Source organism: Candidatus Poriferisodalis sp. (assembly GCF_965237655.1).
Taxonomy (GTDB): Bacteria; Actinomycetota; Acidimicrobiia; order Acidimicrobiales; family Poriferisodalaceae; genus Poriferisodalis.
The window spans coordinates 1,421,046-1,476,254 of the sequence record NZ_CBDEGB010000001.1 but is presented as its reverse complement, the minus strand read 5'-3'; the positions used below and the strand labels follow the sequence as shown (position 1 = coordinate 1,476,254).

At 66.5% G+C, this 55,209-nt stretch carries 58 protein-coding genes and 3 pseudogenes (2 of these 61 running past the window's edge); 22 read left to right on the top strand and 39 right to left on the bottom strand.

What is annotated here, in order from left to right; translation table 11 throughout:
* Positions 1-794, bottom strand: partial view of an amidase gene (locus tag ACPXYO_RS07145; RefSeq protein WP_423918218.1) — the 5' portion only. Its footprint begins 658 nt before the window's first position; 794 of the gene's 1,452 nt are visible here — the first part of the coding sequence; its start codon is at positions 792-794; its stop codon lies beyond the left edge, outside the window.
* 39 nt (positions 795-833) lie between these two features.
* On the opposite strand from ACPXYO_RS07145, the gene ACPXYO_RS07140 reads away from it, so the two are divergent.
* From ACPXYO_RS07140 to ACPXYO_RS07115, 6 genes are all read left to right on the top strand, one after another.
* Positions 834-2,207, top strand: a complete 1,374-nt coding sequence (locus ACPXYO_RS07140; protein ID WP_423918216.1) for a M20/M25/M40 family metallo-hydrolase — start codon at positions 834-836, stop codon at positions 2,205-2,207.
* Between the two features lie 29 nt (positions 2,208-2,236).
* On the top strand, positions 2,237-3,082 hold the full coding sequence (locus tag ACPXYO_RS07135; protein WP_423918213.1) for a class I SAM-dependent methyltransferase: 846 nt from the start codon (positions 2,237-2,239) through the stop codon (positions 3,080-3,082).
* A gap of 163 nt (positions 3,083-3,245) precedes the next feature.
* Positions 3,246-3,986: a Fe-S cluster assembly ATPase SufC gene (gene sufC, locus ACPXYO_RS07130; protein WP_423918734.1), complete on the top strand. Its 741-nt coding sequence runs from the start codon at positions 3,246-3,248 to the stop codon at positions 3,984-3,986.
* Positions 3,983-5,242 carry a SufS family cysteine desulfurase gene (locus tag ACPXYO_RS07125; RefSeq protein WP_423918210.1) on the top strand — a complete coding sequence of 420 codons (1,260 nt, stop codon included), beginning with the start codon at positions 3,983-3,985 and terminating at the stop codon, positions 5,240-5,242. Before sufC (ACPXYO_RS07130) ends, ACPXYO_RS07125 begins: the two co-directional genes overlap by 4 nt.
* Positions 5,243-5,273: 31 nt before the next feature.
* Positions 5,274-5,768 carry a Fe-S cluster assembly sulfur transfer protein SufU gene (gene sufU / locus ACPXYO_RS07120; RefSeq protein ID WP_423918207.1) on the top strand — a complete coding sequence of 165 codons (495 nt, stop codon included), beginning with the start codon at positions 5,274-5,276 and terminating at the stop codon, positions 5,766-5,768.
* Between the two features lie 47 nt (positions 5,769-5,815).
* Complete coding sequence (locus tag ACPXYO_RS07115) at positions 5,816-6,997, top strand: hypothetical protein (protein WP_423918204.1); 1,182 nt, start codon at positions 5,816-5,818, stop codon at positions 6,995-6,997.
* Positions 6,998-7,469: 472 nt separating this feature from the next.
* Here the strand turns inward: ACPXYO_RS07115 and ACPXYO_RS07110 are convergent, their stop codons facing one another.
* The 10 genes from ACPXYO_RS07110 to ACPXYO_RS07065 all read right to left on the bottom strand — a co-directional run bounded on the left by ACPXYO_RS07110 (position 7,470) and on the right by ACPXYO_RS07065 (position 15,631).
* Positions 7,470-7,943, bottom strand: a complete 474-nt coding sequence (locus tag ACPXYO_RS07110) for an NUDIX domain-containing protein (protein WP_423918202.1) — start codon at positions 7,941-7,943, stop codon at positions 7,470-7,472.
* A gap of 82 nt (positions 7,944-8,025) precedes the next feature.
* Positions 8,026-8,322, bottom strand: coding sequence for a 4a-hydroxytetrahydrobiopterin dehydratase (locus tag ACPXYO_RS07105; protein WP_423918200.1), 297 nt, complete (start codon positions 8,320-8,322; stop codon positions 8,026-8,028).
* A gap of 101 nt (positions 8,323-8,423) precedes the next feature.
* Positions 8,424-9,314, bottom strand: coding sequence for a Fe-S cluster assembly ATPase SufC (gene sufC, locus ACPXYO_RS07100; RefSeq protein WP_423918197.1), 891 nt, complete (start codon positions 9,312-9,314; stop codon positions 8,424-8,426).
* Positions 9,311-9,643, bottom strand: coding sequence for a non-heme iron oxygenase ferredoxin subunit (locus tag ACPXYO_RS07095; RefSeq protein WP_420624398.1), 333 nt, complete (start codon positions 9,641-9,643; stop codon positions 9,311-9,313). The genes sufC (ACPXYO_RS07100) and ACPXYO_RS07095 overlap by 4 nt, the downstream gene beginning before the upstream one ends.
* Complete coding sequence (sufD, locus tag ACPXYO_RS07090; RefSeq protein ID WP_423918193.1) at positions 9,640-10,881, bottom strand: Fe-S cluster assembly protein SufD; 1,242 nt, start codon at positions 10,879-10,881, stop codon at positions 9,640-9,642. The genes ACPXYO_RS07095 and sufD overlap by 4 nt, the downstream gene beginning before the upstream one ends.
* 33 nt (positions 10,882-10,914) lie before the next feature.
* Positions 10,915-11,298, bottom strand: coding sequence for a hypothetical protein (locus ACPXYO_RS07085; RefSeq protein ID WP_423918190.1), 384 nt, complete (start codon positions 11,296-11,298; stop codon positions 10,915-10,917).
* Positions 11,299-11,312: 14 nt separating this feature from the next.
* Complete coding sequence (locus ACPXYO_RS07080; protein ID WP_423918187.1) at positions 11,313-12,188, bottom strand: HpcH/HpaI aldolase/citrate lyase family protein; 876 nt, start codon at positions 12,186-12,188, stop codon at positions 11,313-11,315.
* Between the two features lie 8 nt (positions 12,189-12,196).
* On the bottom strand, positions 12,197-13,255 hold the full coding sequence (locus ACPXYO_RS07075; RefSeq protein ID WP_423918184.1) for an HpcH/HpaI aldolase/citrate lyase family protein: 1,059 nt from the start codon (positions 13,253-13,255) through the stop codon (positions 12,197-12,199).
* Positions 13,255-14,667 (bottom strand): Fe-S cluster assembly protein SufB, encoded by a 1,413-nt coding sequence (gene sufB / locus ACPXYO_RS07070; RefSeq protein ID WP_423918182.1) that lies wholly within the window; start codon positions 14,665-14,667, stop codon positions 13,255-13,257. Before sufB ends, ACPXYO_RS07075 begins: the two co-directional genes overlap by 1 nt.
* A 58-nt stretch (positions 14,668-14,725) precedes the next feature.
* On the bottom strand, positions 14,726-15,631 hold the full coding sequence (locus tag ACPXYO_RS07065) for an LLM class F420-dependent oxidoreductase (protein ID WP_423918179.1): 906 nt from the start codon (positions 15,629-15,631) through the stop codon (positions 14,726-14,728).
* A 169-nt stretch (positions 15,632-15,800) separates the two neighbouring features.
* Between ACPXYO_RS07065 and ACPXYO_RS07060 the strand changes: the two genes are divergently transcribed.
* Together ACPXYO_RS07060 and ACPXYO_RS07055 are read left to right on the top strand one after the other, a co-directional pair.
* The gene (locus ACPXYO_RS07060; RefSeq protein ID WP_423918731.1) at positions 15,801-16,046 is read left to right on the top strand and encodes a ribbon-helix-helix protein, CopG family; all 246 of its coding nucleotides are present in this window, start codon (positions 15,801-15,803) and stop codon (positions 16,044-16,046) included.
* Positions 16,033-16,341 (top strand): type II toxin-antitoxin system PemK/MazF family toxin, encoded by a 309-nt coding sequence (locus ACPXYO_RS07055; RefSeq protein ID WP_423918177.1) that lies wholly within the window; start codon positions 16,033-16,035, stop codon positions 16,339-16,341. Before ACPXYO_RS07060 ends, ACPXYO_RS07055 begins: the two co-directional genes overlap by 14 nt.
* An 11-nt stretch (positions 16,342-16,352) precedes the next feature.
* Here ACPXYO_RS07055 and ACPXYO_RS07050 read toward each other — a convergent pair whose 3' ends face one another.
* On the bottom strand, positions 16,353-16,871 hold the full coding sequence (locus ACPXYO_RS07050) for a gamma carbonic anhydrase family protein (RefSeq protein WP_423918174.1): 519 nt from the start codon (positions 16,869-16,871) through the stop codon (positions 16,353-16,355).
* A gap of 85 nt (positions 16,872-16,956) precedes the next feature.
* Here ACPXYO_RS07050 and ACPXYO_RS07045 point away from each other — a divergent pair, with 85 nt between their 5' ends.
* Positions 16,957-19,050, top strand: coding sequence for a S9 family peptidase (locus ACPXYO_RS07045; protein WP_423918171.1), 2,094 nt, complete (start codon positions 16,957-16,959; stop codon positions 19,048-19,050).
* Between the two features lie 64 nt (positions 19,051-19,114).
* Here the strand turns inward: ACPXYO_RS07045 and ACPXYO_RS07040 are convergent, their stop codons facing one another.
* Positions 19,115-19,507: a MauE/DoxX family redox-associated membrane protein gene (locus ACPXYO_RS07040; RefSeq protein ID WP_423918168.1), complete on the bottom strand. Its 393-nt coding sequence runs from the start codon at positions 19,505-19,507 to the stop codon at positions 19,115-19,117.
* A gap of 4 nt (positions 19,508-19,511) precedes the next feature.
* Complete coding sequence (locus ACPXYO_RS07035; protein WP_423918165.1) at positions 19,512-20,006, bottom strand: flavin reductase family protein; 495 nt, start codon at positions 20,004-20,006, stop codon at positions 19,512-19,514.
* A 97-nt stretch (positions 20,007-20,103) separates the two neighbouring features.
* On the opposite strand from ACPXYO_RS07035, the gene ACPXYO_RS07030 reads away from it, so the two are divergent.
* Positions 20,104-21,624 carry a thioredoxin family protein gene (locus tag ACPXYO_RS07030; RefSeq protein WP_423918162.1) on the top strand — a complete coding sequence of 507 codons (1,521 nt, stop codon included), beginning with the start codon at positions 20,104-20,106 and terminating at the stop codon, positions 21,622-21,624.
* 85 nt (positions 21,625-21,709) lie between these two features.
* On the top strand, positions 21,710-22,228 hold the full coding sequence (locus ACPXYO_RS07025; protein WP_423918160.1) for a UGSC family (seleno)protein: 519 nt from the start codon (positions 21,710-21,712) through the stop codon (positions 22,226-22,228).
* 65 nt (positions 22,229-22,293) lie between these two features.
* On the opposite strand, the gene ACPXYO_RS07020 is transcribed toward ACPXYO_RS07025, so the two are convergent.
* A complete protein-coding gene (locus ACPXYO_RS07020; protein ID WP_423918157.1) occupies positions 22,294-23,262 on the bottom strand; it encodes an A/G-specific adenine glycosylase in 969 nt (322 codons plus the stop codon).
* 335 nt (positions 23,263-23,597) lie between these two features.
* Positions 23,598-24,068: pseudogene (locus ACPXYO_RS07015) on the bottom strand (MaoC family dehydratase); the annotation flags it as partial.
* Between the two features lie 209 nt (positions 24,069-24,277).
* Here ACPXYO_RS07015 and ACPXYO_RS07010 point away from each other — a divergent pair.
* The 3 genes from ACPXYO_RS07010 (at position 24,278) to ACPXYO_RS07000 (ending at position 27,320) form a co-directional block, all read left to right on the top strand.
* The gene (locus tag ACPXYO_RS07010) at positions 24,278-25,897 is read left to right on the top strand and encodes an acyl-CoA dehydrogenase family protein (RefSeq protein ID WP_423918155.1); all 1,620 of its coding nucleotides are present in this window, start codon (positions 24,278-24,280) and stop codon (positions 25,895-25,897) included.
* A gap of 69 nt (positions 25,898-25,966) precedes the next feature.
* A complete protein-coding gene (locus ACPXYO_RS07005; protein WP_423918152.1) occupies positions 25,967-26,758 on the top strand; it encodes a hypothetical protein in 792 nt (263 codons plus the stop codon).
* Between the two features lie 70 nt (positions 26,759-26,828).
* Entirely contained in the window at positions 26,829-27,320 is a 492-nt protein-coding gene (locus ACPXYO_RS07000) for a hypothetical protein (RefSeq protein ID WP_423918149.1), read from the top strand.
* A gap of 98 nt (positions 27,321-27,418) precedes the next feature.
* Here ACPXYO_RS07000 and ACPXYO_RS06995 read toward each other — a convergent pair.
* The 7 genes and pseudogenes from ACPXYO_RS06995 to ACPXYO_RS06965 form a co-directional block, all read right to left on the bottom strand.
* Positions 27,419-27,610: pseudogene (locus ACPXYO_RS06995) on the bottom strand (IS630 family transposase); the annotation flags it as partial.
* A gap of 34 nt (positions 27,611-27,644) precedes the next feature.
* Positions 27,645-28,691: an integrase core domain-containing protein gene (locus ACPXYO_RS06990; RefSeq protein WP_423918146.1), complete on the bottom strand. Its 1,047-nt coding sequence runs from the start codon at positions 28,689-28,691 to the stop codon at positions 27,645-27,647.
* Positions 28,692-28,711: 20 nt separating this feature from the next.
* Complete coding sequence (locus ACPXYO_RS06985) at positions 28,712-29,038, bottom strand: hypothetical protein (protein ID WP_423918144.1); 327 nt, start codon at positions 29,036-29,038, stop codon at positions 28,712-28,714.
* A 153-nt stretch (positions 29,039-29,191) separates the two neighbouring features.
* Positions 29,192-29,761: an integrase core domain-containing protein gene (locus ACPXYO_RS06980; protein ID WP_423918141.1), complete on the bottom strand. Its 570-nt coding sequence runs from the start codon at positions 29,759-29,761 to the stop codon at positions 29,192-29,194.
* 486 nt (positions 29,762-30,247) lie between these two features.
* Positions 30,248-30,445: a hypothetical protein gene (locus tag ACPXYO_RS06975; protein WP_423918139.1), complete on the bottom strand. Its 198-nt coding sequence runs from the start codon at positions 30,443-30,445 to the stop codon at positions 30,248-30,250.
* 444 nt (positions 30,446-30,889) lie between these two features.
* Positions 30,890-31,462, bottom strand: a complete 573-nt coding sequence (locus ACPXYO_RS06970) for a GGDEF domain-containing protein (RefSeq protein ID WP_423918137.1) — start codon at positions 31,460-31,462, stop codon at positions 30,890-30,892.
* 55 nt (positions 31,463-31,517) lie between these two features.
* Positions 31,518-32,312 carry an SDR family NAD(P)-dependent oxidoreductase gene (locus ACPXYO_RS06965; protein WP_419552238.1) on the bottom strand — a complete coding sequence of 265 codons (795 nt, stop codon included), beginning with the start codon at positions 32,310-32,312 and terminating at the stop codon, positions 31,518-31,520.
* A 130-nt stretch (positions 32,313-32,442) separates the two neighbouring features.
* Between ACPXYO_RS06965 and ACPXYO_RS06960 the strand changes: the two genes are divergently transcribed.
* Positions 32,443-33,339 (top strand): LLM class flavin-dependent oxidoreductase, encoded by an 897-nt coding sequence (locus ACPXYO_RS06960; RefSeq protein ID WP_423918133.1) that lies wholly within the window; start codon positions 32,443-32,445, stop codon positions 33,337-33,339.
* Here the strand turns inward: ACPXYO_RS06960 and ACPXYO_RS06955 are convergent.
* Genes ACPXYO_RS06955 through ACPXYO_RS06930 form a run of 6 tightly spaced genes read right to left on the bottom strand, consistent with a single transcriptional unit; the run spans position 33,336 to position 40,031 of the window.
* Complete coding sequence (locus ACPXYO_RS06955) at positions 33,336-34,052, bottom strand: hypothetical protein (RefSeq protein ID WP_423918130.1); 717 nt, start codon at positions 34,050-34,052, stop codon at positions 33,336-33,338. The two genes, ACPXYO_RS06960 and ACPXYO_RS06955, sit on opposite strands and share 4 nt — an antisense overlap.
* A gap of 25 nt (positions 34,053-34,077) precedes the next feature.
* Positions 34,078-34,848 (bottom strand): ABC transporter ATP-binding protein, encoded by a 771-nt coding sequence (locus ACPXYO_RS06950; RefSeq protein WP_423918128.1) that lies wholly within the window; start codon positions 34,846-34,848, stop codon positions 34,078-34,080.
* A gap of 40 nt (positions 34,849-34,888) precedes the next feature.
* Complete coding sequence (locus ACPXYO_RS06945; RefSeq protein ID WP_423918126.1) at positions 34,889-35,707, bottom strand: ABC transporter ATP-binding protein; 819 nt, start codon at positions 35,705-35,707, stop codon at positions 34,889-34,891.
* A complete protein-coding gene (locus ACPXYO_RS06940; RefSeq protein WP_423918123.1) occupies positions 35,704-37,563 on the bottom strand; it encodes a branched-chain amino acid ABC transporter permease in 1,860 nt (619 codons plus the stop codon). Before ACPXYO_RS06940 ends, ACPXYO_RS06945 begins: the two co-directional genes overlap by 4 nt.
* Positions 37,560-38,717 carry a branched-chain amino acid ABC transporter permease gene (locus tag ACPXYO_RS06935; protein ID WP_423918120.1) on the bottom strand — a complete coding sequence of 386 codons (1,158 nt, stop codon included), beginning with the start codon at positions 38,715-38,717 and terminating at the stop codon, positions 37,560-37,562. Before ACPXYO_RS06935 ends, ACPXYO_RS06940 begins: the two co-directional genes overlap by 4 nt.
* Before the next feature lie 54 nt (positions 38,718-38,771).
* A complete protein-coding gene (locus tag ACPXYO_RS06930; protein WP_423918117.1) occupies positions 38,772-40,031 on the bottom strand; it encodes a branched-chain amino acid ABC transporter substrate-binding protein in 1,260 nt (419 codons plus the stop codon).
* Between the two features lie 304 nt (positions 40,032-40,335).
* Between ACPXYO_RS06930 and ACPXYO_RS06925 the strand changes: the two genes are divergently transcribed.
* On the top strand, positions 40,336-41,214 hold the full coding sequence (locus ACPXYO_RS06925; protein WP_423918114.1) for an EamA family transporter: 879 nt from the start codon (positions 40,336-40,338) through the stop codon (positions 41,212-41,214).
* 24 nt (positions 41,215-41,238) lie between these two features.
* Here the strand turns inward: ACPXYO_RS06925 and ACPXYO_RS06920 are convergent, their stop codons facing one another.
* On the bottom strand, positions 41,239-41,997 hold the full coding sequence (locus ACPXYO_RS06920) for a rhomboid family intramembrane serine protease (protein ID WP_423918111.1): 759 nt from the start codon (positions 41,995-41,997) through the stop codon (positions 41,239-41,241).
* Positions 41,998-42,099: 102 nt separating this feature from the next.
* Here ACPXYO_RS06920 and ACPXYO_RS06915 point away from each other — a divergent pair, with 102 nt between their 5' ends.
* On the top strand, positions 42,100-42,825 hold the full coding sequence (locus tag ACPXYO_RS06915) for a DNA alkylation repair protein (RefSeq protein WP_423918108.1): 726 nt from the start codon (positions 42,100-42,102) through the stop codon (positions 42,823-42,825).
* On the opposite strand, the gene ACPXYO_RS06910 is transcribed toward ACPXYO_RS06915, so the two are convergent.
* The 5 genes and pseudogenes from ACPXYO_RS06910 to ACPXYO_RS06890 all read right to left on the bottom strand — a co-directional run bounded on the left by ACPXYO_RS06910 (position 42,822) and on the right by ACPXYO_RS06890 (position 47,040).
* On the bottom strand, positions 42,822-43,214 hold the full coding sequence (locus ACPXYO_RS06910) for an STAS domain-containing protein (protein WP_423918728.1): 393 nt from the start codon (positions 43,212-43,214) through the stop codon (positions 42,822-42,824). The genes ACPXYO_RS06915 and ACPXYO_RS06910 overlap by 4 nt on opposite strands.
* A gap of 66 nt (positions 43,215-43,280) precedes the next feature.
* Positions 43,281-44,134 (bottom strand): annotated as a pseudogene (locus ACPXYO_RS06905) (SulP family inorganic anion transporter); the annotation flags it as partial.
* Positions 44,061-44,246, bottom strand: a complete 186-nt coding sequence (locus tag ACPXYO_RS06900; RefSeq protein ID WP_423918725.1) for a hypothetical protein — start codon at positions 44,244-44,246, stop codon at positions 44,061-44,063. The pseudogene ACPXYO_RS06905 and the gene ACPXYO_RS06900, both read right to left, overlap by 74 nt.
* A gap of 92 nt (positions 44,247-44,338) precedes the next feature.
* Positions 44,339-46,138: a lipase family protein gene (locus ACPXYO_RS06895; protein ID WP_423918106.1), complete on the bottom strand. Its 1,800-nt coding sequence runs from the start codon at positions 46,136-46,138 to the stop codon at positions 44,339-44,341.
* Between the two features lie 119 nt (positions 46,139-46,257).
* Complete coding sequence (locus tag ACPXYO_RS06890) at positions 46,258-47,040, bottom strand: hypothetical protein (protein WP_423918104.1); 783 nt, start codon at positions 47,038-47,040, stop codon at positions 46,258-46,260.
* A 43-nt stretch (positions 47,041-47,083) separates the two neighbouring features.
* On the opposite strand from ACPXYO_RS06890, the gene ACPXYO_RS06885 reads away from it, so the two are divergent.
* Positions 47,084-47,932, top strand: a complete 849-nt coding sequence (locus ACPXYO_RS06885; RefSeq protein WP_423918101.1) for an LLM class F420-dependent oxidoreductase — start codon at positions 47,084-47,086, stop codon at positions 47,930-47,932.
* Positions 47,933-47,939: 7 nt separating this feature from the next.
* Positions 47,940-49,223 carry a M18 family aminopeptidase gene (locus ACPXYO_RS06880; protein ID WP_423918098.1) on the top strand — a complete coding sequence of 428 codons (1,284 nt, stop codon included), beginning with the start codon at positions 47,940-47,942 and terminating at the stop codon, positions 49,221-49,223.
* Between the two features lie 53 nt (positions 49,224-49,276).
* On the opposite strand, the gene ACPXYO_RS06875 is transcribed toward ACPXYO_RS06880, so the two are convergent.
* A complete protein-coding gene (locus ACPXYO_RS06875; protein WP_423918095.1) occupies positions 49,277-49,990 on the bottom strand; it encodes a histidine phosphatase family protein in 714 nt (237 codons plus the stop codon).
* 137 nt (positions 49,991-50,127) lie between these two features.
* Here ACPXYO_RS06875 and ACPXYO_RS06870 point away from each other — a divergent pair, with 137 nt between their 5' ends.
* Positions 50,128-50,619, top strand: a complete 492-nt coding sequence (locus ACPXYO_RS06870; protein WP_423918722.1) for a fibronectin type III domain-containing protein — start codon at positions 50,128-50,130, stop codon at positions 50,617-50,619.
* Positions 50,620-51,190: 571 nt separating this feature from the next.
* Here the strand turns inward: ACPXYO_RS06870 and ACPXYO_RS06865 are convergent.
* Positions 51,191-52,390, bottom strand: a complete 1,200-nt coding sequence (locus ACPXYO_RS06865) for a cystathionine gamma-synthase (RefSeq protein WP_423918092.1) — start codon at positions 52,388-52,390, stop codon at positions 51,191-51,193.
* The gene (locus ACPXYO_RS06860; protein WP_423918090.1) at positions 52,390-53,454 is read right to left on the bottom strand and encodes a PLP-dependent cysteine synthase family protein; all 1,065 of its coding nucleotides are present in this window, start codon (positions 53,452-53,454) and stop codon (positions 52,390-52,392) included. The genes ACPXYO_RS06865 and ACPXYO_RS06860 overlap by 1 nt, the downstream gene beginning before the upstream one ends.
* 185 nt (positions 53,455-53,639) lie before the next feature.
* Here ACPXYO_RS06860 and ACPXYO_RS06855 point away from each other — a divergent pair, with 185 nt between their 5' ends.
* Complete coding sequence (locus ACPXYO_RS06855; RefSeq protein ID WP_423918087.1) at positions 53,640-54,062, top strand: CopG family transcriptional regulator; 423 nt, start codon at positions 53,640-53,642, stop codon at positions 54,060-54,062.
* 22 nt (positions 54,063-54,084) lie between these two features.
* Positions 54,085-54,450, top strand: a complete 366-nt coding sequence (locus ACPXYO_RS06850; RefSeq protein ID WP_423918085.1) for a DUF5615 family PIN-like protein — start codon at positions 54,085-54,087, stop codon at positions 54,448-54,450.
* 21 nt (positions 54,451-54,471) lie between these two features.
* Here the strand turns inward: ACPXYO_RS06850 and ACPXYO_RS06845 are convergent, their stop codons facing one another.
* Positions 54,472-55,209 carry the 3' portion of a phenylacetaldoxime dehydratase family protein gene (locus tag ACPXYO_RS06845; protein ID WP_423918082.1) on the bottom strand. Its footprint extends 192 nt past the window's final position, so 738 of the gene's 930 nt are visible here — the last part of the coding sequence; the start codon falls outside the window, past its right edge; it ends in the stop codon at positions 54,472-54,474.

Here is a 55,209-nt window from a genome sequence, read left to right as displayed (position 1 = left end):
CGCAGATCTCGCTCCAACGAGCCTGCAAAGACCTCCGGCGACTCCTGGTTCGACACCGGCGAGCGGTCATCGGGGCCCGCCAGCGCTCGCAGGAAGAACGCCACGTCGGTCACGGTCCGGGCCATCGGGCCTTCGACCGCCAACGGGAACCAAGCGTCCTGCGAGGTGGTTGACGGCACCCGTCCTGGGGATGGCCGGAAGCCCACGATGTTGCAGAACGCGGCAGGGTTGCGCAGCGAGCCACCGAGGTCCGAGCCGTCGCACAGCGGCAGCATCCGGGTAGCCAGTGCAACCGCTGCTCCCCCGCTGGAACCGCCGCACGTCTTGGTGAGGTCATAGGGGTTGCGGGTGATGCCGAACACCGGATTGAACGTGTGCGAGCCGGCGCCGAACTCGGGTGTGTTGGTTTTGCCCACCATGACTGCCCCCGCCTGGTGCTGACGCTCGACCACCAGCGCATCGATGTCCGGCACGAAGTCTGCGAACAGCGGCGAGCCCAACGTGGTGCGAACACCGGCGGTGAGCGCCAGATCCTTGTGCGCCACCGGCAGACCATGCAGCAACCCGAGCGACTCGCCGCGGGCGTGGGCTTCATCGGCCGCAGCCGCCCGCTCGGCGGCCAGTTCGGGCGTGAATGTCACAATCGCATTCACGGCCGGATTGACCTGGCTGATGCGTTCAAGGTGTGCCGCGAGCAATTCTCGCGCCGAGATTTCACCGTTCGCCAGCATCGCCGCCATCTGCGTCGCCGTCAGCCCGCAGATGCCCGCTTCGTCCCCAAAGCTCGTGTCCATCGGGTCATTCGACCACAGGCACCGCCTAGGTTGCAGCCCATGAGCCAGTCATTTGCTGCAAGGACCAGCGACGAGAATCGCCGCACCGGCCAAACCGTCGAGCTGCTGCAGACCCTGATCCGCAATGAGTGCGTCAACTACGGCACAACGGAGTCCGGGGGCGAGGTTCGCAACTCCGACACCATTCAGGCCTACCTGGAGGGTGCAGGCCTGGATCTTGAGGTGTTCGATGCGGCTCCGGGCCGGCGGTCGCTCGTCACCCGCATCGAAGGCAGCGATCCGAATGCGTCCACCCTGTGTCTGATGGGCCACACCGACGTGGTGCCAGTCAATCCCGACGGCTGGAGCCGCGACCCCTTCGGAGGCGAACTCATCGACGGCGAGGTGTGGGGCCGCGGCGCGGTGGACATGCTGAACCTCACATCTTCGATGGCGGTGGCATTCCGGCACATGGCCGAAACGGGCTACCGACCCAAAGGCGACCTCATCTACTTCGCCTGCGCCGACGAGGAGGCCGGCTCGGCCTACGGGGCTCGCTGGATGGCCGAGAACCACCCCGATGCGATCGGTGCCGACTATGTGCTGACCGAGAACGGCGGCCTGCACTCGGGATCATCCGATGCTCCGTTCATCAGCATGAATGTGGGTGAGAAGGGCGTGGCTTGGCGTCGACTGCGAGTGCGCGGCGTACCGGGACACGGCTCACGCCCGTTCCGGCAGGAGAACGCCCTCATCAAGGCGGCCGCCGTCGTGCATCGCATCTCGCAGTACCGGCCGCCCCCGCGGTTCCACGAGCTGTGGCGCGAGCAAGTTGACACTCTCGGAGTCGACGACGAGACCCGGGCAGTCATGCTGGACGAGGCGCTCGTCGAGGACTGGCTGGACGCCCATCCCAGTGCGTCGGTGGCGGCGCACCTGTACTCGTGCACCCACACCTCATTCTCGCCGAACGTCATCGGCGCACCCACGACCATGAAGACGAACGTCATCCCTGACCACGTCGACATCGAGGTGGACGTACGCACGCTGCCAGGCGAGGGCGCCGCGGAGGTGCAGGCGCACTTGGACGAGGCGCTCGGCGATCTGGCCGACGATGTCGAGGTTGAGATCATCATGAACGATCCGGCTTCGGTCAGCCGCGTCGAGACGCCGCTGTGGGATGCGCTGCAGGTGGCGGTAGGGCGACGCTTTCCCACAGCGCGGCTCACCCCACAGCTCATCATCGGTTTCACCGATTCCCGCGTGTACCGCGACATGGGCGCTGTGGCCTATGGGGCCGGTCTGTTCAGCCCCGATCTGGACGGCGGCGACTATGGCGCCCGCTTCCACGGCAACGACGAGCGCATCGACGTCGAATCACTCGCGCTGACCACTCAACTCTGGCTCGACGTGGTCGACAGCCTCTGGAACTAGCGTCCTTTGGGCAATGGGAGCGAGATCGGGTGTCTGAGGGCGAAGTTGTCAGCAAGGGCGTCGGCGAGCTGGCCTACTGGTCGAAACGCAAGGACGCCGAAGGGAAGCTCGATAACTACTGGTTCGAGCGCTTCTACACCGATCACTTCGGCCTGACCCACGACGACTACCGCGACAAGCGGGTGCTCGACATCGGCTGCGGCCCCCGGGGGTCGCTGGAGTGGGCGACCATGGCCCGCGAGCGGGTGGGCGTGGATCCGCTGGCTGACGATTACCTGCAGATGGGAGCTGCCGAACACGCGATGACCTACGTCGCAGCCGGCGCGGAGACAATCCCGTACTCCGATGCCAGCTTCGACATCGTCTGCTCGTTCAACTCGCTCGACCACGTCGATGATCTCGAGGCAGCGATCGCCGAGATGAAGCGCCTCACTGCCCCCGGTGGCCTGCTGCTCCTGATCACCGACGTGCACGATCGCCCGACGCCGCAAGAGCCAATCTGCTTCGACTGGGACGTGGTCGAACACTTCGCGCCCGAATTCGCCATCCAGTCGTTTCGCTGCTTCGAGAAGTTCGGCAACGGCGCCTACCAGAGCGCCGAGCAGAGCATCTTCTTCGACCACGCGAACACCGAACGCCGGTACGGGGTGCTGACAGCGAGGTTCATGCGGGTCTCCGATGCCCAACCAGACGCGTCAGCCGAGCCTGAAGCGTCCGAACCAGAACCCGAAGCCCCGGATTCTCCGACGCCGTCGGAACCGACCCTTGGCGAAGCCGCCACGCAGTTGGCGGCTGCAGCCATGCGCACCATCCGATCCAGCTCGGAGCAGATCGTCGAGCGCGTCGAGCGAGCGAGGCGCGACCGGCACAGTTGACGACGCAGGCGATCGGAGACACCCGCCATCTCCATCAGGGGCGCCGGTTGGGGCATTTGGGGCCAGCCATACACTGCGTCTGATGGCATTGGGCGACACAGCGCCGGGAGGCGCGGCAGCCGACATTGCGCCGGACGCTGCGGGGGGCGCACCCCTCTTCGAGATCGACAGTTTGGGTGTGCGAGCAGTTGACGGACCGCCGATCCTCCACGGCGTGGATCTGGTGGTCAACGCGGGCGAATGCCACGCCATCATGGGCCCCAATGGATCGGGCAAGTCGACGCTCGCCACGACGATCCTGGGATCGCCCGAGTACGAGGTGACCGGCGGTGAGATCCGGTATCGCGGCGACGACATCTCCGAATGGGATCCCGATGCCCGCTCCAAGGCCGGCCTGTTCCTGGCCTTCCAGTACCCCCAGCACATCCCTGGCGTATCGGTGCGCAACTTCTTGCGCCAAGCAGTTTCGGCACGCCGTGGCGAAGACGTGTCGGCCATCGAGATCTATGTCGCCATGGGCGAATGGATGTCACGGCTCGGCATGGACGAGTCGTTCATGGACCGCTACCTCAACGAGGGGTTCAGCGGCGGCGAGCGCAAGCGCAATGAGATCCTGCAGCTAGCCCTGCTCGAGCCCGACGTGGCCGTCCTGGACGAGACCGATTCGGGGCTCGACATCGACGCCCTGCGGGTGGTTGCAACGGGCCTGCAGCAGGTGCGCGCCGAGCGGCCGCAAATGGGTGTCGTGCTCATCACCCACTACGAGCGCCTGCTCGACGAGATCGAACCCGACCATGTGCATGTGCTGGTCGACGGGCGGATCGTGGCCTCGGGCGGTCCCGAACTGGCCGCCGAACTCGAACGCGACGGCTACGAGCCCTTCGAGCAGAAGGCCGCGGCGTGAGCACCGGGGGCGACGTCGCCATCGACGGCCCTATCGATGCGCCGGTGAAGGCGCAGTTCCCGCTGCTCGAACGCAGCGTCCACGGCCATCCGATCGTCTACCTGGACTCTGCGGCGTCGTCGCAGAAGCCCGCTGCCGTGCTCGACGCCATGGACGACTACTACCGCACCATCAACGCCAACGTCCATCGCGGCGCGTACGAGATCGCCGCGGCGGCCACTGAGCAGATGGAAAGTGCCCGAGCGGATGTCGCTCGCTTCATTTCGGCGCCCAGTGCCGACGAGATCATCTTCACCAAGAACGCCACCGAGGCCATGAACCTGGTGGCCCGTTCATGGGGCGGCTCCAACCTGGGCCCGGCTGATGCGATTGTGCTCACCGAGATGGAGCACCACGCCAACATCGTCCCCTGGCACATCCTGGCGGCCGAGCGGGGTTTCGAGATCCGCTGGATTCCGATCACCGCCGACGGCTGCCTGGATCTGACGGACCTGGACCGCCTGCTCGACGGGGCGAAGCTGCTGTCGGTCACCGCCATGAGCAACGTGTTGGGCACGCTGAATCCCATCCCCCGGCTCGCGGCCGCAGCCCACGACGCAGGTGCGCTGATCAGCGTGGACGCGAGCCAGTACGTGCCGCACCTGCCCACCGATGTGGGCGCGCTGGGTGCGGATTTCATGGTGTTCACCGGCCACAAGATGTGCGGGCCGACCGGTGTGGGCGTGCTGTGGGCCCGTTCCGAGCTGCTCGAGGCGATGCCGCCGTTTCTGGGCGGCGGCGAGATGATCCTTGACGTCACCAAGGAGGGCTTCCGGCCCAACACGGTGCCCCACAAGTTCGAAGCCGGCACCCCGCCCATCGCAGAGATCGTGGGCCTCGGGGCCGCCGTGCGGTACCTGGAAGGACTCGGAATGAACGCCGTGCGCGCCCACGAAGTCAGCCTCACCGGGTATGCCCTGCGCACGCTCACCGACCGTCATGGCGACGACATCACCGTGCACGGTCCCTCGGAGCCAGCCCAGCGCGGCGGCGTGCTGTCGTTCGTGTACCGCGACGTGCATCCCCACGACATCTCCCAAGTGCTCGACCAGAGCGGCGTGTGCGTGCGGGCAGGACACCACTGCGCCAAGCCGCTCATGCGATGCCTCGGCGTCACCGCCACGACGCGGGCATCGCTGTACGTGTACAACGACACTTCCGACGTAGATTCGCTGGCTGAGGCGCTCGACGAAGTCGGCGCACTGTTCGGCCGCTAGAGGCATCAGGACTGGGGCGGAACGAAACCCTATGGCTGGGCTCGAAGACCTGTACCGGGAGATCATCCTCGACCACTACCGGAACCCGCGCAACCGCGGCGAACTGGAAAGTCCGCCGGCGCATCGCAGCGAGGGCTTCAACCCGCTGTGCGGCGACGAGGTCGTGTTGACCTTCGAGATGGACGGCGACACCGTGACCGACCTGCGGGTCGGCGGCCAGGGCTGCTCAATCAGCCAGGCATCGGCTTCGATGATGTCCTCTGCAGTCATCGGCAAATCCACGAGCGAGATTCGCGATCTCACCCGTGCCTTCAAGGCCATGATGTCCATCCATGAAGAAACCATCGGCGGAGACGGATCCGAAGCGCATGATGGGGATGCCGCTGCGTCCAACGGCGGAGCGCTCCGGCTAGGCGACCTGGAAGCGCTGCGGGGCGTGGTCAAGTTCCCGGTGAGAATCAAATGCGCGACCCTGGGCTGGAATGCGCTTGCCAGCGGTCTCGACGAAACGGCCAGCGCAGAGTGAGTCTTCGGTTGGATCGACCCGTCGATTCGCACCGGTAGGCCCAGGCTATGTCTGACCAGGCTGTTCGCCGTACCGAACTCGTCGAGCGGGCACAGCAGATCGCCCCGAAGCTGGCCGCCCGAGCGGCGGCCGATCCCTGGGCCCGCCAGATCGCCGCCGACGCCATCGACGAGTTGCGGGCCGCCGAGTTGCTCACCATCGGACAGCCGAGCTCTAACGGCGGTCAGGAACTCGACTGGATCACGTATCTCGAAGTGCACGCGGCGCTGGCCGAGGGCTGCCCGTCGACGGCTTGGCTGGCTTGCGTCGGTAACGCTCACGCCTGGCTGGCGGGGCACTGGCCGGACGCCTGCCAGGAAGAGATCTACGCCGGCGGTCCCGACACCTACGTCGCCGGAGTGCTGACCGATCGGGGCGACACTGTCCCGGTCGACAGAGGCTGGACGCTCAACGGCTTCTGGCCGTTCGGGTCAGGCATCGACCACGCCGGCTGGATTGTCCTCGGCGGCCACATCCCTTCGCCGAACGGCGGCGAACCCATTTCGGGCATGTTCGTCCTGCCCGCCGACGAGATCTCATTCCTCGATGACTGGCACGCCAGCGGTCTGCGGGCCACGGGCAGCAGCAGCATCGTGGCCAAGGACGTATACGTGCCCGAGCACCGATTCGTCCCCGGCGAAGTGCTGGCTTCAGGCGACACACCCGGCATGGCCCGCAACAACGGCTGGATCCAGCGCAGTGCGCTCATGCCGACCTTGGCGTACGCCCTCACGCCCGTCGCGATCGGTGCCGCCCGGGCGTCGCTGGCAGCATTCGCCGAGGAAGTGGACGGCAAGATCATCAGCCACGTCGACGTGCTGCAAGCCGATTGGCCGCTGACACACCGGCAGTTCGCCGAGTCTCACGCGCTCATCGACCAGGGCGAGTTGCTGCTGCGGCGAACCGCAGAGCTGATCACCGAGACCGCACGCAACGGGGAGTTCATGGAGCTCCCACTTCGAGCAAGGGTGCGGCTCGACTGCGCCTACGCAGTCCGACGCTGCCTGGAAGCCGTTGAAACGCTCTACCTGGCGACCGGGGGCCGTGGCGTGCGCGACACCAACCGAATCGGCCGCTTCCAGGCCGATCTGCAGGCCATCAACATGCACGCAATCACGGCGCTCGACCCAGCGCTGGAGGGCTACGGCCGCATCCTCATGGGCCACCCACCCCGCACCCCTCGCCTCTAGTCATCTGCGGGGCACGGAACTCAGCTATACGGCGTTCCTCTCTTTCGCGATCTGCCCGCCGTTCCAAGAGCAGGGCCTCGGTCAAATCGGGTTCACCCGGCAAGCAGCCGACAAGCGAGCGGATGTCGTCGATTCTGCGCACGCTGACCGAGTCGTCGTCACCCGAGTCGCTCACTCGATCACCATGCTGTGGGAGATCAGGTCGCGCTGGAGATAGTTATCGCGGACGATCTGGCTCATGTCGTGGCGAGGTCGGTGTCGTCGTCGAGGGATCGAACGAACTCTGCGTGATCCTCACGGCTCAGCAGATCACTGAGGAGCGAGCGCAGATACACGATCCTCATGTTCTGATCCTATACAGCAACAACAATCCGTCTGCCCGACATTTCTTGGGTCGTCAGGTTGGCCCGCGCGCGCTCAATTCGGTCCTCACCGAACTCGGCCGAGCTGGACAGAGGCTCTGCTGGAACGGTTACCAGCGGTGGCCGGGGGGGACTCCTGTCATCCACTCGGAGATGCGGCGTGAGGTGCCGGGCGTCGTGCCGGGCGGCAGCTCGCCGGGGGGGAAGAAGGCCACCTCGGCTATCTCGGGCGAGACGGACTCTTCAACCCGCCAATCGGTGACGACGAACACCACGATGTGGTCGCTGCGACGCCCATGGCGCGAGGAGTACACGCCGAGCACCTTCCGGGGAGCCTCGGCAACGACAATGCCGGTCTCTTCACGCAGCTCTCTGGCTGCCGCCTCCGAGAGCGTCTCACGTGGCTTCACGCCGCCGCCTGGCAGGAACCAGCCGTCCCGGTAGGTGTGCCGGACCAAGCAAATCCGGCCTTTAGGGTCGACCACGAGTCCGCGCACACCGAGCGTGACCCGAGCCGGCCGCAGGCGCACCCATGCTTCGAAGAGCTGGTGCAGCAGGCGGCGCGCGCCGGGCTTCGACTCCATCGTTCCCTCCACCATGTGCGGAGTTGCGGATCGTTCCCTCTTCTTGCGCCGCTTCAGGCGTCTGCGAGCCATCGAACAGCGATCAGCTTGCGCCGCCCGCCAAGCCATCCATGGCGCGCGCAAGTGCAGCGTCCAACTCGGTCACGCCGCCGCGATCGTGCGTGTTCAGCGCGACCTCAACCGTGCTGTACACGTTCGACCAATTGGGATGGTGGTCCATCTTCTCGGCCACGAGGGCCGCAGAGGCCATAAATCCGAACGCCTCCACGAAGTTCCCGAAGCGGAACGTGCGACGCAATTCAGCTCCCGACACGTCCCAGTCCCCCAACTCGGCCGCCAGTTCTGCAAGTTCGTCCTGCGACAACAGCTCTCGTGCCATTGGATCATCCTCCTCATGTTTCCCCTTGCCCAGTCAACACCAACCGGCAGGCACATCGAAAGCGCGCTATGCCGCTCGCGTCAAGGAAGATCCAGCGGCGCTCAGCCCAATTCATCGAGCGGGTCTGCCCAGGGGTCAGCAAACGGATCGTCGGCGGGTGACGGCCGCGCCCCTGCAGCGAGGGAGCTGTCGAGCCCGCCGATGGACACCGCCACGCCCGCTTCTGGTTCGTCAGGCAAGTACGGGGCGTAGCCGTCCGCTTCAAGCGCTTCGGCGAGTTCGGGTCCGCCAGAGTCGACGATGCGGCCATCCACGATCACGTGGACTTCGTCAGGTCGGAGGTACTCCAGAACCCGGGTGAAGTGCGTGATGGCCAAGACACCCAGGCCGGTCTCAGTGAGTGCCTCGATGCGTTTGGCGCACGCTCGCAAGGCGTCGATGTCGAGGCCGCTGTCGATCTCGTCCAGGATGGCGATGCGCGGCTGCAGCACCGCCAGCTGGACCGTTTCGTTCCGCTTCTTCTCGCCGCCTGACATGTCGACATTCAGAGGGCGCGCCACCAGCTCAGCCTTCAGCCCGACTGCCGCTGCTTCGGCTTCCAGCAGGCTCCGGGTCCGTTCCAGCCGATCGGCACCCGAGCCGTCATTGCCGGCTCGCAACGCAAGAGCCTCCGACAGCGCCTGGGCTGCCGAGACACCTGGCACCTCGGTCGGATGCTGCATCGCCAGGAACAGCCCGGCTTGGGCTCGCTCCCAGGGAGCCAGGCTCAAGACGTCAATTCCGTCAAAGGTGACCGAACCTGCGGTGACCTCGTAGCCCGGTCGGCCCATCACCACATGAGCGAGCGTGCTCTTGCCCGAGCCGTTGGGGCCCATGACTGCGTGCACCCGTCCCGAGGACACTTCGAGGTCGATGCCTTGGAGGATCTCCTGACCGCCCGCGGACGCACACAGGCCCTCGATGCGCAGGGTGTGGGTAGAGCCCGCGCTCATGGCAGCACCACCGCAACGCCATCGCCTTGGGTGCGAATCTCGTAAACCGGCACCGGCTGGGTGGCGGGGAAGCAATTCGGCCGCCCGGAGCGCAGATCGAAGCTCGACGAGTGCTGAGGGCACTCAAGCGCGCATTCATCGGGCCACACCCAGCCGTCGGCCAACGAGTAGTTCTGGTGGGTGCATCGATCGCCGATGGCATAGAAGTCGTCGCCGATGCGAGCGAGCGCGATGCGATGACCGTCGACATCGAAGCGTCGAGCTTCGCCGTCAGGGACGTCATCTCGCTGGCACAGCACCACGGTGCGGACCTCGACTGCTTCGCTCATGACGCCCCTGCCGGGGATACCAGTTCATCGATTCGCCGACGCACCGACGCAGAGATCTGCTGCGACGGCAGCGCATTGAGGACCTCGTCGAAGAAGCCCCGCACCACGAGTGCCTCGGCCACGTCGGTCGGCACGCCACGGCTCTCGAGGTAGAAGCGCTGGTCGGCGTCGACGGGACCGGTCGAGGAGGCGTGGCTGCACTGCACGTCGTTGTTCTCGATCTCGAGGTTCGGCACCGACTCGGCCCACGCATACGGCGACAGCTTCAGATTCCGGTTGGTCTGCTCGGCCACGACATGGAAGGCATCGGCCTCGATACGGATCAGCCCGGTGTAGACCACCCGGGCGTGGTCGTCGACCGCCCCCTTGAACAGCAGGTCAGAGGTGGTGTGGGGTGCCACGTGGGTCTGGAACGTGCGGAAGTCGAGCGTGGAAGTACCACGGCCGAAATACACAGCGTCGATCTCGCTGTGGCCGCCACGACCCGTCATGTCCGTGCCGATGCGGGCACGGGCATACGCGCCGCCCATCGCCACGTGCCCAATCCGCAGGTTGGCGTCCCGGCCCACGTCCGAGCAGTGGTTGACGAGCTGCCACGCGGCATCGCCGAGTTCCTGCACGGTGAGGTGGCCGAGGTGCGCACCGTCGCCGAGGCTCAGCTCGGTGAGTGGGCAGATGAGTGCAGGCGCGTCACCGCCGGTGTGGTGCTCGATAACGGTGGCCTGGCTTGTGCGCCCGGCCACAACGACGAGTCGGGGGAACCAGGCCAGCCCGTCCGCATCGGTGTGAACGTGGACGACGACCGGCGCAGCAATCACTGCCCCCGGCTCGATCCTGATCGCGACCGGCGCTGCGGACAGCGCCAGGTTCCAATCGCCGAACACATCGGGACCCTCAGGAGCCACGATCCCGATCAGATCCTCGGCGCCGTCATCGAGTGTCATCACGCTGATGCCGTCTGCCTGAACAGACACATCCACGATGGCCCCATTTGTGACGCGGATCACTGCGGCGGCATCGTCATCGACGCCCGTAACCAGACCCTCCGGGCCTGCGGAACCGCCGGGCGTTCCGAAGGCGTACCGATCAGCGTCGAGATCGTCGATCGGGGTGTAGCGCCAGACCTCTTCGGTGAACGACGGCATGCCGACCGCCGCCGCCCGGTCCGCGGCGGCGCGACGCCGCTTGGTCAACGCGTCGGAGCCGTCGATCGCGTCGACCAGATTGGGCGTGAACACTGTTCGGAGGCTATCGGCGTGTCGGCGACGGGCTCAGTTGCGCCGGCGGCGCTTCTTGCGCTGTTTCTTGCCGCTGCGACCTCGCATTTTGGCCCGGAGTCCCTTGGTTCGGGCATGCTCGGCAGCGACCTCGTCGAAGATGCGCGGACCCGCCATATTCACGATGTCTTCGGCCTCGTCCAGCAGCGCCGCGATGGAGTCGTCCTGGCCGATGCTCTCGGGTTCCTTTGCGAAATTCTGGACGCCCAGCGAACCGTGCTGCCAGCCGACATCGAGGCGCCGGGGCGAGTACGAGGGACAATCCTCCGGGCAACGCCACGGGGCTTCCGGCGCTAGGTCAAGATTGCACTTGCGCACCGTGTCGCCGTTCGGATACGTCCGGCTCTCGTAGTGTTGGCAGTTCGTCCGCATCGGCATGGCAGCTGCCTCCCTCAGCGCTGTTCAATCGCGTCGGCGAGCGCAATGGCCCGCCGGGCCTCGTCCACGTGAAGATTCTGGACCATCTTGCCGTCCACGGTTACCACCCCACGACCTTCCGCGACTGCCACTTCCAACGCTTCCATGACCCGACGGTGGAAGTCCAGCTCATCGAGGCTCGGTGAGAAGGCTTCATTGCACGGCTCGACCTGGCTGGGATGGATCAGCGTCTTGCCATCGAAACCCAAGTTTGCTCCCTGCCGGCAGACCACGGCGAATCCATCGGCATCGCGGATGTCGTTGTAGACGCCATCGAGGGCGCTCACGCCTGCCTCGCGGGCAGCCACCAGGCAGGTGGCCAGATGCGGCACCAGCGCGGCACGATCAGGCGTGATGGTGGCCCGCAATTCTTTAGCCATGTCGTTGGTGCCCATCACTACGGCATCGGTTCGGTCGAAACTGGCGATCTCGCGGGCGTTGGCAATGCCCGCCGGTGTTTCGATCATGGCCCAGATGCGAGTGGATTCGGGCGCGCCCGCTGCCTCCAGCAGGCCGGCCACTGCTGCCAGATCGGCGGCGCCTGACACCTTGGGGATGACCACCGCGGACGGTGCCGCAGCACCGGCGGCCGCGATGTCATCACGCCCCCACGGAGTGTCGAGCCCGTTGCAGCGAATCGTCAGCTCCCGGTAGCCGTACTCGCCCGAAGATGCTGCGGCGCACGCACCCTCGCGGGCGGACTCCTTCGCATCGGGCGCCACGGCGTCTTCGAGGTCGAAGATGAGAGCGTCGGCGTCGATGCTGCGGGCCTTCTCGAGCGCTCGGGCGTTCGCTGCCGGCATGTACAGCACCGAGCGCCGCGGGCGGGGGTAGGCGATGCCGGAGCTCATGAGAGTTCTCAGGCGGTCTCGAGGCCGTAGGCCGCCGCCAGTGCGGGATCGGCGGCTGCCAGATCACGAGCCAGCTGCAGCACCACCCGGCACTGCTTGACCGTGGCGTCGTCCTGCATCTTGCCGTCGATCATGACTGCGCCTGTGCCGTCGCCCATCTCGGTCACGACCCGCTGCGCCCATGCCACCTCAGCGGGCTCGGGGCTGAACACGCGCTTCGCAATGTTGATCTGGCTCGGGTGCAGGCTCCACGCTCCGACGCAGCCCAGCAGGTAGGCGTTGCGGAACTGGTCTTCGCAGCCGACCGGATCGGCGATGTCACCGAACGGCCCGTAGTAGGGAAGGATCCCGGCGGTGCCGCAGGCGTCGACCATGCGGGCCAGGGTGTAGTGCCACAGGTCTTGCTGAAACGACGTTCGAGCGTCGTCGTCAACCTCGGGCACTGGATCAGTGCGCACGAGGTACCCCGGATGGCCGCCGCCGACCCGGGTCGTCTTCATGCGTCTGTCGGCAGCGAGGTCCGCTGGCCCGAGCGACAGGCCCTGCATGCGGGGGCTTGCCAGGCAGATCGACTCCACGTTGGCGACTCCGCGGGCTGTCTCCAAGATGGCGTGCACCAGCAGCGGTCGCTCGAGCCCGACACGGGCCTCGAGCTGCGCCAGCAACCGGTCCACGTAGTGGATGTCCTCGGGTCCTTCCACCTTCGGGACCATGATCACGTCGAGCTTGTCGCCGATCTCGTGACACAGCGCCCAGACGTCGTCGAGAAACCACGGCGAGTCGAGGCTGTTCACGCGCGTCCACAGCTGGGTGTGGCCCCGTTCCCAGGCCTTGCCCACCTCGATCAGCCCCGCCCGTGCGGCGTCCTTGTTGTCAGCAGACACGGCATCTTCAAGGTTGCCCAGCAGCACGTCGACGGTGGGCGCGATGTCGGGCACCTTGGCCCGCATCCGTTCATTCGACGGATCGAAGAAATGGATCATCCGCGAGGGCCGGAACGGAACCTCGCGCAGCGGTTGGGGCGCCCCGAGCGCCAGCGGGGCAAAGAAGTCTTTTGGGCTGCGCATCAGCCGATCGAGCCCTCCATCTGAAGCTCGATCAGCCGGCTCCACTCGACGGCGTACTCCATCGGCAAGGTGCGCGTCACCGGCTCGATGAAGCCATTCACGACCATGCCCATTGCCTGTTCAGCCGACAGGCCTCGACTCATCAGGTAGAAGAGCTGATCGTCGGCCACCTTGGACACCGTGGCCTCGTGGCCGATCTCGGCATCGCGTGAGCCGATCTCCTGGTACGGGTAGGTGTCCGAGCGGCTGTCCTGGTCGAGCAGCAGGGCATCGCACTGCACGTGGCTGCGGCAGCCGCTCATGCCTTCCTCGACCCGCACCAGTCCGCGGTAGGTAGTGCGCCCGCCGTCCTTGGAGATGGACTTCGAGACGATCTTCGAAGTGGTCTCGGGAGCGGCATGCACCATCTTGGCTCCGGCGTCCTGGTGCTGGCCGGCACCGGCGTAGGCAACCGAGAGCACCTCGCCCGAGGCCTTGGGCCCCATCAGGTACACGGCCGGGTACTTCATGGTGAGGCGCGAGCCGATGTTGCCGTCGATCCACTCGACGTGGGCCTCGTCGTAGGCGGCCGCCCGCTTGGTGACCAGGTTGAACACGTTGTTCGACCAGTTCTGGATGGTGGTGTAGGTGATACGTGCGCCCGGCAGCGCCACCAACTCGACGACGGCTGAATGCAGCGAGTCGGTCGTGTACACCGGGGCCGAGCAGCCCTCGATGTAGTGCACCGTGGCGCCTTCGTCGGCGATGATCAGCGTCCGCTCGAACTGGCCCATGTTCTCGGCGTTGATACGGAAGTACGCCTGCAGCGGCATCTCCACCTCGACGCCGGGCGGCACATAGATGAACGACCCGCCGGACCACACAGCCGAGTTCAACGCTGAGAACTTGTTGTCACCCGGCGGGATCAGCTTGCCGAAATAACGCTGCACCATCTCGGGGTATTCCTTGACGGCGGAGTCCATGTCGCTGAACAGCACGCCCTGGGCTTCGAGGTCCTCGCGGTTGCGGTGGTAGACGACCTCAGACTCGTACTGCGCCGTGACGCCGGCGAGGTACTTGCGCTCGGCCTCGGGGATGCCCAGCTTCTCGTAGGTGTCCTTGACCGAGTCGGGCAGTTCTTCCCAGGCGTCGACCTGACCCTCGGTGGGCTTGATGTAGTAGTAGATGTCGTCGAAGTAGATCTGCGACATGTCCCCGCCCCAGTTGGGCATGGGCTTGCGCTGGAAGATCTTGTAGGAACGCAAGCGGAAGTCGAGCATCCACTTGGGCTCTTTCTTGAGCGCGGACATCTCGCGGATGATCTCTTCGTTCAGACCCCTGCGGGGCTTGAAAACGTAGTCTTCCTCGTCGCTCCACCCCAGCTTGTACTTGCCGAGGTCGATTCCGACGGCAGCTTCGGCGGTGTCGGTCATGGGTTCAGCCTAACGCCGCTCGCCGCCGGCTCCGAGTGCGCCGGTCTGCGGCAAGACCTCAGCTCAGCAGAGCGGGGGCGAGGCGGCGCCAGCCGTCGAATGCAGCCTCAGGATTTGGGGCCAGAACCTGCACGCAGACGTGGTCGGCACCGGCATCGAAGTGGGCATCCACACGGGCCTTGACGTCTTCTTCGGTGCCCCAGACCACGATGGCGTCAACCAGCTTGTCCGACGGACCGCCGTCGGGGCCGCCGTCGATGTCGGCCTGGGTGAAACCCAGCCGCAGGAGGTTGTTGGCGTAGTTCGGCAGGCCCAGATAGATGGCCATGTTCTTGCGGGCCAGGGCCCGGGCCGACTCGGCGTTGGTGTCCAGGATCGCCATCTGCTCGGGATAGAGCGCGGCTTCGGCGCCCATGATTTCCCGGGCGACTGCAGTGTGCTCGGGCGGCACGAAGTAAGGGTGGGCGCCGGCGGTTGCCGTGGCTGAGAGCTCCAACATCTTGGGGCCCAGCGCCGCGAGCACGATCTCGGGCAGCTCCTGGGGTCCGTGGGCCATGAAGCGGGCCTTGCCCATGCGCTCGAGGTACTCGCGCATGTAGCTGAGCGGCCGGGAGTAGTCGTGCTTGCGGATGAACTGCACGAGGTGGTGGTGGCTGACACCGAGCCCCAGCAGGAATCGTCCCGGGAAGGCCTCGTCGAGGGTGCGCAGCGTGTTTGCCATCGTCATGGGATCGCGGGCGTAGATGTTGGCGATGCCCGTGGCGACCTTGATGGTGCTGGTGCCTTCGAGCAGCCGAGCCGCCGCGACGAACGGGTCACGCCCGACGGCCTCGGGGATCCAGAACGCCCCGTAGCCCAGTTCCTCGGCCTCTGCGACGAATTCCACGCCCTGCGCGGACGGCAGCGCATCGAGCACCCCCGTCCAGATGCCGATACGTCCCAAGTCGATGCTTCCCATGCTCATGGGCTGCGACGCTACCGCCGCGCCATGCCTGCTAGCCGCCCGGTGCCGTTATGTGGCCATCGGCGTGGCCTGCCAAGCCTGCGACTGCCGGTGCACCTCGCGCCGCGCATAGCAGTGGCGGCGCCAAGTGGCACGTCATACGAAATAAGCTTGCTGTATGACATCACGGATGCTGAGCTTTCGAGCTGATGAGGACGACTTTGCAGCAATCCGGCAATGGTCCGAACGTCTCGGCATCGATCGCTCGGAACTGATGCGCGACGCACTCCACCGCCATCTCGTCCGGCTGGCGTCCGAGCACGAGCCGGCAAGGTACGAGGCCGAGCCATTGACGGAGGAGGAGCTGTCGCTCGCCTTGATAGCTGACTGGGGACCGGCTGAAGACTGGTCTGATTGGATCGATGCAACGAGGTGAGGTGTGGTTCGCTGCGGTGCCGAACGGTGACCGGCCTGTCCTCGTGCTCACTCGCGATCCAGTTGCCGACCGGATCGGTTCCGTCGTCGTCGCCGCACTCACCAGAACACGCCGCGGGCTGGTATCAGAACTTGAGTTGACAGCCGCCGCCGATGGGGTGCCGACCGATTGTGCGGCGAGCTTCGACAACATCCACACCGTGAGGCGCGAAGACTTCCGTCGCTTCGTCACCCAGCTCAGCCCCGCTCGCATGGAGCAAGGCTGTCGCCGCCTCCGGGATGCAACCGGCTGCTGACGCCGAGCAGATCAGTCGATGCGGCGGAGCTCGCCCATGTAGCGGACCCGGCGGTCGAGGTAGTTCTGCACGCCCGGCAGGATCAGCGAAGCCGTGTCGGGGTGCACGCGGATCTTGGCCGGCGTTCCGACTGCGATGGTGCCCGGCGGGACCTTCATGCCGCCGGGCACAACAGCACCGGCGCCAACTAACGCTCGCTCGCCGATCTCGGCATCGTGCAGCACGATCGCACCGGTGCCCACCAGCGCCTCGTCGTGCACCACGCCGCCCTCGATATGCGCGAGGTGCCCAATGGTGCAGCGCTCCCCCACTGTCGTGGACCACTCCTCGGTGACGTGCAGTACGGCGTTGTCCTGCACCGAGGTGCCAGCGCCGATCCTGATGTCGTTGTCGTCGCCGCGCAGCACCGCACCCGACCAGATCGAGGCCTCGGGACCGATCGTGACGCGACCGATGATGATCGCCTCAGGCATCACGAAGGCATCGGGATGGATGTCGGGCTCGTAGTCGCCAAGCGCGTAGATAGGCACAACGCCAAGCTAGGCGCAGCGGTGGCTGCGCACCACCCGCCACGAACGTCGGCGCGAGCCCTGTGCCCGATACGGTGCGCACTCCATGGCGCAGCCTCCTGTGGCACCGAAGCGGCCGCACATCCGGCAAGTGCACGGCACCGAAACCGACGATCTGTGGCACTGGCTGGCAGACCGCGACGACCCGATGGTGCGGGAGTACCTGGAAGCCGAGAACGTCTACACCGAGGCAGCCACCGAGCACCTGGCCGATCTGCGTGAGGCCCTCTTCGAAGAGATCAAGTCGCGAATCAAAGAAACCCACCAGTCGCTGCCGACGCCGAAGGACGAGTGGGAGTACCGGGCTCGCACTGTCGAGGGCCTCCAGTACGGCATCCACGTTCGGCGGCCCAGATGCGGGACTGACGAGCAGGAGACCGTGCTGCTCGACGAGAACGAGCTGGCCGACGGGCACGACTACTTTGCTGTCGGCGATCTGGCAGTCAGCCCAGATCATCGGCTGCTCGCTTACACCACCGATACCGACGGCGACGAGAAGTACTCGCTGACGGTCTTCGAGATCGCCAGCGGTCGCGTCCTAGATGCGCCCGGCATCCCCGCCGAGGGCTGCGGGCTGGCAGACCTCAGTTACGGCTTGGTCTGGGCGAACGACAACTCGACCATGTTTGTCGTGCGCACCGACGACGCCCAGCGTCCGAATCGGGTGATCCGCCATGTCGTCGGCACCGACCCCGCCGATGATGTCGAGGTCTACCGGGAGGACGACGAGCGGTTCTGGGTCGGCGTCGGAGCCTCCCGCAGCGAGCGGTACATCGGGATCGGATGCGAATCGAAGACCACCTCCGAGCATCGCCTGCTCGACGCCGATGATCCGACTTCAGCGCTGCTGCTTGTGCAGGCGCGCCGTCAAGGCATCGAATACGGCGTCGACCACCAGGGCGATCGCCTGCTCATCGTCACCAATGACGGCGCCGAGGACTTCCGGCTCATGGAAGCACCGCTCCCTACCGGAGACGGGGGCGACTCACGCCTGTGGCGCGAGCTCATCGGTGCTCGGCCTGGGATCCGCCTCGACGGCGTGGACTGCTTCGCCGACTTCGCTATCGTCCACGAGCGCAAAGACGGACTGGTGTCGATGCACGTCCACGACACCCGCTCCGCAGGCGAGGAGTCCCCGCTGGGCCCGGGGTCCGAGATCGAGATGCCCGAACCCGTCTACGAGGCAGGCGGCGGCTCGAATGCCGAGTACCAGACCAAGCGGTATCGCTTCGGCTACACGTCGATGATCACGCCTCCGTCGATCTTCGAACTGGACCTCGACAGCCGTGAGCGAGAACTGCTGGATCAACTCCCGGTGCTGGGCGACGTCGACCTGACGGCATACCAGACCGAGCGCATCACAGCGACAGCTCCCGACGGCACCCACATCCCCATCAGCGTGGTGTGGAAGCCGAGTGCCATCGGTTGGCCTGCGCCGTGCCTGTTGTACGGCTATGGCGCGTACGAGATGCCGATGCCGGCGTCGTTCTCGACGGCGCGGTTGTCGCTGCTCGACCGGGGAGTTCTGTTTGCGATCGCCCATGTTCGCGGCGGCGGCGAGCTCGGCCGACCCTGGTACGAAGGCGGCAAGCTGGCCAAGAAGTCGAACACGTTCGATGATTTTGCTGCGTGCGCTGAGCATCTCGCAGCAGCCAATTGGGCCGACCCCGCACGGATCGCTGCCCGGGGAGGCAGCGCCGGCGGATTGCTGATGGGTGCCATGGTGAACCGCCGGCCGGGGTTATTCTGCGGCGTGGTTGCCGAAGTGCCGTTCGTGGACGTGCTGAACACGATGCTCGACCCCGACATCCCGCTCACGGTCACCGAGTACGACGAGTGGGGCGACCCCGCCGATCCGGCGGCGTTCGAGACGATTCGCTCGTACGCGCCCTACGAGAACGTGGAAGCCGTCGACCATCCGGCGCTGCTGGTGACCGCTGGGCTCAACGACCCGCGGGTCCAGTACTGGGAGCCTGCCAAGTGGATCGCCAAGCTCCGCGACACGACGATGTCGACCAAGCCGATTCTGCTGCGCACCGAGATGGGCGCCGGCCACGGCGGCCCGTCAGGTCGCTACAACGCCTGGCGTGACGAGGCGTTCATTCTGGCCTTCATCTGCGACGTGCTCGACGTGGCGTAGCCACGCGCAACCAGCACAGCGTGGCGTAGCCACGCGCAACAAGCACAGCGTGACCTAGGAAGCGCTAGACGAGGGCCGCGACTGCGAGCACGGCGAGCGCGCCGTTTCGCAACAGCGAACCGGCACCGACGGGCTTCGCGGACCAGCGGCCGAAGCAGGCACAGGCAGGCCTGTCCTCAGGCGGTCGGCGCAGCACCAGCGCCAGCGCCGCGCTGAAGGCAGCCAGCAACGCCAGTGCCAGCCACGCCGGCCACGGCTCGGCTACCCCGGCCGCCAGGCCCGCTCCCAACACGATCTCGATGGGTGCAATGAGCGAGACCGTCCAGCGCGGCGCACCCATGGCTCGAGCTGCGCCCGGCCACGACGGGTCACGCAGCTTCAACGCCCCCGATGCCAGGAACAGGACGCCCAGCGCTATCCGGGCGACGGTGCCGATCACGCCGATCACGCCGATCACGCCCTCAGGCAAAGGTGCCGTAGCCGCCGTTCCAGAACAGCAGAGGGTCCTTGGCGTCGAGCACATCGAGCTCCACGACTCGACCGACGACGATGTCATGATCGCCGCCGTCGTAGACGGCCTCGACGGTGCAGTCGATGTAGGCGATCGAACCGTCGATGATGGGGGCGCCAGTCGGCCCGGGACGCCAGCTGACATCGACGAACTTGTCATCGGCCCGGCTGGCCATGACGCCGCAGATAGCCATCTGATCCTGGGCCATGACGTTCACGCAGAACGAGCCGGCCGCACGAATGTCGGCCCACGACGTGGAGTCCTTGGTGGGCAGGAATGCCACGAGCGGCGGATACAGCGACACCGACGTGAATGAGCCGATGGCCATGCCGACGGGTCGGCCCTCGTTGACGGCGGTCACGGCGGTCACACCGGTCGGGAAGTGCCCGAGCACGTTGCGGAAGAGCCCGGAATCGATGGACGGCTGGTCGCTCGCGTCAGTCACGGCTGCAACCCTAGACACGCCGCCGGGACCGTTCCCCGTCTCCGATGGAGCTCGCAGCACCCGGTCAGTCCAGCATGGCCGTATGTAGTCTCCGGCCATGAGTTCGAAGGCAGGCGGGGCCACACCTAACGGCGATGCAGCGGGCGCGTTGCGCGATGGCTTGGTTGCCGTCGTGAAGCGGGACTGCCCGACATGCGAGCTGATTGCGCCAGTGCTGGGTGACATCGAGGCCCGGGGTGTGCTGACGGTATTCACCCAGGATGATCCGGCGTTTCCCGAGACGGTGTCAGTCCCCCAGCACGATGCCGACCTGGACTTCTCGTGGCACAACGACATCGAGACGGTGCCGACGCTGATGCGCTTTGAAGACGGTGCTGAAGCCGGACGCATCGTAGGCTGGTCCCGAATCCAATGGGAGTCGCTCACCGGCCTCGACGAGCTGGGCGACGGCCTGCCCGAGATGCGCCCCGGATGCGGCTCGCTGTCGGTGGATCCAGCTCACGCTGACGCTCTCGAAGCCCGGTTCGGCGGCTCACCGATGAGCGCACGCCGCGTCGAATTCGGCAGCCAGGAGGACGTCCACGAGGCGATGTTCGACCGCGGCTGGTCTGACGGCTTGCCGCTCGTGCCGCCGACCGCCGAACGGGTGGTGGCAATGCTCACGGGCACGACACGCTCCCCCGACGAGGTGGTGGCCAACGTCGCACCGGATCTCGCCGACTGCACAGTCGAGAAGGCGGCCGTGAATGCCGTCATGGCTGGCTGCCGGCCCGAGTACTTCCCGGTGGTGCTCGCCGCACTCACTGCTGTGTGCAACAGCACGTTCAACATGCACGGAATGCTGGCCACCACCATGCCGGTAGGGCCTGTGTTCATCGTCAACGGCCCCATTGCGCGCCAGATCGGCATGAACAACGGCATCAACGTCTTCGGTCAGGGCAACCGGGCCAACAGCACCATCGGCCGGGCGGTGCAACTGATCGTGCGAAACGTCGGCGGGGGCCGGCCCGGCGAGGTTGACCGGGCGGCACTGGGCCAGCCCGGCAAGGTGGGCTTCTGCTTCGCTGAAATCGAAGGCGGGATCGAGACTGCGCCCGGCTCCGGCGACGGCGACACCGGCACCGGCTGGGATCCGCTGTGCACAGACTTCGGCTTCGAAGCCGGAGCGAACACGGTGACGGCCTTCCCCGGCGAAGCGCCCCGCTCGGTCGTCGACCAGATGTCACGCGATCCCGAATCGCTGGCGCGCACGATGGCGGCCGCGTTGAACGCGATCCACCACCCCAAGCTCGTGCTGGGCTTCGATGCAATCCTGGCGGTGGCACCCGACCACTCCCGTGTCTTCATCGACAGCGGCTGGTCCCGCCAGAAGACGGCTCAGCGCATCAACGAGCTGACGACCCGTCCCGGCGGCGAATTGGTGCGCGGCGCGGGCGGCATCGCCGAGGGGGTCCCCGAGTTCCTGGCCGAGACGGACCTTCCCAAGTTCCGTGAGGGAGGCCTGCACCTCGTGCACTGCGGTGGAGGCGCCGGCCTGTTCTCGGCTGTCATCGGCGGTTGGGTGAACGGCGATGTGGGATCCCAACCCGTGTGCGTCGAGATCGATCCCTGGCGCTAGCAGTAGCCGCCTCCGGGGCAGTTCGGGGACGGGCGACTACAGTCGATCGGGACGTGCCCACCGGATCCAACACAGGGGAGACCACATGAGCACTGTCGTTTTGGACCCCACCAACGAGGCGGCGCCTGCGCACCGTGAACGCGTGGCGCGGCCCGACTCGCTGGATGGCCTCACCGTCGGCCTGCTGGACATCAGCAAGCCCCGCGGCGACCGGTTTCTGAACCGGCTGGAGGAACGGCTGACCGAGCGGGGCCTACAGGTCGAGCGCTACTCCAAGCCCACGTTCACCAAGCCGGCGCCGGTCGACCTGCGCCACGAGATCGCCACCCAATGCGACGTGGTGATCGAAGCGCTAGCCGATTGAGGCAGTTGCACGTCGTGCAGTGTGCACGACATCGCTGATCTGGAACGCCGCGGCATTCCGTCCGTCTTCGTCGCCACCGTCCAATTCGTCGACGGTGCGCAAGTGCAGGGCAAGGCGCTCGGCTTCGACCCGGCCGCTGTGTGGGTGGAACATCCCATCCAGGACCGCACCGACGACGAGATGGTCGCCATCGCCGACAAAGCCTTCGACGAGCTGATCGAGCAGCTCGTAGCTGCTTGAGCCACGAGCCATACAAGCGCAGCGTCGCTGCTTGAGCTACGAGCCATACAGCACGGCGCGGCTGCTTAGCCCAGCCGGAGCTGGCTGTCGGCCGCGCTGATCAAGCCCTCGGCAATCAATTCACGAGCCAGACGCTCAGCTCGGGTCTCGTCATGTTCGAGTCCCATAGTTCTGGCGACATCTGCGCGCTCGATACCGCCGGTTCCCAACGCTGCCAGCAGGCGGCCTCGGGCCTGACGGTCGCTGCCCTCGAATGGGGCCTGGCGAGTGCTCACCCCGGCGCTGCGGTCGGCTGGATCGGGTTGGCCCGACCCTGCCCAAGCACACCACGGCTGCACTGGGCAGCGACCGCAGCTCGGATCGCGCTTCGTGCAGGTGTGCGCACCCAGGTCCATCATCGCCTGGTTCCATGCCCAGCCTTCGGTCGCCGGCACCAACTCGTCGGCCATGCGTTGTGCCTCGGCCGGGGTCAGCCGGCGGCCCGTCCAGCGGGCCAGGATGCGGCCCACATTGGTGTCGACCACGCCGGTGTCGATGCCGAAGGCAAACGCCAGCACCGCCCGCGCGGTGTAGGGCCCCACACCGGGCAGGGCGAGCAAGTCATTCAAGTCAGCCGGCACGCGGCCGCCGTGACGCTCGGTGATGACGGTCGCCGTCCGCCACAGGTTGCGAGCGCGCCGGGGATAGCCCAAACCCTGCCAGGCGGTAAGAACATCTGACAGCGCCGCTCGAGCGAAGTGCTCCGGCGTGGGCCAGCGCTCTACGAAGGCCTCGTAGTACCGCACGACCCGATCCACCTGGGTCTGCTGCAGCATGACCTCCGAGACCAGCAGCAGCCACGGGTCGCGGGTGCGCCGCCACGGCAAGTCCCGCCGCTCGGACGCCCACCACGAAATCAGTTGCGCATGGCGCCCGTCACGCTCATCCCGTCGATCGCGACGTGCTCGACGCGATTCCGGCCCGGCAGCGGGGATGCTCGTCCGCAAGCGCAGGACGCAGTCGCTGTCGTCGGAGATCAGCCCCTCGGCAATCAACTTATCGTGTACGGCTTGCCCACCATGTTGGGCACCTTGGTAGCCTCGTTGGGTTGTACAACCCTGTTGCGCACCTTGCCGTCAACCACGCGCTGTATGGGCGCACCCTGCCAAACAACCAAGTTGCTGACAGAGCACACCTTTACAGTGGCCACACCCTTGCGAATGCGGCAACGATTTTTTGCGCCGCACGTGCAGCGGTCCGGACCCCACTTGCCCCACGGCTGGCCGTTCTCCTTTACCGGCTGCGGCAGACACTTGCTTGCCTGCCGTCCTTTGGCGGCAACGCCCTCCCCGACAGCTGCCTCGTCGGTGTAGGGGAAGCGTCGCTCGGGCGCAGCGTCTCGCTTCCAGATCATCACCTTGCGGCGGAAGTAGCAGACCTCTTCGGACCGCTGGTTGAACGCCCGCGTCTCGACGGTCACCACGCCCCGGTCGGACCGTGAACTGGACTCGCGCTTGTCCAGCACCTTGGTGACGGCGTAGATGGTGTCGCCGTGGAAGGTCGGGCGCGAATGCGTGAGCGTCTCGACTTCGAGGTTGGCGATGGCAGCGCCGCTGACGTCGGGCACGCTCATGCCGAGCACCAGCGAGTACACGAGGTTGCCCACCACCACGTTCTTCCCGTGCACGGTCTCCTGCTGAGCGAACCACTCATTGGTGTGCAGCGGGTGGTGGTTCATGGTGATCATGCAGAAGAGGTGATCGTCGGCCTCGGTGATGGTCTTGCCCGGCCAGTGCCGGTACACGTCGCCGATCTCGAAATCCTCGAAGTAACGCCCGAACGGGCGGTCATGGACGGTCACGGGAACCTCCGCGATGTGTCGCTGTTGCAAGGGTCGAGTCATCGTACGGCGCACGGCCCCCGCTGGCCGGGTCGACAGAAGGGTCAGGCCTTCTCTGTGCAGAAATGCTGCCTGAGGCGGCAAAATTGCACAGAGAAAGCGGGGCGGACCCGCGCTGACCGGGTCGGCGGCCGGGTCGCTTGGGGGAGCGGGCTTTAGCCTGTGCGGCTGTGACCACAACGGGGACAATCGCTGGGACGAATGCAGGACCTGCAGAACCGGACCTTGGGGCCGCGGCCGACGCGTTGGCGGCGGGAGCAGCGGCAATTGCGCGGGCCGCTGACCATGCCGCAGGACTGGGTGACGCCGATGCGCACCAGTGCTTCCTGTACGACCTGGCGCATACGGCGTCGGCCATGCGCATCTGCGAGTCCCTGCTCGACTGGGGCGCGCTGGGTGACGCAGAAGCGCGGCTCGCCTGCGGGTTCATCGCCGATGCTCTCGGTGAGTTTCACGCCCGGCTGTTCGCTCGCGAAGACCAATGGGGCCTCGAGCCGGGGGCGTTGGATGCCACACGCGACGTCGTGGCCGCCTACCGCAACCCGGCCTACGTGGCCACCATGGCTGGCCTCGATGCGCCCAGCCACCTCGACGAGGACTTCGAGCTCGTAGCGGAGACGTTCCGCCGCTTCGGCGAGGACAAGATCGCACCGGCCGCCGAGCACATCCACCGAGGTGACACCGACATTCCCGAGGACATCATCTCAGGCCTCGCCGAACTGGGCTGCTTCGGCCTGTCGGTGCCCGAGGAATACGGCGGTTTCGCCTCAGGCTCCGAGAGCGACTACCTGGGCATGGTCATCGCCACCGAGGAGCTGTCGCGGGCCTCGCTTGGCGCAGGCGGCTCGCTCATCACCCGGCCCGAAATCCTGACGCGGGCGCTGGAACGCGGCGGCACCGAAGGGCAGAAGAAGCACTGGTTCCCCCAGATCGCCACGGGCGAGACCATGGTTGCGGTTGCCGTGACTGAGCCCGACTACGGCAGCGACGTTGCCAACCTGGTTGTCTCGGCAAGCCCCACTGAGGGCGGATGGCTCATCTCGGGCACCAAGACGTGGTGCACGTTTGCCGGCAGGGCCGACGTGCTGATGCTGCTGGCCCGCACCGATCCCGACCGGCGCAAGGCGCACCGAGGGCTCAGCCTGTTCATCGTGCCGAAGCCACGGGCAGAAGGCCACTCGTTCCAATTCACCGACGAGCGCGGCGGCACCATCGAGGGCCGAGCCATCGCCACGCTCGGCTACCGCGGCATGCACAGCTTCGAGATCGCCTTCGACGACTGGTTCGTGCCCGCAGAGAACCTCATCGGCGGCGATGACGGCATCGGGCAGGGCTTCTACCTGCAGATGGCCGGCTTCGAGAACGGACGGCTGCAGACTGCGGCGCGTGCGGTCGGCGTGATGCAGGCGGCCTACGACGAAGCCCGGTCCTATGCAGACGAACGCCGGGTGTTCGGCCAGCCGATTTCCGAGTACCAATTGACCCAGGCAAAGCTGGGCCGCATGTCCGCGATCATCGCGGCAGCCCGCCAGTACAGCTACGAAGTGGCGCGCATGATGGCACGAGGCGGCGGTGCGCTCGAAGCCTCCATGATCAAGGCGTACGTCTGCAAGGCCGCCGAATGGGTGACCCGCGAGGCCCAGCAGATCCACGGCGGGTTCGGCTTCGCCGAGGAGTACACGGTAAGCCGGCTGTTCGTCGATGCCCGGGTGCTGTCGATCTTCGAGGGTGCCGACGAGACACTGTGCCTCAAGGTGATCGCGCGCCGGCTGCAGACCCAGAACGCCTGAGCCGGGCCGCTGAGCGCCCGCACCGAGTACGCAGCGGACCCGTTCGCCGGTACGGGATAGCTTCGGCGCGTGCACCCCATCGAGCACCTGCGCTACGTCGCACGGGCGGGCGACCTGTCCCAGGACGTGCTGGTGCGCGAGACCGCTTCAGCGTTGGGCGCTTTGTCGTCGGACCCGCTGGAGCTGGTCACCGTGTGCCGCCGCATTCTCGACAAGTACCCGATTGCCGGGGCGCTCTGGTCGATGACAGCCCGGGTGTGCGCATCTGCACAGCCGTATCGGGCTGCTCGTGAGTTCGTGTCCGAGCTGCGCGCCGATGCCACCGCCGACCATGCAGCCGACGCGCTGCCCGCCAACGCCGCGGTGTGCCTGTTGGGCTGGCCCGACCTTGCCGCCGAAGGGCTCGGGCGACGATCCGACGTGACCATACGGATCATCGACGCCTACGGCGAAGGAGCCGGCTTGGCGCGGCGATTGGCCGGGCGTGGCTGTGACGTCATCGACGTTCCGCTCACGGGATTGGCCGCCGCATGCTCCACCGCCGATGTGATCGTCACCGAAGCTGCCGCTGCCGGGCCCGACGCGGTCATCGCCGCGAGCGGTTCGCACGCTGCGGCTGCGATCGGGTACGTCTCGGGCGTGCAGGTCTGGTGCGCGATCGGAATGGGTCGGGCGCTGCCGCAGCAGTTCTTCGAGGCAGCCGCAAGCTCCGTCGCTGAGGAGCCGTGGGAATGCGATGAGGAGGTCGTGCCGCTCGGCCTGTTCAGTCACGTCGTCGGCCCTGAAGGCGTCGAGCCTGCGTCAGGCTGGCAGCGCGCCGATTGCCCCCTCGCTGCCGAACTGCTCCGTCCGGCGATCTGAATACCGGCAAGTCGCTCATTCGGCCACGCCAACCGTGGCCAAGCCGGGCGGGCGCGGTAGTTTGCCTGCCGTGCAAGCTGGTGCATCTGCCGACATCAAGCTCGAGACACTCAGCGGCCACGCCCACACGCTGGGCGAATGGCTGGTGGTGTTCAACTTGTTGGCCGTCGTCATCGATCCCTTCACGCACCAGAGCGGTTGGATCCTGCCCACCGCGTCGCGGCTGTTCTTGGTCTACGAGGAAGCCGACGTCCGCTGCGCGTTCGTGGTGTGCAGCGATGCGGAGGGCGCTCGCACCTTCCTAGGCCGCTTCGCCGACGAGCATCTCGTACTGCTGGACCCCGAGCGCGAGTTCGTGCGTTCGCTCGGCCTTGAGCGTGTGCCGGCCCTCGTGCACCTTGCCCAGGACGCCAGCGTGCTCGGCTCGGCCCAGGGCTGGGACGCCGACGAATGGTTGACGGTGATCAACGGCGTGGAAGAGGTCATGGACTGGCGAGCTCGGCCGGTTCTGCCGACCGCTGAGGACCCGGGCAGCTTCGAAGGCACTCCCGCCCTCGTCTAGGTCAGCCGCCGTCGAGCACCCTGACTACTGCGTTCTCGACCGTCGCTCCCTCGTCGGAGTTCTCTAGTGCTGTGACCACAAACGTTTGCGCGCTTTGGTCATGCGGCTGCTTTGGCGGGTCGGCCCCATCGTTGTTGTTTTTCGGCTCGGACTCTGGCTCGTTCGCGTCGTTGGGCTGCGAGCAGTTCGGGGGAGCGTTTGTTGGCGTTGCGCCAGCGCAGGTGGGCGTGCAGCGCGCGGGTGAGCACGGTGTGGTTGGGGTGGTCGGAGTTGTTGAGCACGAACTGACGTGTGTCTGACTTAATGTCGCTTTTTTGGGTGGGTTTAGCCAGCATGGTCGGGTTCTTGTGATTGTCGGTTGTGATGGTATGCGATGCGTTGTTCGCGTGCGCGGTCGAGGCCGTGGCGTCGGGCTGCGCGCACCGTGTCGGCGTGGCCGTTGTGTTCCTGGTCGGGGGTGAGGTAGCCGATGCCGGCGTGAAGGCGGACGGTGTTGTAGTGGTTGCGCTGGTGTTCGAGCTCGGCGCGCAGCACGTCGATGTCGCTGATCAGCTCCAGGTGGGGCTGCTCGATTTTGAGGTGCCCGAACAGGCTCTGGGTCCAGGCTTGGTCGGTGGGTGTGCCGGGCCGGCGGTAGTGGGTGGCGAGCCAGCACAGGGCCATGAACTCCCGTGTCGATCCCGAGGCCGTCTGGGGGCCGTTGTCGCACAGCACGAGCAGCACCGGGATGTCGTCGCTGTCGGGGTCCCATCTCAGTGCGTCGGGGTTGCGCTCGTCGATGACGTCTTCGATGCCCTCCCAGCGCAGGGCCCGGCCGAACACGGCCTGGACCTCGATGCTGGTCTCGTCCCGGGAGGTGATGTCGGCGATCCACTTGCGCGAGATCACGTCGCAGATCACTGTCGTGGCTGCCTGGGCGCGCGGCCAGTGGGTCGTGTCGCAGGTCCAGATCCGGTTCGGGGCCGACTCGGCCCACGCCGGCCACGGCCGCCGGGCAACGCGCGGGCTGCGCTTGGGGCCGCGAAAGCGCAGGTCACGGCGTTCCAGCACACGCCGCACCGTGGACGGGTCGGCCCAGAAGCGGCCCAGCCACGACCCGCGGTGGGCGAGCTTGCGATGCGACCGGTCGATGTCGGCCCATTCGTCGAACACCGCCACGATCTCGTCTTCCTCGTGCGGGGTCAGCCCATGGGACGGGTTCCCGCCCGGCGCTGAGCCGTCGAGGCCCGAGCCGTCGGCGACACGGCGCCGCCACCGCTGGACGCGACGCACCGACAGCTCCAAGCCCCCGCATGCAGCACCGGTGCTCCATCCCGCGGCCTCAGCGCGCCCGACCAGGCCCAGCAGTGCTGCCTTGTCGGCCGCGTCCACCCTGGCAGGGACCCGGCCGCTCAGCCCCAATGCCCTTTTCCCTCCAACAGCGTCAGCCGCACCGCCATCTCCGCCAACGCCGCACGAAGACGCTCCGCCTCGGCCCGAGCCTGTTCCAGCTCCACATCGCGCACCGAGTCCCGACGCCCAGGACGCGACGCCGCCAACGCATCGAGCGCGCCCTGCCGGGCGACCTCGCGCAGCTTCGCGATCGTCGAGCGATCCACCCCGGCACTCCCGGCCGCCTCCGCGACCGTGATCTCCCCGCGCACGAGCTGCATCCAGATCTCGTACTTCTCCTGCGGCGCCAAAAACCGCTTCCTCTTCTTGGCAGGCTGATAGCTCAACGGGCCTCCTCAAGGCTCGATCGAGAACCCTCCCATGCTGGCTGAAAACAACCCCAAACAACGACACGAAATCAGCCTCAACACAGAACTCGCGCAGCGGCCCGTGAGGTGTGTCTGAGTCTTCCGCGGAGATGGGCTGGGTAATGAACCAAGTCATGCTGTGTTCTCGGGGTTGGTGGTGGTTTGGCGGTTGTGGTCGAGCCGTCGTGTTCGGGCTCGTTGGAGGCCTTGCCGGCGGGCCTCGCGGATTGCTTGTCCTCGTTGGTGGTGTTCGTCGTTGGGGGTGAGGTAGCCGATCGCTTCGTGCAGCCGGACTTCGTTGTAGTCGATCTGGATGCGTGCCAGCTCTGTGTCGAGCAGCGCCGGGTCGGTGATCTCGTTGAGGTGGGGCCATTCGTGCTTGATGTGGCCGAAGAAGCTCTCGATCCAGGCCTGGTCGGTGGGGGTGTGGGGTCGGCGGGGGTGCTGGGCGATGGCCATCATCGCCATGTAGGCGCGGGTGTCGTGGCTGGTCATGGCCGGGCCGTTGTCGGACACGGCGAGCAGGATCGGCCGGTCGGGGTCGTCGGTGTCGAGGTCGAGGCGGTCGTCGGTGAGCAGCTCGTCGAGACCTTGGGCGATCAGCGCCTGGTCGAACACGACGCGCACCTGGGTGGAGGTCTCCTCGGTCGAGACCAGGGTGGCGATCCAGCAGCGCGAGACCATGTCGACGATGGCGAACACGCAGCGCCGGGCCCGCCCGAAGCGGGTGACGTCCCAGACCCGGATCCGGTTCGGTTCGGCAGACCAGCCAGCGGGGCCACGGCGTCATGGGCCGCCGCGGCATCGGCGGCTGTTCGGGCAGCACAAGCCCGTGGGCAGCGAGAACACGCCGCAACGTCGAGGGGGCCACCCACACCCGGCCCGCATAGGAACCGCGGTGGGCGAGCTTGCGATGCGACCTGTCGACGGGTCCCCACTCCTCAGCGACAGCGAGGATCTCCGCGATCTCATCGGCCAGCAAGGCGTGCACCGGCGCACCGCCCGGGGCGAGGTCGCTGAGCGTGCCCAGCTCACGTCGGCGGGCCCGCCAGCGATGAACCCGGTCGTCGCAGACCTGCCACACGCCCGCAGCCCACATGTGCGAGAACCCCGCGGCAACAGCGTCGTCGACGGTGTTGAGGACCAGTTCCTTGACCTCGGCGGGGACTCTCGCCGGGACGGGCCCGTTCAGTCCCAGCCGAATTTTCCCCGGACAATGGCCAACTCGATCGCCTGGGCCTTGACCGCATCGGTGAGCTGGCCGATCTCCGCCTGGGCCGCTTCGAGCTCCCAGTTCCGCTCGGCGGCCGGCCGCCCCGGCTTGCGGGCCAAAGCAGCCAGCGCCGCGTCCTTCACCGTTCGGCCGATGGTGATGACCGTCGACACATCGACCCCCCCCCCCCCCACCTCCGGGCCGCGTCGGCTTGGGTGATCTCCCCGCTCGTGACCTGCAAATAGATCTCCCACTTCGTCTCCGCAGACAGCCTCTTGGGACGGCGCCGCCCCTCGCTGACAGTCATCTGATGCTCCTTCACGCTTCAGCGAGAACACAATCAGACTCGGATCATTTCCCCACACACTCTCCGCGGCGAAATCAGACGCAGAGCAAGGCCAGTCCCTACTAGGAAGTTGCGCACTGCGGACCGGATGTTGTCCTCGTGTGCCGCGGTGCCGTGCCAATGGAGCAATTCGTTAGCCAGTTCAACGAAGACTGGATCGTCTGCGCTCAGCTCGCCTCTCGTCGCCACGGGAGCGAGTGTGTCACCTCGCTGTGACACAACGTGTGACCTGGTCGGGCGCCGTGTGTGGTCCGTGACGGCGTGGGCGCGGTCAGGGCCGCCGGCCCTTCTGGCGATACATCGACCGGTCGGCTGCGTGAATCAACGCCCCGGGCGTCGCGTCGCCGCCGCGGCCAGTCGCGCTGCCGATGCTGACGGTGACACTCATCTCGTACAGCGGGTTGGAGGCGTCGCCCCCTGCGGAGGCGCAGTCCAGCGCCGCATGCAGGCGCTCGGTGACGACCCCCATGTCCTCAGAGCTGCGCAGGCCGCCGCACACGACCACGAATTCGTCCCCGCCGACACGGGCCACGACATCGGAGGGTCGCACTGCGTCACGGATGCACTGCGCCACCGTGACGAGCACGAGATCGCCAGCGAGATGGCCATGCTGGTCGTTCACAAGTTTGAAAGCATCGACGTCGCAGAACGCCACACCCACCACCCGGCCGGTACGCGCCGAGCGAACCAACTCAGAACGCAGGTGACGAAGCGCCCCTTCGCGTGTGGCAACGCCGGTCAGCGCATCGGTATGCCACGTACGGCGGCGGCGGCCCGATGCCCACCACATGCCGCCGCCGAATGCTGCGACCAATGCGGCCGCCCCGACTCGCAGTCTCGACATGTCCAGCCAGCTCAAGGTGCGCTCCAGCGTCGCGGGCTCCCTCGGGGCGTGAGGGTCATCGGGCGGTCCAGCCCCCGTCCACCATCAGCGAACTGCCCGTGACGTAACTGCTGGCGTCACTGGCCAGGAACAGCAGCGCGCCGTCGAGCTCGTGCGGCGCGCCGGGTCGCCGCATCGGGGAGTTGCGGCTGATCCAGGCCATCGAACGGTCGTCATCGAACATCGGCGCCGTCAGCTCAGTCTCGAAATAGCCAGGGCATAAAGCGTTGACCCGCACGCCCCGAGTGGCCCATTGCACGGCAAGGTCGCGCGTGAGATTGACCAGGCCCGCCTTGGACGCCGCATACGCGGGCTGCAGGTTCGGGGCCGATGCCACATGGCCGTGCACCGAAGCCACGTTGATGATGCTGCCGGTGGCCTCCCGGCCGATGATGTCGGCGGCGGCGAGCCCGGCCAGCAGGAAGCACGCGTTCAGGTTGATGTCGACGACGTGCCGGAAGCTCTCGACGTCGGCCTGTTCTCCAGGGTTGATGGCATCGCTCACACCGGCGTTGTTGACCAGTACGTCGACCTGCCCGTAGTGGTCAACGGTCCGTGCGACAAGATCGCGGCAGGCGTCGTCGTCGCCGACATCGCAGGAGATCGCCAGCGCGTCTGGCAGCTGCGAGGCCAGCGCTTCAAGCCGATCCGCTCGCCGGGCAGCCACCACCACCTTGGCCCCCGCTGCCGCGAACACCTCGGCGAACCGCACGCCGAAGCCGCTCGATGCGCCCGTCACCAGGCACACCTGCCCATCCAGCCGGAACGGCGAGGTCAGGTCGATCTGCCCGTTCGCTGCGGTCTCACTCATCGACATTCCTGTTCTGGTGCTGGGGTGGGACTCCAGTGCCTGAGCGTACGGCCCTGTGAAGTTCGAATGGGAAGTGCGAATAGAAAGTTGCCCGGGCCTGACACGGGCATAGTGCCCTAGCGTGGGTGCCATGAAAATCCGCATCGGCTTCGGGCTAGGCACGCGCAGCTTCACCAACGACCATGCCACCTTCGACCCGTTCGTGGACGCGCTGGAGGACTTGGGCTTCGACTCCTTGTGGCTGAGCGAGCGGCTCGGCGGCGAATGTCCCGACCCGATCGTGGGCCTCGCATATGCGGCAGGCCGCTCCAAGCGCATGAAGTTCGGCATGTCAGTGCTCGTGCTGCCCGGCCGGAACCTCGCCGTGCTGGCCAAAGAGCTCGCCAGCCTGGACCGGCTGTCCGACGGCCGCCTGCTGCCTGCGTTCGGCCTGGGGGTGGCCGATGTGCACGAGCAGGCCGCATTCGGCGTCGAGCGACGCCAGCGGGCGAAGATGTTCAACGAGGCCCTTCCGTTGCTGAAGCGCTTCTGGGAGGACGAGCCCGTCACTCACCACGGTGACTGGTACCACTACGACGACGTGACGCTGGCGCCCAAGCCGGCCCAGAAGCCCATGGACATCTGGCTGGGTGGAGCGGCGGATGTCGAGCTACGCCGCTGCGGGCGCTTTGGCGACGGATGGCTGCCGTCGTTCTGCACACCCGACATCGCGGCCGCCGGCTGGAAGATCGTGAACGAGGCTGCCGACGAACACGAGCGCTGGATCGACCCTGAGCACTTCGGCGTCCTCGTCCCCTACACCCAGGGCGAGATGAGCGCCGGATACAAGGCAATCCTCGAACGGCGTGCCCCCGGCATCGACCCAGGCGAGATCATCCCGACCGGCTGGGACGGCCTGAGGGACCAACTGCAGCGCTTCATCGAGGTGGGCGCGTCGAAGTTCGTGCCGATCCTGGTCGGTGAGCCCGAGGATTGGTTCGAAGAACTCGAAGGCGTCGCCAACGCCGTTCTGTCGCTGCAGAACTAGACCTGCTCGTCGCCGTCCGCTCTCGTCGCTGGTGAACCGAGCAGGGCCGCGATCAATCGCTCGACGGAGGCCCCTCGGGCCTCCTTGAAGACCCCAAGACGCTCGAACACCTCGCTCGCGGCGCGGTGAAAGCCGTCGGGGAGGCCTGCCGCAGCGAGTGCAGCCACCGACATCAACAGGGCGCTGGTGCCCTTGGTCCACGATGCATAGGCCATCTTCAACGCCGATGCGGCACCCGTTTCGCCTCCCTGCAGGACGCGAGGCTCCAGTGCGGAACCCTCGAAGCGGGCGGCTACACCCTCAGCGTGAGAGCCCGACAGGTAGAGCCGGGTCGTGCCAGGCTCCTTCGCCGGTGGGCCGATCAGGCTGCCGTCGACGAAGTCCTCGAAGAGCGCTCCGATCTTCCGGGCCGTCGTGGGCGACACTGCGTTCGCATCCACGTAGCAGCCCGCGAAGCCCGCATCGGCCACGGTGTCAGCCAGTGCCTCGGCCCCATGGGGCGGGCAGACCGAGATCACCATGTCTGCGGTGGCGACCATCGATGCGAGGTCGCCCACGTCAACGAGACCAGCGTCGGCTGCTCGCTGGCGGGTGGCGTCCGAACGGCCCTCGCTGGCCCACAGCACGGTGCCCGAGCACGCAGCTCCAACGGTCACGCCCATGGTCCCAGGGTGCAGGATTCCGGTAACGGCCTCCTGGGGTGCCTCGCTCACGGGCAAAGTCCTAGCAGCGACGCTTCTATGCCGAGTCTCCGGACGGTGTGCCGTCGGAGCCACCGCCCAGATAGGACGTGCGCAGGGCTGGGTTCGCCAGGAGCGCCTCGGCGGTGTCGTCGAGTACGACTCGGCCGGTTTGCAGCACCCAGCCCCGGTCGGCGATCGAGAGCGCCATGTTGGCGTTCTGCTCGACCATGAACACCGTCATGCCGGCTTCGTGAATCTGGGCGATCAGCTCGAAGTTCTGCTGCACCAGTGCGGGTGCAAGCCCCATCGAGGGCTCGTCCATCAGCAGCACCCGCGGCTGGGACATGAGCGCCCGGCCAATGGCCACCATCTGCTGCTCACCGCCCGACAGCGTTCCGGCCTTCTGACCGAGACGCTCCTTCACACGGGGGAACAATTCGAAGACACGCTCCAGATCGGCCGCTATGCCGTCGCTGTCGTTGCGCAGGTACGCACCCAGTTGCAGATTCTCCCGCACGGTCAGCCGCTTGAACAGCCTCCGGTTCTCCGGAACCATCGTCACGCCGCGGGCGACCCGGTAGCTGGTCGGCCGGTCGTTCACGACCTCACCGTCCAGCACCACTTCTCCCGATGTGGGCTTCAGCATTCCCAGCAGCGTCTTCAGCGTCGTCGACTTGCCGCTGGCGTTGCCTCCCAGCAAGCACACCAGCTCGCCCTCGTAAATGGCCAAGTCGACGTCGCGCAACGCGTGCACTGCGCCGTAGTGAGCGTTCACCTGACGCATCTCAAGGAGCGGAACGGTCGGGTCCGACTCCGGCGCGCTCATGGCCGGCTCGCCCTTGTTCCGCTCGCGGAGCGCGACCTGCTCATGAGGCCGCCGCGCCATGGCCCAGGTAGGCCTCAATGACTTGTGGATCAACCGACACGTCGGCGTAGTCGCCCTCGGCGATCTTCTCTCCGTGGTCAAGCACGATGACACGGTCGGAGACTTCCCGAACCACTTCCATGTCGTGCTCGATCACAACGATCGCGTACCCCCACTCATCACGCAGTCGCCCGATCAGGCCGGTGAGCTCGGCCGACTCAGTGGGGTTCATACCCGCCACGGGCTCGTCAAGCAGGATCAGCTTGGGTTGCGTGGCCATCGCACGGGCGATCTCTAGGCGGCGACGGTTGGCATACGACAGGGTGAAGGCAGGCTGGTGGAAGCGGTAGCCCACGAGTCGATGGCCGAAGAACGACAGCACCTCTTCGCCGCGCCGGCGAATCTCTTCCTCCTCGCGACGAAAGGCCTTCGTCCACAGCAGCGCTCCCACAACGTTCTGGCTGGTCCGGCAGTGCTGGGAGACCATGACGTTCTCGAGCACCGTCATGTTGGCGAACAGCCGCACGTTCTGGAACGTCCTGGCGATGCCGCGCGACGTGACGCGGTTGGGATCCAGCCCGATCAGCGACTGCCCCTCGAACAGGATGTCGCCCTCTGAGGCCGGCACAGTGGCACTGATCGCGTTGAACAGCGTGGTCTTGCCTGCGCCGTTCGGTCCGATGACCGAGACGATCTCGCCCGGGTACACAGCCAGGTCCAATCCCGCGAGCGCCTTGAGGCCGCCGAAATCCACGCTGAGCCCTCGCGTCTCGAGGATCGGTTCGGTCGCCGGGGCATCGGTTTGTGTCGCCGCGCTCACGCAGACTCCCCTGCCGGTCGACTGGCGTCAGCCCCGTTGCCGTGGTCGTCGTCTTCTGTCTGGCCTCGGAGCCAGGCGTCCTGGGCCATCTCTTCTTGATGCAACTCTCGGGTGCGGCGCACGCTCGGGATGAGGCCCTCGGGCCGCGCCAACATCATCCATACGAGCAAGGCGCCATAGATCAAGAGCTTGAATTCGGAGAATTCGGCGAGAAGCCCGGGCTGCTTAGGCCCGCCGAGCACACCGATGAGGACGGCCGAGCCGGCGATGACGCCGACGATGTTGCCCATCCCGCCGAAGATCACCACCACCAAGATGACGATGGAAACGAGGATCAGGAAGCTGGCGGGAAAGACCGAGCCCACCTTGGCGGAGAAGATCGCTCCGCTGAACGAACCGAGCACCGCGCCCACCACGAATGCCAGCAGCTTGACGTTGACCGTGTTGATGCCCATGGCCTCAGCCACGGTCTCGTCCTCGCGCACGGCCATCCACGCCCGCCCGATGCGCGAGCGCTCCAGGCGCCACGACACGTAGATCGCGATCGCACAGAACGCGAGCACGAGGTAGAACACGCTGCGGGGATCGGTGCCCGACACTTCGGCCAGTCCGAAGATCTGTGCCCCGGGGATGTTGGTGATTCCCTGCGAGCCTCCGAACCATCCCGACAGCCAGTCCGACAGGAACAGCAGGCGGATGATCTCGCCGAAACCCAGCGTCACGATGGCGAGGTAGTCGCCGCGCATGCGGATGACCGGCGCCCCGATGAACAACCCGACCAGGCCCGTCAGGACAACAACGCCGATGAGGGCCACGAACCACGGCAGCTCAGGGTGGATCCTGGGCGATGTCGCCGCGGTCAGCACTGCGGCGCTGTAGCTGCCGACAGCGAAGAACGCCACGTAGCCGAGGTCCAGGATTCCCGCGAGTCCGACCACGATGTTGAGCCCCAGCGCCAGGAGCACGAAGAGCCCCACGTTGGCCAGCAACTCGTTGGTGAGCTTGCCGGCAAACATCGGCAGGACGATCAGCACCGCAGCGGTTGCCAGAATCAGCACGAGGTTCGCCTTGCTGCGTGCCGCGCCTTCGAGCAGCTCGACACGAGCTCGTGCCCGGCGCACCCGGCCGCGCCCGACGAACGCGAGAACCCCGGATCCCGCAGCGAGGACCACCGCTCCCGTGACGGTCAGGCCACCTCTGGATGCGTAGAACCAGTCCGTCACCGAGTCGATGTGCATGCCCTCGGCCAGGTCCTCGACCAGCGCCTCGAGCACCGCTGCCCCGAAGACGGCGAGCACCATCGTCCACAGGACCCGCCGGGCAACGCCAGGCAGGACCCGCAGGAGCCCGCCCGTCGCGCCGATCGCTGCGCCGATGACCAGCCAGATCACGACGGCGAATGCCGTGCCCCGGCCGAAGGCCAGCAGATCGGCCAAGATCGGGCTCCAATTCACGAGCGGTTCGCGTATGTCGAAGTTGGCAATCAGGATCGCAAGCAGCGACAGGCCGCCGCCCGCGAGCGCGCCAATGACAGCGCCGCCGACGACTTCGTGCGCGCCGGCTGCGTGATAGGGAACGCCCTCTCGACGGACTTGATGACCGACACGAGTTCCGACTGCGAACGGCACGATGACCAGCGTGAGATAGCCGAGGCTCAACAAGCCCTCGATGATCGTCCTGCCGTCGAGTCGCACCGGCATGTTGGACAGCGAGATGAAGAACTGCCCGAGGACAGCCACAGCACCCATCCGTCCGATGCGACGCCAGTCCTGCGCGAAAGCAGGGCGGGGAGGCGCCGCCGCGGAGGCCGCGGTCGCATCGGGAGTCGCCGCATCGGGGGCCGTCAGTGCGCTCACGCTCGGTCCTCCCCTGGCAGACGCTCGCCGAACAAGCCTGCTGGCCGCACCAGCAGCACGATGATGAGCATCGAGAACGCCACGGCGTCACGCAGCTGGGAAACGCCGCTGACGCCCAGCGGTTCCAGAATCAACAGCGGCCCCACAGATTCGGCCACTCCGATCGAGAGCCCGCCGGCCATCGCGCCGCCCAGATGCCCGATCCCGCCGACCACCGCAGCACTGAATGCCTTGATGCCGGGCAGGAAGCCGGTGGTGTGAATGACGCTGCGGAACAGGATCCCCCACAGGATCCCGGCCATCCCCGCCATCGCTCCGCCCACTGCGAACACCTTGACGATGGTGCGGTTGACGTTGATGCCCATGAGCGCCGCTATCTCGGCGTCCTCGGCCACGGCCCGCATCGCCTTGCCGGTCTTGGTGCGATCGACGTAGTACCACAGGGCCGACATCGACAGGGCCGCGACGACCACCACGAGAATCTTTCCGCCCTCGACCTGCAAGAAGGTGTGCTTGGCCTTCACCCAATCCGGCACATCGGGGTAGGACTTGCTGGCGGGGCCCAGCAGGACCACTGAGGCGTTCTGGAGGAAGAACGACACGCCGATGGACGTGATGAGCGGGATCAACCGGGGTGAGCCGCGCAGCGGCCGGTATGCGACGCGCTCCATGACCACCGCCGTGAGCGTGGACACGATGATCGACACGATGACGATGAACACCAGTGAGCCGATGAAGTTGGACTCCCACAGACCCGCGTCAGCAAGCTTGTTCGACGTGATCATGCCGGTCATCGCGCCGACCATGAACACCTCGCCGTGGGCGAAGTTGATGAAGCCCAGCACGCCGTAGACCATCGAGTAGCCGAGGGCTATCAGGCCGTACATCGATCCTTGCGCAACACCCGATACCACCAGACCCCGGAATTGCGGTCCGGTCAGTCCGGTGGCGTCGGGGTTGGCCCAGCGGGCGAACGGGTTGTCGGGATTGATCTCCTGGGCGATGAACGCCAGGAAGCCGACGAGGAGAACCGCCAGCACCCCCACACGGATGACGGTGAGGAACCAGTCGACCTTGGTACGCGGCGTTCTCAGGCTGAACCGGGAAGTCCGGCGACGGGGCGCCCCACTTGGGGGCGCCCCTTCTTCTAACACCGAATTGACCTTAGAGGGCCGGACGTGTTTGGGCTAGTACCTCGCCCATCCGGCTCAGGGAGCGAAGGAGAACATGACGTTCTCCATGCTGGCTTCTACGTTGTCCTCGCCGCCAAGGTTCTGGACGACCGTGATGCGGGCAGCGCCGCAATCACCGAACTCGTCGCAGTTGATCGTGCCGATCAGGCCGTTGTAACCCGTGACGCTGTTCAGGTGGTCGCGAATGCCTTGGCGGTCGATGACCAGTGTGTCGCCGTCGAGGAACGAGGCCGCCGTGATCGCGTCCAGCAACAGCGTGGTGGCGTCGTAGCCATGCGCCCAGAACGGAGCCGCCGGCTTCTCACCCCACCGCGCCTCGTACGTGGCGAGGAAGTCGTTGGCGGTCTTGCCCGTGCTCTGATTCACGTTGTCACCAAAGCGCGTGTCCGGGCCCGAGAAGTACATTCCCGCGGTCTGCGGCAGCGCCAGGTAGTTCGTGTTCAGCAGGCCGTCAGCCGCGAGCAGGACGGTGTTCTCGAGACCCGAGACTCCCGGTGCCTGGTCGGCGATGAAGTCGCCGGCCGGCTGGAAGATCGGGAAGAACAGTGCCTCGGGACTCCCGGCGGCAATCTCGGTCAAGACCGGCACCATGTCGGTGTCATCCTTGTTGACCGCCGTGAACCCAGTCACCGTGCCGCCCTCTGCCTCGAACGCGTCAGCAAACGCCTGCGCGAGGCCTTGGGTGTACGGGTCGCCATCATGGATTGCGGCAGCCGTGGTGAGCCCGAGTTCGCCGTAGACGAACTTCGCCATGGCGGCACCCTGGAACAGGTCGTTGTGGGCCGTCCGGTAGTAGCCGACGTTGTAGTTCTCGCCCGCAGTGCCCAACAAGTCCGAGGTCAGGGCAGGCGAGGTGTTGCCACCCGAGATCAGGACCATGCCGGCCTCAGTGATGAGCGGTGCTGCAGCGACCGCCGCACCCGAGCAGGAGGTGCCGATCACGCCGAGGACATCTTCGTCAGCGACGATTGTCTGCGCCGCCGCCTGGCCGCCGTCGTTGGAGCACAGGTCGTCGAGCGTCGTTCCTAGGTCCACGTCGAAGCCGTGGATCTGGCCGTAGTCCTCGATTGCCAAGACCGTCGAGCGTTCGATCGGCAAGCCGAAGAACGCGACGTCGCCGGTGATGGCCTCGAGCGACCGGATCTGGATTGCGTCGCCTTCCTCAACTTCGACGATGCCAAGCGCGCCTTGCTCAGGTCGGTCTTCACCGCACGCTGCCGCGATGAGCGCCATCGAGAACAGCAGAGCCAATATGGTCAATAGCTTTCGTTGCATGTGCATTCCTCCCCATTGAGTTGGCCCGGCACACCTGCACCAGCGGCCTTGTACGCATGGCGCACTCAGTCGGATAGCCGTCGGCACCGTGTACTCGCGCCGACATGGGCCACCAAGCTGGATGCGTCACATCTGACCCTATGTCACTGCTCGGTCGCAATCGGACCAATTTGCATCTGAAATTGATGCAAATTCACGAACATGTATCGGACCTACCGCACAAATAATGCGCAGATGTGAGGGGACATCAAGCCGGGCGCACTTCAGCCGCCGGTCGGTCGAGAGAGCCTGCTAGCCATACGGCGTGACTGGCACCGGGGGCGGCCGCTCACGGGCCCGCAGAGTCTCGCCTGAGGCGCTGTTCGCCGTCGGCGCGGTGTCGCAGTATCTCGGTGCAGCGACGGCTGTCGAATTGTTCGACGAGCTGTCGCCCATGACGGTTGCGCTGCTGCGCGTCGCGGGCGCAGGCGCCGTCCTGGTGGTGTTGCGCCGATCGTGGCGACGGCACTGGTCACGCATCGAGCTGGCCTGGACCGCTGCATTCGGAGTGGCACTGGCGTCGATGAATCTGTTCTTCTACCTCGCCATCGCCCGCGGCCCGCTGGGGAATTCGGTGGCCATCGAGTTCATCGGGCCGATCGCTGTCGCGGTCATCGGCACCAGGACTGCCCGATCAACGTCGGCGCTGGTGCTAGCCGTTGCTGGCGTTGTGACTCTGGCGGGTTTCGCGGCGCCAGAGGCGCAGCTGGGGGCGCTGTTCTCACTGATCGCAGGGGCGCTGTGGGCCGGATACATCGTGCTGGGGCACCGGGTTGCGCGTTCAGGCATGGCGGTCGACGGCCTCGGCGTGGGCATGCTGATCGGTGCCGTGGTGATCAGCCCAGCAGGTGTCGGCGACCTCGGCTCGGCATTGAGCGCTCCGCTCCTGCTGGCAGGCGGCGTTGCGGCGGGGGTGCTGTCGAATGTGATCCCCTACGGCATCGACCAGCTCGTGATGCAACGACTGGCGCGTGCACGGTTCGCCCTGCTGCAGGCTTTGCTTCCCGTCGCTGCAACCTTGATCGGGCTGGTGTGGCTGTCGCAGGTGCCGAGCGCGCGTGAGTTGGCAGGCATCGTGGCCGTAGTTGCAGCGATCGTTATCAACCGGGAGTCCGATCAGATGCCGGGTGACGTCGTTCCCTGAGCGGGCGAAGGCGTTGAGGCGTCGCTAGAAGAGCGGATTGCGCCAAGTGCCCGCGGCCACCAGTGCCCCCATGAATGATGCTGTCCCGATCGCCGTCAGCAAACCCCACACGACATAGGGCGAACGGCGCAGCGGCATGTCGACGATCTCCCCCGAGAGCCGTTCGGCCAGCGTCGGCGGACCTCGGCGCCGGCTGGTGTCGCCGATCGCCAGGCCGGCGAGAACGCCGGCCACAAGTCCGCCCAGGTGACCGCCGATGGAGATGCCGGGAATGAGGAACGAGATGACCACGTTGACGATGATGAGGCTGCCCAACCCGTCCCGCCACGGATTGCCGCCGCGCAGGTACTCCACCACGTACGCGGCACCCATCAGGCCGTACACCGCGCCGGATGCCCCGACCACGAACGCGTCGGGTCGAAGCAACAGCGCACCTGCCGAGCCGCCGATGAGCGACACGACGTAGGTGCCGGCCAGCAGAGCCGCGCCAGTGAAGCGTTCGAGCCGCCGGCCCAGCAGGTACAGCACCAGCATGTTGAACAGCAGGTGCCGCAAGTCGGCATGCAGGAACGTGCCGGTGACGATCCGCCACCATTCCCCCAACTCAGCTACGTACGGCCCCACAAGGCCGTAACCGTCGAGAGCGGAGAATCGCAGAGAGCCTCGTGCGAACGGCACGATCCGGGCCAAGTTGTGAGTCAGGGCGAAGACCACGACCGAAGCGCTCGCGAACACGACGGTTGCAATCGGCTGCCCGCCGCGTCGAACGCCCAGCCTTCGCACGACCCTGAACCCTAGGAGTTGCGCAGGTGCGGCCGGATGCAGGCAGCAGTAGCTTGCGGACGGCCGTTGGGTCGAGCGACGGTTCCTGAGGGGCATGAACAAATGTCAACGCTGCAAGATGTGATGGCCCGGTTGCAGCTCGCCGGCACTGCGCAGAACCGCAAGGTCTATGCGCGCCATGGCGCCGCCGAGCCCATGTTCGGCGTCAGCTACTCCGAATTGGGCCGCATCGGCAAGCCATTGATGAAGGACCACTCGCTGGCAGCCGAGCTGTGGGAGACCGGCAACCACGACGCCCGCGTGCTGGCACTGCGCATCGCCGACGCCGCGGAGATGACCAAGACGAGGGCGCGTCGCTGGCTGCGAGACGTCGACAACTACATCCTGGCCGAGGCGCTGGGTGGGCTGCTTGCACAATCACCGCACGCTCGGGAACTCAGCGACGAATGGCGCGACTCGCCCCAGGAGTGGCCCGCCTCGGTCGGCTGGTTCATCGTGGCCTGCACAGCCGAGCAGTCCGACGTGTGGTCAGCCGGCGAGTTACGGGATCTGGTGGTTCAGATCGAATCCGAGATCTCAAAACGACCCAACCGGGTTCGTCATGAGATGAACGGTGTTCTCATCGCCATCGCATTGCGCGATGAGAATCTGCGCCGCTACGTCATCGACCTGGACAGCCGGATCGGTCCGGTGCTCGTCGATCACGGCGAGACCGGCTGCAAGACCCCGGACATCGCGCCCTATATCGAGCGCACCATTGCACATCGAGCCAGCGTGGCCGCCCGGCGTGCCGCAAAGGCCAGATCCAAAGCCCGCGCCCAGCGCTAGCCGCCGAGGAGTCGATGGGCGATCACTCGGGCCTCATCGAGGTCGGCGACGAAGTGATCCGCTGGAACCCCGCGAAGCACGTTCAATTCCTTGATGCTCGTTGCCTGTGATCCCTTGATACCCATCACGATGCACTTCGCGCCCGAGTCCAAAGCGACATCGACGAGCTGACCGACCATGTAGGCCGCGCTGTCATCCATGTAGCGCGTGTCGGTGAAGTCGAAGATCACCACCTCGTGCTCGGCCACATCGGCATTGATCGTGTTGAACAGCTTGATAGAAGATGCTGCGGTGTAGATGCCCCGCAGCGACAGCAGGCCCGTGCGCGCTGCGAATGGGTCCGCAGCATCGAGGTCGGCCACAACCGACAGGCCCAACGTCAGCGCCATCACTCCGTACTGGTCCAACTGCGCCCGTCGTACCTGCGTCAGGTACTTCCAGTCGATGATGTCGAAGCCGATCTTGATGAGGATTCCGGCCAGCACAGGATGCGGAATGACCTCCGCGTAGCGCCCCAGGCCCAGCACCAGAGCCAACAGCACCAGTGCACAGAGCACACCCGACAGGCGCGACCGACCGCCGGCCTTGACATTCGCAACCGTGCCAGAGGTGGCACCAGCGCCTGGTACGGCTCCGATGAACGCCGCAACGACATTGGCCGCACCCACGACGATCAGCTCACGATTCGGACGATGCTGGTCGCGTGTCATCGAGTCGGCGACCATCGCCGTCAACAGGCTGTTGACAGAGCCGAGCAGCGCGAGCGTCACCGCCGGCGCCACAGCACCACCCAGATCGCCCCAGGCGAACTCGGGCAGCGCTATGTCAGGCAGCCCCGAGGGCACATGGCCGACGATCGCCACGTCATCGATCCACAGCACGCTGAACAGCGTGCCGACGAGCAGCGCTGCGACCACGGTGGCAGAAACCGGCGCAGGCCTTGCGGCCAGAACACGCATACGCCAATGGTGAGAGCGCCGAGCGCCACGGCCCCAGCTCCGATGTGGCCTATGGCATCAGGCAGAGCGCGGACGGAGGCCACCACTCCGCCGGGCACGACCTCGCTACCCAGCAACGGCAGCAGTTGCACTGCGACGATGATCAACCCGATCGCGGAGGTAAAGCCCGACACAACCGGATAGGGCGTGTAGGACACGAAGCTGCCAAGGCGCAGTACGCCCAGCAAGACCTGCACAAGCCCGGCGATCACCACGATGGCAAGCGCTCGGCTGATCTCACCGCCCGCGTAGTTGACAACTACCACCGACATGGCCACTGACAGCGGCGCGGTGGGTCCGGAGATCTGCGTTCTGGAGCCGCCGAACAACGCCGACAGCAAGCCGACCGCGATGGCGCCGTAAAAGGCCTGCGATGGCGCCGAGACCCGATGCGACACCGAAGGCCAGCGACAGCGGCAGCATGACTACCGCCGCGGTGAGACCGCCGAAGACGTCCCCGCGCAACCGTTCTGCGTTGTAGTTCAGCGTTGGCACAGCTACAACGAATAGTCCATTCAGACGCCGAGGATGGCGTTAATGGCCCCCAGCACGGCGGCGACGTCCGGATCTACGAACAGGACCGCAAATCCTGCGTGGTAGATCGTGTCGCCGACACGTGCTGTGACGCTGTAGCGGTTGACCGGGAAGCCCGCGACAATTCCGGCGTAGTCGTGGCCGTAGGACTCGTCGCCCAAGTCCGGCGTGTCGCCGGGGCTGAACGCCCCTAGCGCTGTCGTGCGCGGCTCGACGAACTCCCCGCACGCGATCAGCTCGGCGTCATAGTCCTTGATGGCCTGGGCGGCCACCTCGGCCGAGTCGAAGCGGGCAGCCCAGACGTCGAGGAAGGGTCCCGTCGTCGGGTCTCGGACCCACGTCGCGGCGGAGAACGCGACCGGCTCTACCCCGCCGAAAATCGCAGTGCCGGGACAGGTCTCTGCCACCGGCATGGTGGTTTCGCTCAGCAGCGTGTCGAGACCCTCAGGCGTTGAGCCTTCGAGCAATGTGCCCTCCACGGCAGCGGGTGTTGCCAAGGCCGCATCGATCTCCGCGAGATCCGGGTCGACGTAATCGCAGCCTCCCGGTACGTCGGTGCCGGCGAGCCGATCACCAACCCAGCCAAGCGTCTCCTCCAGGAACGTGAGCGTGGTGTCGACGTGTCCGCCGTTGGGATACACCTCAAGGGTGGCGTGGGTGCCCTGTGAGCAGTAGGCGCCGTGCAGAGCACGAACCAACTCGGGTGCCACGATGCTGTCGGCCCAGCCCTGCACGAACAGCACCGGCGAATCGACGATGGGCACCCCGCCGGCCTGGTTGGCAGCAAGCGCCTCAGCCAGCGGGCCGATCGGATTGATACCGTCCCAGCCGCTGGGGTTGCGCATCGCATCAGCCTCGAATTCGAAGAAGGCCCCAAAGACTTCGCCAGTGCAGCCCTGCTCGATGACTGCCATCTGGTCGATGGCCGCAGCAGAGAAGTAGTCCTCAAGATTGACATCGTCATACGCGGCCGCCACGGCGAACGCGGCCATGACAGCGAATCCCTGCGCAGTGGTGCCGACCGTGTCCATCAAGCCGCCGATGTCGGCAGCGGGGGCGGCGGCAACCACTCCGGCGAGATCCAGTTCAGGTGCGTACGAGGGCGCTATCTGCCCTGTCCACAACGCGGCGTGGCCGCCCTGGGAGAGGCCCCAGACGACGTAGCGATCGCTGGCGCCGAGGTCCATCTGGCGGACCGCCCGCACGATGTCGATGGTGCTGCGGGCTTCGCTCTCGCCGACCAGATAGGGATGGGTTCCCGGCGTGCCGAGGCCCTCGTAGTCCGTCGCCGCCACGATGTGGCCAGCGGAGGCGATCGCCATCGGGATTCCGGATTCGGCGGGATGCGTCGCCGACGGCGCGCACACGTCAGCCACACCGGTTGTGCCGTGTGCCCACGTGACAATCGGCGAGCCGGCTGCTATTCCCGCAGGGGCGAAGACGAGTCCGCTGACCTCGACGAGATCGCCGCCCACACCGGTCGACAGGTACGTGATGCGCCAGCCGTCAAGGTCGTCGGCGTCAATGGGCTCGGCTGATACCAGGTCACCGGCCGCTGGCTCAGCCGGTGGCGCCTCGGTCGTTGTGGCGGCCGGCGCTTCAGTGGTTGCGGCCGGCACCTCGGTGGCGGCCGGCGCTTGGCTGGTTGCCACTGCGCCCGCGTCGGTGTCAGCGGAGGTGGTCGGAGCAGCTGTCGCCTCTGGGGACAGATCGGAGTCGGCGTCGCTGCAAGCAGCTCCGACTAAGGCGAAAACTGCCAGCAGAGCCAAGATGCGTCGCATGCCTGAACAGTACGGTCTCGGGTTACATGCGCCGGACCCGTCGCACGTCATGCGCGTCGGCTGAAGCGTGCGCGCATGCATTGCCGTTCAAGCCGGCTGGCCTCGAGCGAGCAGCTTCCTCAGAGGCCGAGGATGGCGTTGAGCGAAGCCAGCACGGCGGCGATGTCCGGTTCTACGAACAATGCTGCGAGGCCCGCGCTGTAGATGGAGTCGCCGATGCGCACTACGGTGCCGTAGCGAGTGACGGGCAACCCCGAGACGATGGCGTCGTAGTCCACACCGAACGACTCGTCACCGAGTGCGGGATCCTCGCCGAAGCTGAACGAACCGACCGCGCCGGTCTCGGCTTCGGTGAACTCTCCGCATTCGATCAATCCGGCGCCGTGGACGCTGAGGGCTTCGGAGGCCACCTCGGGCGATTCGAACCGTGCGATCCAGACGTCGAGGAACGGACCGGTCAACAGATCGCGAGCCCACACGGCTGCGGAATACGCGACCGGCTCGATCTCGCCGAATATCGCTATTCCGGCACAGGTCTCTGCCCTGGGAGTGGTGGTGGAGCTCTGGAGATTCTCGAAGCCTTCGGGCGTCGAGCCCTCAAGCAGCGTGCCTTCGACGGCAGCAGGCGTCGCCGGCGCCTCAGGGGCTTCGGGCTCCTCTACTGCCGCTGCCGTGGTGGTGGTGACGATGGGTGCCGCGGTCGTCGTAGTGACGACCGGAGCTTCCGTCGTGGTCACGACAGGTGCCGCCGTGGTTGTGGTGACGACCGGCGCCTCCGTCGTGGTCGAAGGCACCGCAGTGGTCGCGGGTGCCTCTGCGGCCGTGGCGGGCGGTTCATCGTCGGAGCTGCCGCATGCAGCCACGAGTGCAAATGCAAGGCACAGACCGGAAATACGTCGCATAAGGGCAGACTACGACCTAGGGAGAGACCGAGAGGGGTGTGCAGTGAAGTTCGGAATGACGCTTGCCAATACTGGGCCGCAGGTCGAGGGCGGGGGCGCGATCGCATACGCGCAAGCTGCAGAGGCGGCCGGTTTCGAGTCGCTGTGGACAGTGGAGCACGTGGTGGTGCCCGAGGGTTATGCGTCGCCGTACCCGTATTCCGAAGACGGCAAGATGCCTGGCAAGCGGGACGACATCGACATCCCCGACCCGCTCATCTGGATGGCCTTCGCCGCCGCGGCCACGTCCGAGATCAAGCTGGGCACCGGGATTCTCATCGTCCCCCAGCGGAATCCGGTGGTGACCGCCAAAGCGATCGCCACGCTGGACCGCCTCTCGGGCGGTCGGGTGATGCTCGGGATCGGCGCCGGCTGGCTGGCCGAAGAATTCGATGCACTGGGTGTCTCCTTCGACGACCGTGGCGACATCACCGACGAGTACCTGGCGGCATACCGGTCGTTGTGGCACGACGAGGTGTGCTCGTACGAGGGCGAGCATGTCTCGTTCGACCGCGTGTACTGCCGTCCGCAGCCGACGGGATCGGTGCCGATCGTCGTCGGCGGCGACAGCAAGCGGGCCGCTCGCAGGGCTGGCGAGTACGGCGACGGCTTCTTCCCGGTGTCCGGCGATTTCGACGAGATGACGGCGCTGTATGAGCATGCGAAGCGATGTGCCGAGCGGGTTGGACGCGACCCTGAGCAGATCGACTTCATGACACAGGGGCCTGCAACGCCGGAGTACATCGAGCGGGCGGCCGCAGCCGGAATCACCCGCCTTGTCACCTACCCGATGTCACGTACCAAGTTCGACGACTTCAGCCGTGACGTGATCACGGCGTACGCCGACGCCTAGAGCCCACATGCTCGACCAGCTATTCGAGTTCATCGAGGCATCGCCGTCGCCGTACCACGCAGCTGCGACAGCAGTCGAGCGGCTGACCGCCGCAGGCTTCGCTGAGACCGAACGCAGCGAGGGGTGGAGCGGGCTCGACGCAGCGCGCGGTTTCGCTGTTCGCGATGGCGGCAGCTCGGTCGCTGCGCGAGCCGGTGCTCGTGTCGATCCGGACCGGCTGCACTTCAGCGTGATCGGCGCTCACACCGACAGCCCCAACCTGCGCCTGCGCCCGCAACCGGACACCGGCACTCACGGCTACCGCCAGCTCGGCGTGGAGGTCTACGGAGGTGTGCTGCTCAACTCATGGCTGGACCGCGACCTCGGCCTGTCGGGCCGGGTCGTCGTGCAGGACGGGACGGCCGACGGCCCAGCGACAGTGCTGTGGCGGTGCGACAGGCCGCTGCTGCGTGTCGCACAGCTCGCCATTCACCTCGATCGAGAGGTGAACGATGGCCTCAAGCTGGACCGCCAGCAGCACATGAACCCCATGTGGGGACTCGGGCAGCCGAGTCCTGAGGGGTTCCGGCAGTTCCTCGCCGGTGAGCTCGACGTCGAGCCCGACGCAGTGCTGGCGTGGGATGTCATGGCGCACGACCTCTGCCCGCCTGCTCGGCTCGGGCGCGACGGCGAGATGTACGCAGCCGCTCGCATCGACAACCTGGCGTCGTGTCACGCTGCGGTCGAGGCCTTGGCCGGGCTCGACGATCCGCCTGACGACACCACTGCGGTCGTCGTGCTGTTCGACCATGAGGAGATCGGCAGCGACTCTGCCACCGGAGCCGGCAGCCCGATTCTGGCTGACGCACTCGAGCGCATCGCTCAGTGCCTCGGCGCCGATCGCGAGCAGTACCTGCGGGCGGTGGCTCGCTCGTTGTGCGTGTCAGCAGACGGAGCCCACGCCGTGCATCCGAACTATCCCGAGCGCCACGAGCCCGGGCACCTGCCGGTGCTGAACGGCGGACCGGTCATCAAGTCCAACGTCAACGTTCGCTACGCCACCGATGCGGAGACCAGTGCCCGCTTCGTGTCGGCGTGCAACGCTGCTGGCGTGCCGCACCAGTCCTATTCCCACCGCGGCGACCTGCCCTGCGGCTCCACTATCGGGCCGATCACGGCCTCCCGGCTGGGCATGAGCGTCGTGGACGTGGGTTCGCCGCAGCTGTCGATGCATTCGGCCCGAGAACTCGGCGGCAGCGAAGACCCAGCGCTGCTGACTGCGGCGCTGGGCGCCTTTCTCGCCGACAGCTGAGGGCGGCCGGCGGATCGCCGTCGCGGCCAAACCGAAGCGCGCTTCCCAAGCGCTCAGCCGTGGTGAAGGTTGTCGTCGAGGTGTGAGCAGTCATTGAAACGGCGAAGCACCCAGTCGTCGTCGCAGCGCACAACCTGGGTGATCGAGCAGTTGTCGGAACCGCCGAACGAGAACGGCGTGGACCCGACAATGTGCGCCAGCACGGCCCCGATGACTCCTCCGTGCACGCAGGCAGCCACTAGCTCGTCGGGGTGCGCGTCGGCGATGCGTCCGAGGGCACCCATGCAGCGGCCGATGAGCTGCTCGTTGGATTCTGCCCCGGGAATGACGTCCCAGCGGCGCTCGGTGTGCAGTCGCACGTACAGCGGATGATTCTCTGCGGCGAACTGGCGGATCCTCCCGCCGTCCCACTCGCCCAGCGCTACCTCACGCAGGTCGGGCTCGATCGCCGGGGTCAGGCCCAGTCGCTCGGCAAGGGGCTCGAAGGTCTGCTGCGTGCGCTGTAGCGACGACACAAAGAGCGCGTCGATCGGCTCTGAGGCCAGCCGGCGGGCGACCGCCGCCGCCTGCTCGTGCCCCTGGGGAGCCAGCGCCGGGTTGCCCTGGGTGCCCAGCATGGGGAACGGCTCGCCCGGGATGAACGCTTGGGATGCGCCATGGCGCACCAGCAGGATCTCGGTCGCACCCGGCGGCCGCTGCCACCGCTGCTGCTCGAACTGCCTGACCTCGGTGTCGGAGGGCGCGAGGTCTTCTTCAGATTGGGTCACGGCGGCAAGCTATCCCCGACCGAGCCGTCGCTGGCGGGACCGATGGCCGCGTTGGGGGGCAGTGCTGGCCGGGGTGTGTGCCTGCGCTGTTCCCGGGTATCAACATCACACATATATCTATGAGATTCATATAGGCTCTGCCGTGCGAGTCAGCAAAAGGGTATGCCGGTGGGAATGCGAGGACCGACCATGCGCACGCCCCGCCGCCGCTTCCTCGCTGCCTTCCTACTCGCCGCAACCACAACAGTCGCTGCTGTGCCGGCGCTGCCGCGGCCGCGGACCAACCTGCAGGAATCCCGGCGCGGCCCACAGGGCTTCGGGTCACATCGGAAGCCCATGACGCGATCACGATCGCGTGGGACGACCCCGGCGACACCTCGATCACCGGCTACCAGATCCTGCGACGACTGCGCGATGTCTATGAGGTAGGCCGTTTCGACATCATCGCCCCCGACACCGCCACAGCCGGCACCGTGTTCACCGACACCGACGTGACCGCGTCGACGCGCTACGTGTACCGGGTCAAGGCCGTCAACGCCGCCGGCATCAGTGCCCTATCCACGTTCCTGCGCGCACGAACCCCCCCATCCGACAACAACCCTGACAATGACCTGTCTCAAGAACCTTGACACGCGACATGCCACCACAACCTCCACAACAACAACCGACGACTGCGCCGAGGACCCGCCCCCAACAGATGGACCACCGAACCCCGCCCCCAACCCCCAGCACACGGACCGAGCAACCAACCCTGTCCCGACCCTGCTGCTGGCGGATCGAAGACCGAGACTCGCGGCGACCCCGCTCCAGGCGGATCGAGCACCGCAGCCCGCCACGACCCCGCTCCAGGCGGATCGAAAGCCGAGACTCGCGGCGACCCCGCTGCTGGCGGATCGAGCACCGCAGCCCCCAGCGACCCTGCTGCTGGCAGTGGTGTGAGCAACCGACCCCGCAGTGGCCCCCCAGCCGGCAGTGACGCGAGCAACCGACCCCACAGTGGCCCCCCGCCCCCAGACTCCAGGCCGTAGCTCTGCAACGCCCAAACGAGGGGTGCGTGGGGGCAGGGACGACCGCGCGCAGTTATGCGGCGCCCCAAGCCCACCCAGCCCAAGCACCAAGCGCGGCATCTGTTTGAAGCACGGGCACCCCTGCCCCCACGGGGTTCTGACCCGGGGCTGGAGCGTCTGCAGACCCGCCTGCTCAGGCGGCAACGTTCGACGCGACGTCGAGGGCTGCGCCGAGGTCGTCCAACAAGTCCGAGATGGTCTCGAGACCGACGGACAGGCGTACGAGGTCGTCAGGCACTTCGAGTGCCGAGCCCGCGGCGGATGCATGAGTCATTGCACCGGGATGCTCGATCAACGACTCCACCGCGCCCAGCGATTCGGCAAGCGTGAACACCTTGGTCGCGGCCGCGACCTGCTCTGCGGCAGCCCGGCCGCCGTGCATCCGGAACGACACCATGCCGCCAAAGCCGCTCATCTGCCGGCTCGCGATGTCATGGCCGGTGTGGTCGACGAGACCCGGATACAACACGGACCGCACCGCCGGGTGCCCGGCGAGCAGGTCGACCACTGCCTCTGCGCTCGCGCAGTGACGGTCCATTCGCACCCCGAGCGTCTTGACGCCTCGCAGCGTCAGGTAGCAGTCAAAGGGGCTCGGCACGGCCCCAACCGCGTTCTGAGTGAACACGAGGTGTTCGGCCATGGCGTCGTCGTTGGTGGCCACGAAACCGCCCACGACGTCGCTATGGCCGCCGAGGTATTTGGTTGCTGAGTGCACCACCGCGTCCGCACCGAGGGCCAGGGGCTGTTGCAGGTAGGGCGTGGCGAACGTGTTGTCCACCACGACGACGCCGCCCAGGTCGTGGGTGATCGCGCTGATGGCCTCAATGTCGAACACGGTGAGCAGCGGATTGGTCGGCGTCTCCAGCCACACCATGCGCGTCTGGGGCGTCCAAGCATCTCGGATCTTGTCGGAAGCGGTGAGATCGGCGGCAGCGAAAGTGACGCCAGCGTTGCCGAACACCTTGTCGATGAGCCGGAGGGTGCCTCCGTAGGCATCGTCGCCGAGCAGCAGGCTGTCCCCGGGGCGCAGGACTCGCAGCAGGGCGTCCGATGCCGCCAGCCCGCTCGCAAACGCAAACCCGTGGCGGGCGCCTTCCAGGGACGCCACGCATACCTGATAGGCGTGGCGTGTGGGGTTGCCGGTGCGGCCGTACTCGTAACCGTGGCGGGGCTGCCCGACGGCCTCCTGGGCAAAGGTGGTTGCCAGCGAGATGGGCGTGACCACCGCTCCGGTGTAGGGGTCATGAGGCTGGCCGGCTCGAATGGCGCGCGTCTCGAAACCGAAGTCGTCTGGATCCTCGAAGCCAGACAGCTGGGGATCGCCGCCCAGCACTACCCAGGCTCCTTGCAATCGCCGCCGGACGCGGGCAGCGTGCCGTCAACCGGCAGTCCCCGTTCCGCCAGCCATTCATCGTCGAAGACCCGGCTGAGATAGCCGCGACCGGAATCGGGAATGAGGGTCACTACGAGGGAATCCGCCGCCCGGCCCGCCGCGTCCAGCTCGGCGGCAACCCGTACAGCGCCAGTGATCGCGGTGCCTCCGGAGCCGCCGATGAGCAAACCTTCGGTGCGGGTGACGTGGCGCGCCATGGCAAATGACTCGGCGTCAGTGACGGGAATCACCCGGTCGACGATGCTGGCGTCGTAGGTGGTCGGCCAGAAGTCCTCGCCGATGCCCTCGACCAGATAGCTGCTGCCGTCGCCGCCGGCGTAGACGGACTCTGGCGGGTCGGCCACGACGACCTCGATCGCCGGATTCTGTTCCTTGAGGTAACGCCCCACGCCGCTGACGGTGCCACCCGTGCCGGCGCCGGCCACGAAGTGGGTGACCCGCCCGCCGGTCTGATCCCAGATCTCGGGTCCGGTGGTCTCGTAGTGGGCGCGGGGATTGTTCTGGTTGGAGTACTGGTCGGGCGAGAAGGCCCTGGGCGTCTCGGATCGCAACCTCGCCGCAGTGGAGTAGTACGAACGAGGATCCTCCGGCGCAAGGGCGACCGGACATACCACGACCTCGGCGCCGTAGGCCCGCAGCAGCGCCACCTTCTCGGGCGCCACCTTGTCTGTGCAGACGAACACGCAGCGATAGCCACGCTGGGCCGCGACGACAGCCAGTCCCACGCCGGTGTTCCCGGAGGTCGGCTCAACAATCACGTCGCCGGGTCGCAATTGCCCGTCGGCCTCGGCCGCGTCGATCATCGCGATCGCCGCACGGTCCTTGACCGATCCGCCGGGATTCGTGGTCTCGAGTTTCGCCACGACCGGCGTCATGATGTGCGGCGCGACCCGACCGAACCGGACCATCGGAGTTCGGCCCACCAGTTCCAGAATTGATGGGGCGATGTCGAGACCGTCGAGCGGGTCCGGCACGCCCGATGCCATCGGGCCGTCTGCAGCCATCGGTGCGAAAGCCTAGGGAGCCCGACGCAGCCGTGCCCCGCTGCTGCGTCGTGAGCTCAGCTGGTTCAGCTGGACAGAGCAGCGAGCGGCGACAGCTCGGGTCGCATCAGCTCGACCCCACCGTCGGGCAGCGTATGCGTCGTCGAGCAAACGCCCACATGACGACATCTAACTACGCTGTCGCCATGCCGGTGGTGTCGATCAGATTCTCGGACCACCCGCTGTACGAGCGGCTCAAGAAAACCGCTCGCCGTCAGCGGGTCTCCATCTCTACGCTCGCGGAGCGCCTGATCGACGAGGGACTGCGCATGGATGCACATCCACTGATCGAATTCCGAGACTATTCCACCGGGCGCTATCCGGCGCTCGTCGGCGGTCCCCAGGTAGTCCATGTCATCGACGCAATGGTCGGCGGGGACGTGCCGACCGGACAGCGTCGCACCCGAGCGGCAGAGTTGATGAATCTGAGCCTGGCGCAGGTCGACGCCGCGCTCGCGTACTACGCCGACTACACGGACGAGATCGACGCGGACATCGCCGAACGGCTGCGCCAGGCCGAGGAGATGGAGGCAGCGTGGAGGCGTCAGCGGGAACTTCTCGCGACCTGACCAGTTCACGACCTGACTACCTATGAGCGTGCGCCTGCTCATCGACGAAATGCACTCACCGAGGGTCGCCGAAGTGTTGCGTGCCGAACGCTGGGACGCCTTCGCCGTCGCAGCAGACAGCTCGCTTCGTGGCCGTCCGGACGCCTCGCTGCTCGAGTACGCCACCGAGAGCGGTCGGGTCATGGTCACCGAGAACAGCGGCGACTTCGCCAGGCTGGCTGCCCTGATCGTCGCCTCAGGCGAGGACCACTGCGGCATCATCATCACGAGTCGAGCGAGGTACTTCCGCGGCTCGCCCGCCTATCCCAACAACGTCATCGAGGCTCTTCGCCGCTTCCTTGCGGCGCCACCCCACGAAGGCACCTCGTGGATCTGGTGGCTGGAGTGACGCAGTAGCAGCCCAGGTTGTTCAGCTGACCAGCTCGGCCAGTGGCGACAGCTCGGGTCGCATCAGCTCGACCCCACCGTCAGGCAGCACCGAAACCTCGTGCCAGAGCCGGAGCTTGGGCGGGCGTCCCAGAATCTGAACCGTCGAGAGGAACGAGTGGAAGATGGCCAGGTGCGTGGAGTGCGACCGGGACCACGCCTCAAGCGACGCCAGGTCTTCGAACCAGCCCACGAAGCTCGTGGACTCCAGATCGTCGCCGTCGATGGTCTGCTCCCGCAAGAACCGGCTGGAGATGCAGCCGGTATCGGGGTTGCGCGCCAGGAAGTCGATACCGGCCCGCAGCTTCGGCTCGATGTCGGTGAAGTACAGATCTCGCTCGTCGTCGGGGCAGTCGTCCCACTTCTGACCTGAGCGGATGAGACACAAGTTGGCCGGCAGCGGCGAGCCGGGAGCCGACTCGAAGGGATCATCAGCGCTGGCCGCCATGCGGTCCCGCGCAGCGCCCCAGTAGTCGTGCAGCTCGGTGATGTCCACCGAGGTCAGGTTCCGCACCCCCGGCAGCGGCCGCTTGGTCCCGGCAATGGTCTCCCAGCGCTCTGCCGGAATGACGGCTGTCTCGCAATAGACCCAAGCTCGTTCAAGCACATCGCAGCCCTGCCGCCAGCGCTCGTACGCATCGGGATTCACCCAGTACGCCATGAACACTGTCTCGACATCGCCCTGGGCTTCCGCCGCATCGTCACCCTCGTCGGTGAAGTT

What these genes read in the sequence shown, in the direction of transcription:
- ACPXYO_RS07115 (WP_423918204.1), top strand. Translation starts at nt 5,816, where the DNA reads ATGTCTGACCAGGCTGTTCGCCGTACCGAACTCGTCGAGCGGGCACAG.
- sufC (WP_423918197.1), bottom strand. Translation starts at nt 9,314, where the DNA reads ATGAGCGCGGGCTCTACCCACACCCTGCGCATCGAGGGCCTGTGTGCG.
- ACPXYO_RS06880 (WP_423918098.1), top strand. Translation starts at nt 47,940, where the DNA reads ATGCTCGACCAGCTATTCGAGTTCATCGAGGCATCGCCGTCGCCGTAC.
- ACPXYO_RS06915 (WP_423918108.1), top strand. Translation starts at nt 42,100, where the DNA reads ATGTCAACGCTGCAAGATGTGATGGCCCGGTTGCAGCTCGCCGGCACT.
- sufB (WP_423918182.1), bottom strand. Translation starts at nt 14,667, where the DNA reads ATGACCGACACCGCCGAAGCTGCCGTCGGAATCGACCTCGGCAAGTAC.
- ACPXYO_RS06910 (WP_423918728.1), bottom strand. Translation starts at nt 43,214, where the DNA reads ATGGCGCTGACGTTGGGCCTGTCGGTTGTGGCCGACCTCGATGCTGCG.
- ACPXYO_RS06950 (WP_423918128.1), bottom strand. Translation starts at nt 34,848, where the DNA reads ATGAGCGCGCCGGAGTCGGACCCGACCGTTCCGCTCCTTGAGATGCGT.
- ACPXYO_RS06965 (WP_419552238.1), bottom strand. Translation starts at nt 32,312, where the DNA reads ATGAGTGAGACCGCAGCGAACGGGCAGATCGACCTGACCTCGCCGTTC.
- ACPXYO_RS06960 (WP_423918133.1), top strand. Translation starts at nt 32,443, where the DNA reads ATGAAAATCCGCATCGGCTTCGGGCTAGGCACGCGCAGCTTCACCAAC.
- ACPXYO_RS06895 (WP_423918106.1), bottom strand. Translation starts at nt 46,138, where the DNA reads ATGCGACGCATCTTGGCTCTGCTGGCAGTTTTCGCCTTAGTCGGAGCT.
- ACPXYO_RS07060 (WP_423918731.1), top strand. Translation starts at nt 15,801, where the DNA reads ATGCTGAGCTTTCGAGCTGATGAGGACGACTTTGCAGCAATCCGGCAA.
- ACPXYO_RS07110 (WP_423918202.1), bottom strand. Translation starts at nt 7,943, where the DNA reads ATGGAGTCGAAGCCCGGCGCGCGCCGCCTGCTGCACCAGCTCTTCGAA.
- ACPXYO_RS06855 (WP_423918087.1), top strand. Translation starts at nt 53,640, where the DNA reads ATGCCGGTGGTGTCGATCAGATTCTCGGACCACCCGCTGTACGAGCGG.
- ACPXYO_RS07075 (WP_423918184.1), bottom strand. Translation starts at nt 13,255, where the DNA reads ATGCGCAGCCCAAAAGACTTCTTTGCCCCGCTGGCGCTCGGGGCGCCC.
- ACPXYO_RS07030 (WP_423918162.1), top strand. Translation starts at nt 20,104, where the DNA reads ATGAGTTCGAAGGCAGGCGGGGCCACACCTAACGGCGATGCAGCGGGC.
- ACPXYO_RS07085 (WP_423918190.1), bottom strand. Translation starts at nt 11,298, where the DNA reads ATGCCGATGCGGACGAACTGCCAACACTACGAGAGCCGGACGTATCCG.
- ACPXYO_RS07055 (WP_423918177.1), top strand. Translation starts at nt 16,033, where the DNA reads ATGCAACGAGGTGAGGTGTGGTTCGCTGCGGTGCCGAACGGTGACCGG.
- ACPXYO_RS06970 (WP_423918137.1), bottom strand. Translation starts at nt 31,462, where the DNA reads ATGTCGAGACTGCGAGTCGGGGCGGCCGCATTGGTCGCAGCATTCGGC.
- ACPXYO_RS06860 (WP_423918090.1), bottom strand. Translation starts at nt 53,454, where the DNA reads ATGGCTGCAGACGGCCCGATGGCATCGGGCGTGCCGGACCCGCTCGAC.
- ACPXYO_RS06900 (WP_423918725.1), bottom strand. Translation starts at nt 44,246, where the DNA reads ATGCTGCCGCTGTCGCTGGCCTTCGGTGTCGCATCGGGTCTCGGCGCC.
- ACPXYO_RS07065 (WP_423918179.1), bottom strand. Translation starts at nt 15,631, where the DNA reads ATGAGCATGGGAAGCATCGACTTGGGACGTATCGGCATCTGGACGGGG.
- ACPXYO_RS07080 (WP_423918187.1), bottom strand. Translation starts at nt 12,188, where the DNA reads ATGAGCTCCGGCATCGCCTACCCCCGCCCGCGGCGCTCGGTGCTGTAC.
- sufU (WP_423918207.1), top strand. Translation starts at nt 5,274, where the DNA reads ATGGCTGGGCTCGAAGACCTGTACCGGGAGATCATCCTCGACCACTAC.
- ACPXYO_RS06930 (WP_423918117.1), bottom strand. Translation starts at nt 40,031, where the DNA reads ATGCAACGAAAGCTATTGACCATATTGGCTCTGCTGTTCTCGATGGCG.
- ACPXYO_RS06850 (WP_423918085.1), top strand. Translation starts at nt 54,085, where the DNA reads ATGAGCGTGCGCCTGCTCATCGACGAAATGCACTCACCGAGGGTCGCC.
- ACPXYO_RS07095 (WP_420624398.1), bottom strand. Translation starts at nt 9,643, where the DNA reads ATGAGCGAAGCAGTCGAGGTCCGCACCGTGGTGCTGTGCCAGCGAGAT.
- ACPXYO_RS07140 (WP_423918216.1), top strand. Translation starts at nt 834, where the DNA reads ATGAGCCAGTCATTTGCTGCAAGGACCAGCGACGAGAATCGCCGCACC.
- ACPXYO_RS07105 (WP_423918200.1), bottom strand. Translation starts at nt 8,322, where the DNA reads ATGGCACGAGAGCTGTTGTCGCAGGACGAACTTGCAGAACTGGCGGCC.
- ACPXYO_RS06890 (WP_423918104.1), bottom strand. Translation starts at nt 47,040, where the DNA reads ATGCGACGTATTTCCGGTCTGTGCCTTGCATTTGCACTCGTGGCTGCA.
- ACPXYO_RS07045 (WP_423918171.1), top strand. Translation starts at nt 16,957, where the DNA reads ATGGCGCAGCCTCCTGTGGCACCGAAGCGGCCGCACATCCGGCAAGTG.